The sequence below is a fragment of the Streptomyces sp. NPDC057565 genome, assembly GCF_042801455.1.
Taxonomy (GTDB): Bacteria; Actinomycetota; Actinomycetes; order Streptomycetales; family Streptomycetaceae; genus Streptomyces; species Streptomyces yanii.
Genome location: NZ_JBHVFU010000042.1, coordinates 1 through 57,157 on the forward strand (window position 1 = coordinate 1; position 57,157 = coordinate 57,157).

General features: G+C 67.2%; 48 protein-coding genes, 1 tRNA gene and 4 pseudogenes. 24 read left to right on the forward strand and 29 right to left on the reverse strand.

The annotated features are described in order from the left end of the window. Positions 1-213, reverse strand: a pseudogene (locus ACFU8W_RS38665) (hypothetical protein); the annotation flags it as partial. A gap of 195 nt (positions 214-408) precedes the next feature. After that, the gene (locus tag ACFU8W_RS38670) at positions 409-942 is read right to left on the reverse strand and encodes a hypothetical protein (RefSeq protein WP_384047939.1); all 534 of its coding nucleotides are present in this window, start codon (positions 940-942) and stop codon (positions 409-411) included. A 299-nt stretch (positions 943-1,241) separates the two neighbouring features. Here ACFU8W_RS38670 and ACFU8W_RS38675 point away from each other — a divergent pair, with 299 nt between their 5' ends. Next, positions 1,242-2,552 (forward strand): helix-turn-helix domain-containing protein, encoded by a 1,311-nt coding sequence (locus ACFU8W_RS38675; RefSeq protein ID WP_384047941.1) that lies wholly within the window; start codon positions 1,242-1,244, stop codon positions 2,550-2,552. On the opposite strand, the gene cutA is transcribed toward ACFU8W_RS38675, so the two are convergent. Then, a complete protein-coding gene (cutA, locus tag ACFU8W_RS38680; protein WP_384047945.1) occupies positions 2,549-2,878 on the reverse strand; it encodes a divalent-cation tolerance protein CutA in 330 nt (109 codons plus the stop codon). The genes ACFU8W_RS38675 and cutA overlap by 4 nt on opposite strands. 163 nt (positions 2,879-3,041) lie before the next feature. Then, entirely contained in the window at positions 3,042-3,401 is a 360-nt protein-coding gene (locus ACFU8W_RS38685; protein ID WP_384047948.1) for a hypothetical protein, read from the reverse strand. Positions 3,402-3,838: 437 nt separating this feature from the next. On the opposite strand from ACFU8W_RS38685, the gene ACFU8W_RS38690 reads away from it, so the two are divergent. After that, complete coding sequence (locus tag ACFU8W_RS38690; protein WP_384047952.1) at positions 3,839-4,264, forward strand: hypothetical protein; 426 nt, start codon at positions 3,839-3,841, stop codon at positions 4,262-4,264. Between the two features lie 62 nt (positions 4,265-4,326). Here the strand turns inward: ACFU8W_RS38690 and ACFU8W_RS38695 are convergent, their stop codons facing one another. Continuing rightward, positions 4,327-5,529, reverse strand: coding sequence for an IS110 family transposase (locus tag ACFU8W_RS38695; RefSeq protein ID WP_384047955.1), 1,203 nt, complete (start codon positions 5,527-5,529; stop codon positions 4,327-4,329). 303 nt (positions 5,530-5,832) lie between these two features. Here ACFU8W_RS38695 and ACFU8W_RS38700 point away from each other — a divergent pair, with 303 nt between their 5' ends. From ACFU8W_RS38700 to ACFU8W_RS38715, 4 genes are all read left to right on the forward strand, one after another. Beyond that, the gene (locus ACFU8W_RS38700) at positions 5,833-6,420 is read left to right on the forward strand and encodes an Imm21 family immunity protein (RefSeq protein WP_384047958.1); all 588 of its coding nucleotides are present in this window, start codon (positions 5,833-5,835) and stop codon (positions 6,418-6,420) included. Positions 6,421-6,464: 44 nt separating this feature from the next. Further along, on the forward strand, positions 6,465-6,968 hold the full coding sequence (locus ACFU8W_RS38705; RefSeq protein WP_384047961.1) for a DUF6233 domain-containing protein: 504 nt from the start codon (positions 6,465-6,467) through the stop codon (positions 6,966-6,968). Positions 6,969-7,042: 74 nt separating this feature from the next. Beyond that, complete coding sequence (locus ACFU8W_RS38710) at positions 7,043-7,582, forward strand: transposase (protein ID WP_384047964.1); 540 nt, start codon at positions 7,043-7,045, stop codon at positions 7,580-7,582. Continuing rightward, positions 7,579-8,127, forward strand: coding sequence for a transposase (locus ACFU8W_RS38715; protein WP_384047967.1), 549 nt, complete (start codon positions 7,579-7,581; stop codon positions 8,125-8,127). The genes ACFU8W_RS38710 and ACFU8W_RS38715 overlap by 4 nt, the downstream gene beginning before the upstream one ends. A 451-nt stretch (positions 8,128-8,578) precedes the next feature. Here the strand turns inward: ACFU8W_RS38715 and ACFU8W_RS38720 are convergent, their stop codons facing one another. The 3 genes from ACFU8W_RS38720 to ACFU8W_RS38730 form a co-directional block, all read right to left on the reverse strand. Beyond that, positions 8,579-11,098, reverse strand: a complete 2,520-nt coding sequence (locus ACFU8W_RS38720; RefSeq protein WP_384047970.1) for an FG-GAP-like repeat-containing protein — start codon at positions 11,096-11,098, stop codon at positions 8,579-8,581. 251 nt (positions 11,099-11,349) lie between these two features. Continuing rightward, positions 11,350-11,904, reverse strand: coding sequence for a hypothetical protein (locus ACFU8W_RS38725; protein WP_384047973.1), 555 nt, complete (start codon positions 11,902-11,904; stop codon positions 11,350-11,352). Between the two features lie 24 nt (positions 11,905-11,928). After that, the gene (locus ACFU8W_RS38730) at positions 11,929-13,413 is read right to left on the reverse strand and encodes an FG-GAP-like repeat-containing protein (RefSeq protein WP_384047976.1); all 1,485 of its coding nucleotides are present in this window, start codon (positions 13,411-13,413) and stop codon (positions 11,929-11,931) included. Between the two features lie 368 nt (positions 13,414-13,781). Here ACFU8W_RS38730 and ACFU8W_RS38735 point away from each other — a divergent pair, with 368 nt between their 5' ends. The 4 genes from ACFU8W_RS38735 (at position 13,782) to ACFU8W_RS38750 (ending at position 25,551) form a co-directional block, all read left to right on the forward strand. After that, on the forward strand, positions 13,782-23,000 hold the full coding sequence (locus ACFU8W_RS38735; protein ID WP_384047979.1) for a DNRLRE domain-containing protein: 9,219 nt from the start codon (positions 13,782-13,784) through the stop codon (positions 22,998-23,000). Next, on the forward strand, positions 22,997-23,425 hold the full coding sequence (locus ACFU8W_RS38740) for an Imm1 family immunity protein (protein WP_384047982.1): 429 nt from the start codon (positions 22,997-22,999) through the stop codon (positions 23,423-23,425). Before ACFU8W_RS38735 ends, ACFU8W_RS38740 begins: the two co-directional genes overlap by 4 nt. Positions 23,426-24,260: 835 nt before the next feature. After that, a complete protein-coding gene (locus ACFU8W_RS38745) occupies positions 24,261-24,725 on the forward strand; it encodes a DddA-like double-stranded DNA deaminase toxin (RefSeq protein WP_384047985.1) in 465 nt (154 codons plus the stop codon). A 76-nt stretch (positions 24,726-24,801) separates the two neighbouring features. Continuing rightward, positions 24,802-25,551, forward strand: a complete 750-nt coding sequence (locus ACFU8W_RS38750) for a hypothetical protein (RefSeq protein ID WP_384047988.1) — start codon at positions 24,802-24,804, stop codon at positions 25,549-25,551. A gap of 64 nt (positions 25,552-25,615) precedes the next feature. Here the strand turns inward: ACFU8W_RS38750 and ACFU8W_RS38755 are convergent. After that, positions 25,616-26,113, reverse strand: a pseudogene (locus ACFU8W_RS38755) (tyrosine-type recombinase/integrase); the annotation flags it as partial. Next, positions 26,077-26,727, reverse strand: coding sequence for a major capsid protein (locus ACFU8W_RS38760; RefSeq protein ID WP_384047991.1), 651 nt, complete (start codon positions 26,725-26,727; stop codon positions 26,077-26,079). The pseudogene ACFU8W_RS38755 and the gene ACFU8W_RS38760, both read right to left, overlap by 37 nt. Positions 26,728-26,974: 247 nt before the next feature. Here ACFU8W_RS38760 and ACFU8W_RS38765 point away from each other — a divergent pair, with 247 nt between their 5' ends. Next, the gene (locus tag ACFU8W_RS38765; protein ID WP_384047994.1) at positions 26,975-27,844 is read left to right on the forward strand and encodes a hypothetical protein; all 870 of its coding nucleotides are present in this window, start codon (positions 26,975-26,977) and stop codon (positions 27,842-27,844) included. 62 nt (positions 27,845-27,906) lie between these two features. Here the strand turns inward: ACFU8W_RS38765 and ACFU8W_RS38770 are convergent, their stop codons facing one another. Genes ACFU8W_RS38770 through ACFU8W_RS38785 form a run of 4 tightly spaced genes read right to left on the reverse strand, consistent with a single transcriptional unit; the run spans position 27,907 to position 31,915 of the window. Continuing rightward, positions 27,907-28,080, reverse strand: coding sequence for a hypothetical protein (locus tag ACFU8W_RS38770; protein ID WP_384047997.1), 174 nt, complete (start codon positions 28,078-28,080; stop codon positions 27,907-27,909). After that, on the reverse strand, positions 28,080-31,463 hold the full coding sequence (locus ACFU8W_RS38775) for a phage minor head protein (RefSeq protein WP_384048000.1): 3,384 nt from the start codon (positions 31,461-31,463) through the stop codon (positions 28,080-28,082). The genes ACFU8W_RS38770 and ACFU8W_RS38775 overlap by 1 nt, the downstream gene beginning before the upstream one ends. Beyond that, positions 31,456-31,680 (reverse strand): hypothetical protein, encoded by a 225-nt coding sequence (locus tag ACFU8W_RS38780; protein ID WP_384048003.1) that lies wholly within the window; start codon positions 31,678-31,680, stop codon positions 31,456-31,458. The genes ACFU8W_RS38775 and ACFU8W_RS38780 overlap by 8 nt, the downstream gene beginning before the upstream one ends. Next, the gene (locus ACFU8W_RS38785; protein WP_384048006.1) at positions 31,673-31,915 is read right to left on the reverse strand and encodes a hypothetical protein; all 243 of its coding nucleotides are present in this window, start codon (positions 31,913-31,915) and stop codon (positions 31,673-31,675) included. Before ACFU8W_RS38785 ends, ACFU8W_RS38780 begins: the two co-directional genes overlap by 8 nt. Before the next feature lie 176 nt (positions 31,916-32,091). Here ACFU8W_RS38785 and ACFU8W_RS38790 point away from each other — a divergent pair, with 176 nt between their 5' ends. Continuing rightward, positions 32,092-32,697 (forward strand): hypothetical protein, encoded by a 606-nt coding sequence (locus tag ACFU8W_RS38790; protein ID WP_384048009.1) that lies wholly within the window; start codon positions 32,092-32,094, stop codon positions 32,695-32,697. Here the strand turns inward: ACFU8W_RS38790 and ACFU8W_RS38795 are convergent. Genes ACFU8W_RS38795 through ACFU8W_RS38805 form a run of 3 tightly spaced genes read right to left on the reverse strand, consistent with a single transcriptional unit; the run spans position 32,691 to position 35,459 of the window. Beyond that, the gene (locus ACFU8W_RS38795; protein WP_384048012.1) at positions 32,691-34,433 is read right to left on the reverse strand and encodes a hypothetical protein; all 1,743 of its coding nucleotides are present in this window, start codon (positions 34,431-34,433) and stop codon (positions 32,691-32,693) included. The genes ACFU8W_RS38790 and ACFU8W_RS38795 overlap by 7 nt on opposite strands. Further along, a complete protein-coding gene (locus tag ACFU8W_RS38800) occupies positions 34,433-34,771 on the reverse strand; it encodes a DUF1360 domain-containing protein (RefSeq protein ID WP_384048015.1) in 339 nt (112 codons plus the stop codon). The genes ACFU8W_RS38795 and ACFU8W_RS38800 overlap by 1 nt, the downstream gene beginning before the upstream one ends. Then, positions 34,755-35,459 carry an HNH endonuclease gene (locus ACFU8W_RS38805; protein WP_384048018.1) on the reverse strand — a complete coding sequence of 235 codons (705 nt, stop codon included), beginning with the start codon at positions 35,457-35,459 and terminating at the stop codon, positions 34,755-34,757. Before ACFU8W_RS38805 ends, ACFU8W_RS38800 begins: the two co-directional genes overlap by 17 nt. Before the next feature lie 44 nt (positions 35,460-35,503). On the opposite strand from ACFU8W_RS38805, the gene ACFU8W_RS38810 reads away from it, so the two are divergent. Beyond that, entirely contained in the window at positions 35,504-35,692 is a 189-nt protein-coding gene (locus ACFU8W_RS38810; RefSeq protein ID WP_384048021.1) for a type II toxin-antitoxin system Phd/YefM family antitoxin, read from the forward strand. A 70-nt stretch (positions 35,693-35,762) separates the two neighbouring features. Here ACFU8W_RS38810 and ACFU8W_RS38815 read toward each other — a convergent pair whose 3' ends face one another. Next, a complete protein-coding gene (locus ACFU8W_RS38815) occupies positions 35,763-36,059 on the reverse strand; it encodes a hypothetical protein (RefSeq protein WP_384048025.1) in 297 nt (98 codons plus the stop codon). Between the two features lie 452 nt (positions 36,060-36,511). Between ACFU8W_RS38815 and ACFU8W_RS38820 the strand changes: the two genes are divergently transcribed. After that, positions 36,512-38,317 (forward strand): pentapeptide repeat-containing protein, encoded by a 1,806-nt coding sequence (locus ACFU8W_RS38820; RefSeq protein ID WP_384048027.1) that lies wholly within the window; start codon positions 36,512-36,514, stop codon positions 38,315-38,317. Positions 38,318-38,492: 175 nt separating this feature from the next. Further along, positions 38,493-39,671, forward strand: a complete 1,179-nt coding sequence (locus ACFU8W_RS38825) for a PIN domain-containing protein (RefSeq protein WP_384048030.1) — start codon at positions 38,493-38,495, stop codon at positions 39,669-39,671. Positions 39,672-39,791: 120 nt separating this feature from the next. Here the strand turns inward: ACFU8W_RS38825 and ACFU8W_RS38830 are convergent, their stop codons facing one another. The 4 genes from ACFU8W_RS38830 to ACFU8W_RS38845 are packed head-to-tail and all read right to left on the reverse strand — an operon-like array spanning position 39,792 to position 43,502. Beyond that, positions 39,792-41,372 (reverse strand): hypothetical protein, encoded by a 1,581-nt coding sequence (locus ACFU8W_RS38830; protein ID WP_384048033.1) that lies wholly within the window; start codon positions 41,370-41,372, stop codon positions 39,792-39,794. Then, entirely contained in the window at positions 41,369-41,998 is a 630-nt protein-coding gene (locus ACFU8W_RS38835; RefSeq protein WP_384048036.1) for a hypothetical protein, read from the reverse strand. Before ACFU8W_RS38835 ends, ACFU8W_RS38830 begins: the two co-directional genes overlap by 4 nt. After that, positions 41,995-42,936, reverse strand: a complete 942-nt coding sequence (locus tag ACFU8W_RS38840) for a ParB N-terminal domain-containing protein (protein ID WP_384048039.1) — start codon at positions 42,934-42,936, stop codon at positions 41,995-41,997. The genes ACFU8W_RS38835 and ACFU8W_RS38840 overlap by 4 nt, the downstream gene beginning before the upstream one ends. Continuing rightward, positions 42,933-43,502, reverse strand: coding sequence for an HNH endonuclease signature motif containing protein (locus tag ACFU8W_RS38845; protein ID WP_384048107.1), 570 nt, complete (start codon positions 43,500-43,502; stop codon positions 42,933-42,935). Before ACFU8W_RS38845 ends, ACFU8W_RS38840 begins: the two co-directional genes overlap by 4 nt. A gap of 66 nt (positions 43,503-43,568) precedes the next feature. Here ACFU8W_RS38845 and ACFU8W_RS38850 point away from each other — a divergent pair, with 66 nt between their 5' ends. Next, positions 43,569-43,739, forward strand: a complete 171-nt coding sequence (locus ACFU8W_RS38850; RefSeq protein ID WP_384048042.1) for a type II toxin-antitoxin system prevent-host-death family antitoxin — start codon at positions 43,569-43,571, stop codon at positions 43,737-43,739. 11 nt (positions 43,740-43,750) lie between these two features. Here the strand turns inward: ACFU8W_RS38850 and ACFU8W_RS38855 are convergent, their stop codons facing one another. Together ACFU8W_RS38855 and ACFU8W_RS38860 are read right to left on the reverse strand one after the other, a co-directional pair. Continuing rightward, complete coding sequence (locus ACFU8W_RS38855; protein WP_384048045.1) at positions 43,751-45,118, reverse strand: hypothetical protein; 1,368 nt, start codon at positions 45,116-45,118, stop codon at positions 43,751-43,753. A gap of 139 nt (positions 45,119-45,257) precedes the next feature. After that, positions 45,258-45,331: transfer RNA gene (locus tag ACFU8W_RS38860), tRNA-Gly, on the reverse strand. A gap of 255 nt (positions 45,332-45,586) precedes the next feature. Between ACFU8W_RS38860 and ACFU8W_RS38865 the strand changes: the two genes are divergently transcribed. Beyond that, a complete protein-coding gene (locus ACFU8W_RS38865; protein ID WP_384048048.1) occupies positions 45,587-46,021 on the forward strand; it encodes a hypothetical protein in 435 nt (144 codons plus the stop codon). A 179-nt stretch (positions 46,022-46,200) separates the two neighbouring features. Here ACFU8W_RS38865 and ACFU8W_RS38870 read toward each other — a convergent pair whose 3' ends face one another. Further along, complete coding sequence (locus ACFU8W_RS38870; protein ID WP_384048051.1) at positions 46,201-46,785, reverse strand: hypothetical protein; 585 nt, start codon at positions 46,783-46,785, stop codon at positions 46,201-46,203. Between the two features lie 159 nt (positions 46,786-46,944). Between ACFU8W_RS38870 and ACFU8W_RS38875 the strand changes: the two are divergent. From ACFU8W_RS38875 to ACFU8W_RS38890, 4 genes and pseudogenes are all read left to right on the forward strand, one after another. Continuing rightward, a pseudogene (locus tag ACFU8W_RS38875) lies at positions 46,945-47,187 on the forward strand (tyrosine-type recombinase/integrase); the annotation flags it as partial. Positions 47,188-47,497: 310 nt separating this feature from the next. Further along, positions 47,498-48,703, forward strand: coding sequence for a tyrosine-type recombinase/integrase (locus ACFU8W_RS38880; protein ID WP_384048054.1), 1,206 nt, complete (start codon positions 47,498-47,500; stop codon positions 48,701-48,703). 1,776 nt (positions 48,704-50,479) lie between these two features. After that, positions 50,480-51,214 (forward strand): tyrosine-type recombinase/integrase, encoded by a 735-nt coding sequence (locus tag ACFU8W_RS38885; protein WP_384048057.1) that lies wholly within the window; start codon positions 50,480-50,482, stop codon positions 51,212-51,214. Further along, entirely contained in the window at positions 51,201-51,650 is a 450-nt protein-coding gene (locus ACFU8W_RS38890) for a hypothetical protein (RefSeq protein ID WP_384048060.1), read from the forward strand. Before ACFU8W_RS38885 ends, ACFU8W_RS38890 begins: the two co-directional genes overlap by 14 nt. Before the next feature lie 965 nt (positions 51,651-52,615). On the opposite strand, the gene ACFU8W_RS38895 is transcribed toward ACFU8W_RS38890, so the two are convergent. Genes ACFU8W_RS38895 through ACFU8W_RS38905 form a run of 3 tightly spaced genes read right to left on the reverse strand, consistent with a single transcriptional unit; the run spans position 52,616 to position 54,735 of the window. Further along, positions 52,616-52,909 (reverse strand): DUF1330 domain-containing protein, encoded by a 294-nt coding sequence (locus tag ACFU8W_RS38895; protein WP_059130497.1) that lies wholly within the window; start codon positions 52,907-52,909, stop codon positions 52,616-52,618. Positions 52,910-52,942: 33 nt separating this feature from the next. After that, positions 52,943-54,376 carry an MFS transporter gene (locus tag ACFU8W_RS38900; RefSeq protein ID WP_384048063.1) on the reverse strand — a complete coding sequence of 478 codons (1,434 nt, stop codon included), beginning with the start codon at positions 54,374-54,376 and terminating at the stop codon, positions 52,943-52,945. Continuing rightward, a complete protein-coding gene (locus ACFU8W_RS38905; protein WP_384048110.1) occupies positions 54,373-54,735 on the reverse strand; it encodes a MarR family winged helix-turn-helix transcriptional regulator in 363 nt (120 codons plus the stop codon). The genes ACFU8W_RS38900 and ACFU8W_RS38905 overlap by 4 nt, the downstream gene beginning before the upstream one ends. Before the next feature lie 169 nt (positions 54,736-54,904). Between ACFU8W_RS38905 and ACFU8W_RS38910 the strand changes: the two are divergent. Beyond that, a pseudogene (locus tag ACFU8W_RS38910) lies at positions 54,905-55,156 on the forward strand (transposase); the annotation flags it as partial. Between the two features lie 230 nt (positions 55,157-55,386). On the opposite strand, the gene ACFU8W_RS38915 reads toward ACFU8W_RS38910, so the two are convergent. Continuing rightward, positions 55,387-56,109 (reverse strand): dienelactone hydrolase family protein, encoded by a 723-nt coding sequence (locus ACFU8W_RS38915; RefSeq protein WP_384048066.1) that lies wholly within the window; start codon positions 56,107-56,109, stop codon positions 55,387-55,389. A gap of 522 nt (positions 56,110-56,631) precedes the next feature. On the opposite strand from ACFU8W_RS38915, the gene ACFU8W_RS38920 reads away from it, so the two are divergent. Further along, positions 56,632-56,838 carry a hypothetical protein gene (locus ACFU8W_RS38920; protein WP_384048069.1) on the forward strand — a complete coding sequence of 69 codons (207 nt, stop codon included), beginning with the start codon at positions 56,632-56,634 and terminating at the stop codon, positions 56,836-56,838. Positions 56,839-56,843: 5 nt separating this feature from the next. Beyond that, positions 56,844-57,080, forward strand: a complete 237-nt coding sequence (locus ACFU8W_RS38925; RefSeq protein ID WP_384048072.1) for a helix-turn-helix domain-containing protein — start codon at positions 56,844-56,846, stop codon at positions 57,078-57,080. The last annotated feature ends 77 nt before the right edge of the window (positions 57,081-57,157 follow it).

Sequence of the window (57,157 nt, forward strand, 5' to 3'; positions counted from 1 at the left end):
GCGCCCGCACCCCTGCTTGGCGGGTGCCCGTAGCCATAGGTAGCCGTCGGCGTCCCGGTCGTACGGGCCCTCGTCCTGGTAGGTGATGCCACCGCACGGACCGATCACCACGGGGCTGCGGGCCTGCTCCGCCGACCACGAGGCGATATACGGAACGACGAGCGGTCGCGGGAAGGTCGTCACCGGACCTGCCGCGGCTTGCAGTCGTCGCACAGCGGGATCGTTGCCCCCACGACGCTGAGGCTGGCGAGGCTGGTCGTACCGCAGCTCGCGCACCGCCGGCAGAGACTCTGCCACGCGTTCTTGAGCCGACGCCGCTCCTTGCACGGCCCGTCAGCGCCGCAGTCGGCGTGGGTGATGGTGTGGCCCACGTAGGCGCGGTACGCCTCCTCAACACCCACGGTCGTCTTATCCGTGACCGTCCTCGTCCCCCTCCACCGCCCGGCGCTCCCCGAGGGCCCGCTGATAGCGGCCGTAGGTGACGAGCTGCGAGACCGCGTCCGGGCTGCACAGGGCGCCGGGGCCGTCCATCGGCACACACCAGTAGGACCGGAACATCTCCGGCTCGGTCCGCTGCGGGCGCGGGACACCGAGGAAACAACCGGACCCGAGACACTCCGCCTCCGGCACCTGACGGTCGGCCCATTGCGGTAGCCGTGACGTGCTCGCCGGTACGAGCGCGTAGTACCGCTGAGAGGACATGTCGATGAAAACGGGACCGTGGACCGCTTCGTCCAGATAGACACCGATGCGCTTGGGGTCCTCAGTGCCGGCGGCAGCCTGCACGATGCCGGCCGGGATGCGGATCGCGGCGAAGGTTCCGCCGCACCGCAGGAGCGCGATACCCCTCGTCGCCCACTGGTCGCGGGCCTCGTTCATGTCCGGAGCTGCGGTGAGGAGCCAGTGGCCTACCGCTAACTCCCGTTCCTGCCTGGAGTGCACGGGCACTCCGGGGCTCAGCTCGTCCGGGGCTTGTACGTCTCTCACCGCGCGGCCCCCGAGGCACCGCGATCGGTGTCTTTGAACTCGTCTGCACGGTAAAGGAGTTGGGTACGCTCAAACATGGCGACTCCTAGCCAGTCGTCCATGCCCCGGGGTCGGCGGTCAGCATGACCCCGGGGCCTTAGCGCAAAGAGTGACTTTCCTGCGAAAGACCCGCCTCCTGCCGCGGGGTATACCCATGATGGGTACACGCGGCGGACAGTTACCGCGCAGACTCAGGCGAGCAGGAAGAGTGCCGCATGATCTACCAGCCACCTACGGCCCTGCCGCGCCGTCTCCTCGACGACGAGGACATGTACCGCGCACTGACGGCCCACGACTTTGGGGCGGTCTTCCGGATCGCCCGCGAGCGGGCAGGGATCAGCTACTCGAAGATCGCCGCCGAGTGCGACATCAAACCTGACCGGGTCGGAACACTCGCACGGGGCCAAGGCCGGATCACGTCCTTCGAGAAGATCGTGCAGATCGCGGATGCTCTACGCGTCCCCGGGCACTTGCTCGGCCTCGCTCCCCGACCCTGGGAGGCCGACGACGCTCCTGCTGGAACTTCCAGCACAGAGAACGGACCGCACGTGCGTCGCCGAACCATCCTCCAGGCAGCAACCAGTACCGGCCTCGCTGCCGCCCTCCCCGCCCTCCACCGGCCTGACCCGCCGCGTCGCATCACCGACACCTACATCGACCGGCTCCGCGAACGCACCACCCGCCTACGGCGCCTCGACGACATCCTCGGCGGCGGCGACACCTACCGCACGTATCTCAGCGAAGTGCAGTACACCAAGGGCCTCCTGCGGCGCGCCAGCTTCACCGACGGCACCCGCCGCCGTCTCACCGCACTCCTTGCGGAGCAGGCCCAGCAAGCAGGGTGGGCGGCCTTCGACGGAGGGCGCACGAAGGACGCCGGATCCCTGTACGAGGAGAGCCGCGACTTCGCACGCAAGGCACAGGACGCCGACCTCTACGGCAACAGCCTCGCGTTCCTCGCCTACAAGACCCTCGCAGACAACCGGCGCACCGCCGTCGCCTTCGCCGAGGACTCCTGTGCAACGATCACCGCCCGGACACCGTCCTCAGTCCGAGCCCTGCTCTACGAACGTCTCGCCTGGGCCTGCGCCGTCGACAACCAGCCGAAGAGCACAGAACTCGCCCTCGACGCCGCACGCGAGGCCCTTGAAGGCGCGCAGGACGGCGAGCCTCAACCCGACTGGTCCGCCTGGGTCGACCGCACCGAGCTCGACATCATGACTGGCCGCTGCTGGACTGAACTCCGCCGCCCCCTGCGGGCCGTGCCCGTCCTCACTGACGCCCTCAACCGGTACTCCGACGACCACGCCCGCGACAAAGCGCTCTACCTGTCCTGGCTCGCCGACGCCTACCTCACTGCCGGCGAGGTCGAGCAGGCAGCCGAGAAGACCGGCCGCGCGCTCGAACTCGCAACGGGCGTCGCCTCTATCCGGCCCCGGCAGCGCATCGAGCCGCTCCTCACCAAGCTGCGGCCCCACGCGGCCCTCAGTACGGTCCGGGACGCCTTGGAACGCGCGGCCGACTAGGACGCTTCCGAGGAGACGGATTCACCGATCCACTGCTTGCACCGCTCGGCGCCCAGGACGATCGGGACGGCGCACAGCTCGGGGTTGTCCCACGGGTGGCGCTCAAGCAGGTGCGCCTCCAGCTCCGGGTAGCGGTCGGTCGTCGTCTTGAGGAGGAGCTGCCACTCCTCGCCAGTGCCGTACTCACCCAGGTGCCAGAACACGCTGGTGACCGGCCCAATGATCTGGGCACCTGCGGCAAGCCGCTCCTTCACCGCCGAACCCGCGAGGTCGATCGCCTGCTGTTTCGTCTCCGTGGCCGTGGATACCTGCACGTATTCAGTCATGGCCGGGAGCCTAGCCAGCAGGTGGCGCCACCCATCTGCTAGTTGGCCAAGATGCACCGCCGACGGGGCAGGGTGTCCGCCGAGTCGGTGCGCCCGGCGTCGGACCCCGCCCCCTACCGCGGCAGCTGTCCTTGGCTACCGAAGTTGACCGGTGGCTCGTGACTCACTCTTCCAGCGACAACGGCCAGATATACCCGAAGGCTTCGGCGCACTCTCGATAGCCCCCGCAGACCACCGCGCCGTTCAGGGGGTGCGGGCGCCGGACGGCGGCGACGATACGTTCGGCCTGGAGCTTCGGGCTTTCCTCTGTCACCGCAAACCCGATCTTCAACTGGATGGACGGATCGGCGCTCTCACGCGGAACATGCAGGGAGACAAGGACCTGTCCAGGGTCCGAGTCCCATACGGAGACCCAGAACGGGTCGCTGTTCCATGCGGCCAGGGGATTCGGCACGACTAGCAATTGCTGAGCCACCAGGTCAGCGACATCCCACGCCAGCGAAGGCCGCTCTGCCAGAGCCACAGTGCTCCCCTTATTCGAACCTACACGCCCCGGCCTGGAGCACACACGAGCCGTTGCCGCAAACGTGCTCGCCCGCATCCTACCGACGCGGCGGCTGGTCACGCGGGCGAGTGCCTGAGCCGTCAAACCTCAGCGTCAAGGACAGCGACCTCGCACACAGGTAAATCGCCGACCCGCTCGCGTCTCACTCAATCCAGTCCGCGCAGGTCAACACGAGCTGGTCGACTAACTTCGTTGCGACAGGTCAGCAGCCATGCCACCCCACCCGCGGCCTCACTGTCCTGTGACATCGAACTTTGAGCGTGTGACATCGATTCCTAATGCCGTATGTCAAGGCCCACTGGCCCCGATGAGCGCCGTCGCCCCGGCGCCGGAGGTATGGAGCAGCGGTCTCTATCATGATCGGGACAAGTCGTTGGGGGAGGCGGGATCCGGCCGTGGCATACCAGCTCACGTTCTTCTGTCGATCGGGCGAGGAGAACGGGCAGGCGGCAATCAGCCGCCTTCTGGACGAACTCCTGCCAGCCGGTGCCCTCCTGCTGACGCACCGGTCTGGCCCGTTCGTGGACGAGGTTGCTGTTTGCTCGCTCGCGACCCGGGGGCCCGCCGGGGACCCCGCGGCTGACTGGCTGACCCTTGAGGTCCACGTAGGAGTGGAGTGGATCGCGGAGTCGGTGATCGCTACATCGCCCGAAAACGAGCAGGGCATCTGGGGCTGCGACCTGCTCGCAACGGTCACCCTCACCGGGGACATCCCTGACTGGCCGCTCGTCAACCGCATCTGGGATGCACTGCTCCGCCTCTGGAGCGCCACCCCTTGGGATGAGATGTCCGGATTCGAGATAGCAAAGAGCATGCCGTAGATCGAAGCCAAGCGGGCAAGTCCAACGAGTAGGCGTGTGACTCCAGGCAGCGTGACCGAGGCTCAGCTCCTCCCGGCAGGTGCGGGCGTCCCGGGCCGGGCTGGCTGGTAGCAGCGTTGGTCGCGAAGGAGGGCCCAGATGACGTTGACTCGGCGCCGGGCCAGGGCGAGGACGGCCTGGGTGTGGCGTTTGCCCTCGGCGCGCTTGCGATCGTAGAAGCGCCGCGATTCGTCGCAGCAGCGGATGCTGATCAGCGCCGAGGTGTAGAAGACGCGTTGGAGCTTGCGGTTGTAGCGTTGTGGGCGGCGGAGGTTTCCGCTGATCTTGCCGGAGTCGCGGGGTGCGGGCGCGACTCCGCCGAAGCCGGCGAGGCGGTCGGGACTGGCGAAAACGGCCATGTCGCCGCCGGTGGCGGCCAGGAACTCGGCCCCGAGTATTGGGCCCAGGCCCGGCAGGTTGGCGAGGATCTCGGCATCGCGGTGCTCGCGGAACCTGGCCGCGATGACCTTGTCCATCTCGGCGATCTGCTGGTTGAGAGCTATCACCTGGGCGGCCAGTGTGTGGACCATCCGCGCGGCTGTCCTCTCGCCCGGGACGCTGGTGTGCTGGCTTCCAGCAGCCTCCAGCGCCGCCTCGGCAATCTGGCCGACGCCACGAACACTGCGGTTCCGCAGCCAGGTCTCCAGCCGTTTGGCGCCGAGGCGCCGCAAGGCGGCGGGGGTCTGATAGCCGGTCAGCAGCGTCAGCGGCCCGGCGTTGGTGAGATCCAGGGCCCGGTCCAGCGCCCGGAAGATGCCGGTGAGATGGGCTCGGAGGCGGTTGACGGTGCGGGTGCGGTCGGCGACCAGGTCCGAGCGGTGACCGGTGAGGAGCTTGAGGTCGGTGGCGATCTCGTCGCCGGTCCGTACGAGCTGCAGGTCACGTCGGATGCGGGTCTGATCGGCGATCACCGCCGCGTCCTTGGCGTCGGTCTTGCCCTCGCCGCGGTAGCCCTCGGAGGCGCGGTTGATGGCCCGTCCGGAGATGTAGAAGGCGCGCTGGCCGTGGTTGAGGAGCACCGCAATGATCAGGGCGGCTCCGCCGTCGGCGAGGTCGATGCCCCAGGTCACCTCGTTGCCCAGGGCCAGCACGTCCGCGAGGAGCTGGAGGAGTTCCGGCTCGTCGTTGGCGACGCGTCGCGACAGCAGTCGGCTGCCGGTCTCGTCGATCGCCACGCAGTGGTGGTGGGTCTTGCCTGCGTCGATACCGGCCCAGATGGCGGCCACTCGGTTCCTCCGTGAATAGGGTTCAGTGGGCTTGCCACGGACGACCTCGCTGTCGATTCCCTACGGAGCGATCGTGCGCAATTCCTAATTGGCAGCCGAGTCGTCGTGGGGTGTCGGGCGGTCAATCGTTGGAAGCCACAAGCGGCAGAAGTTTGAAAGCCACACCCGACACCCCTGGGCGGGCCAACCATACGAAGGGCTGGCCCGATCCCGTGCAACAAGGTAGGGAAGTTTGAGTGACCAGGTCGGCCGACCAAGCTCCGGCCTCCGAGCGGTGTCAGTAGGGGGCGGCAGACTGCGCGCATGGATGCTTCTCACAACACCGATCGCTGTGACCGTGCTGGGCTGGTGTGGGTCCGGTCGATGGGCGGCCCCTTGATCGTCGTTCCGGAGTCCTCGGTAAACGCCTGGGGTGGATGCACGGAGGACGGTTCCGTCCTCGGTGATGCCGATGGCCGTGATGACTACGACCGCGCCTGCGAGGTGGAGGACTGGGCCGGTGTGATCGCCGTGGGCGCGGGCGCCGTCACTGCGCTTGTCCTGGCCGATGAACCTGCAAAGACGTGCTTCCTGCCAGAGAAGCTGCTGTTCGTGCGGTGGCTGGCTGCGGACTCCGAGGCCGAGTTGTTCGCGGCAGCCGAGGCGGTCCTGGCCGATCCGGACACCGCTTGGGAGGACGGCGGACTGTGGGTCACCGATGGCCCGGCGGTGTTGATGGATTCGGCCGAAGCGGGCGCCGATCTGGGAGTGGAGTATCCCGACGGGGGTCAGCCGGACCAGGCTCCAGTGCAGCTCCCGGCGGGTCGGTGGAGGGTGCGTGCGGTCCATCAGACCGGCGAATTCCCGTGGGTGGGTGTGGTGCAGCTCGTCGCCGAGGACGGCCAGGCCTGACGCTCAGCATCCCGTGCCACTCAAACTTTGATGGCACAAACCTAATGATCATCAACCTTCGATGGCAACGACCAAGGTTCGATGGCACAGGACACTCACGGCCTGCTGCGCTACAAATCCCCACGGGCATAGACTCGAACACATGTACGACCTACCCCCTACCTGCCACGCCTCCGCACTCTGGAGACGTTCCTCGTCATGCTGCTGGCCCGGCACGCCAGCGGATCGGCGAAGTCGAACAGCAGGAGCGCGGGAAGCCGCGAGGCGGGGAGCAGCAACGCGCGGAGCAGGCCGGCCAGCACGAGCAGGAAAAGCGGCAGCCCACGGAGCCGCCGAGCGAAGAGCGGCGCCCACGCCCGCGCACCCCGGACTGGGGCATCACCGACGTCGGCATCGGCGTCCCACGGGCCGAGGTCCACCGCGGCGACTGCTGGGTAGGGAGAGAGCTGCGAGCAGTCAGCCGGGAGGAGGCCGCTGCCGCCCTGGCCGAAGGGATCCCGGCCTGCGAGGTATGCCAGCCGGACACTGTGCTCGGCAGGCAAGGGTGACCCTCCGCTACTGACCTTGTAGGGGTGGTGTCGCGGGGGCTGACAGCTCGTGATCGTCGCGGTATGCCCGAAGCATGAAGTATCCGCAGGGTGGGGGTCTGACCGCGGAGCGACAAGCGTTCCGTGAGCGGGTCCGGATGGAAGCGGTCGGCATGTTCGTCGATGGGCTGGACAGTGCCGTGATCGCGAAGGAGTTACGCGTCAGTGTCCGGTCGGTTCAGCGGTGGCGGCGGGCCTGGCTGGAGGCTGGGCAGGACGCTCTGCGTTCACGCGGCCCGGCCTGTCGGCCCAAGTTGAACGAGGTTTTGTTCGGGGTATTGGAACAGGAGCTGGCCAAGGGCCCGGTCGCGCATGGCTGGCCGGATCAGAGATGGACTTTGGCCCGGATCAAGACGCTGGTCGGCCGCAGGTTTCATAAGCGCATGACGCTGTCAGGTATCTCCCAGATGCTCAGGCGGCACGGCTGGAGCCATCAGGTTCCCGCCCGCCGGGCGGCTGAGCGTGACCAGGCGGCGGTGGCCGGCTGGGTGAAGGAGACCTGGCCACATGTGGAAGCATCGCGGCGGCGCTCGATGCCTGGATCTTCTTCGAAGACGAAGCCGGGTTCTCTATGACGCCGCCGACCTCACGAACCTGGGCCAAACGCGGACACACGCCGGTGATCCGGGTTCGCGGACGATCCCAGCGCCGCTACTCCGTCGCGGCCCTGTGCTGCTACAAGCCCGGCGAGCGTTCGCGCCTGATCTACCGGCCCCAACGGCATACCGACCACAAGCGAGGTGGCCGCAAGAGCTTTGCCTGGACCGAGTACCGCGACCTTCTGATCGCCGCCCACCAACAGCTCGGCGGGCCCATCGTCCTTATCTGGGACAACTTGAACGTCCACAAGGACGCCCGGATGCGCGCCTTCATCGACACGCATGACTGGATCACCGCCTGCCACTTGCCGCCCTACGCACCCGACCTCAACCCCGTCGAAGGCATATGGTCCGTACTCCGCCGCACCACCCAGGCCAACACCGCCTTCACCGACCCCGACCACCTCCTCCGAGCCCTACGACACGGCCTCCGCCAACTCCAATACCGCAGCGACATCATCGACGGATGCCTCACCGAGACCGGACTCAAACTGACGACACCACGCCTCAAAGCTCAGTAACCCCACCTCGCGACGAAAGGTCACTCTGCAAGGCGAACGATCAGGCGAAGGGTAAAGCTGCGAAACGAAGAGACCGGCGTCACAGGACACCAGGCGCTCCGCCAGGGCCTTGGTCGACCCCTTCACCCGCGTGCGAAGGAATTTCACTCGGAGGACGTCGTCACGTCAGACGTCCTGCAGCGTCCCGTCGTTCGGGAGATCGGCGATCTCGGACGGCGCGGGCGGCCAGGCGTGCACGGGCTTTCCGTGCCGCGAGAGCCGGACTGTCATCGGCATCCCGTTGTAGTCGCCCTTCAGCTTCCGTGAGGTTGCTGTCGCAGGCGGCGATCACGACTCGCGTTGCCTGAGGTGGGCGGTTCAGTTGGAGACTGGACCGCCCACCGCCCTACCTACGATGCCTTCGCCCAAGCTCGGTTGTTGCCGTGCCACGCGAAAAGACCGAACTTGTGGTTCACGGGGCCAGGACTGTTCCCAGGTGCGCCCCGGCCGGTGTGCCGAGCTGGGTCGATCCGTAGGAGGTGGACGCGGACAGGCCCAGGCCCGTGCTGTTGCTCGGGACGGCCAGGAGCGTACCGTTGCCCGCGTCTTCGCCCGCTGCGCCGATCGTCAGGTCGGCGCGGCCATAGCCGGAAAGATCCGTGAGGGAGACGGACGAGCCCAGGTTGTCGCCTGTCTCGGTGGAGCCGGGGACGCCGCTGGTGTCCTGCGAGATGGCCTGGGCGCCGGTTCCGGTGAGACCTGTCGAGCTGCCCTTGAGGAGGATCGATGTGCCGGCGTCGGACTGGTTCACCGAGTTGCGGGTGATGTCCTCGTTCGGGGCGCCGGTCAGGACGTCCGCGTAACCGTCGGCGTTGTAGTCGCCGACCGAGACGGCGGCGCCCATGGCGTCGCCGGACTCGGCCGCGCCCGGCACGCCGGAGGTGTCCTGGTGGACGACCGACACGCCGGTGGACGTCAGGCCCGTGCCGGCGGTGCCGTAGAGGGCGCTGACCTGGCCGCCCGCGTGCGCGCCGGACTCGGAGGTGGAGGGCTGGCCGACGGCGATGTCGTCGACGCCGTCGCCGTTGATGTCGCCGGCGGCGAGGGAGCGGCCGCCCTTGACGGACAGGAGCCCGGCCTTGGTGAGGCCACCGCTGCCGCCCTTGAACCAGAGGAGGCGGCCGATGCCTGTGGCGTCACGGTAGGTGAGGGCGACGTCCGCGTAGCCGTCGCGGTTGAAGTCGCCGGATGCGGCGTCCTCGTAGGCAAGTTGGGTGGTGGACGTGGTCAGGGTGCCGTACTGCGTGGTGGTGCCGGTCAGGCGGGTGTTCCAGCTGCCGCCGCTGCCGGTGCCCGCGGAGAAGACGTCGGCTTTGCCGTCGGCGTTGAAGTCGCCGACGGTGACAGCGGAACCGAGCTTGGCGCCCGCCGCGGTGGTACCGACCGTGGTGTACGAGAGGCCTGAGGTGAGGCCGGGGCCGTACAGGACGGTGACGGCGCCGCGGTCGGCGTTGCCGGAGGTGTCGTCCTCGCCGGGTACTCCGATGGCGAGGTCTGCGTAGCCGTCCCCGTTGATGTCGCCTACTGCCGTGGCGGCACCGAACGAGTCGCCGCTCTCCGCCGTGCCCGGGACGCCCGAACTGGCCTGGGTCAGCGTCTTCCTGGCGGCTGCGGAGGGTCCCGTGAGGGAGCCGGGGACGACGGTGAGGCTGCCGCTGGCGTTCTTCGGCATGGCGGCGACGAGGTCGCTGACACCGTCGCGGCCCAGGTCCGCGGTGGGGCGGGCGGCGGAGGCTGTGGGTGAGGTGGTCAGGGCACGCAGGTCAGCGAGCCGGTCGTGCAGGTTGGCACCGGGGCAGGCGGTCGCCATGAGGTCCTGGTGGCTGGTGATGCGGTCGGTCTCGACCTGCTGGCCCGCGGTGTAGCGGCCGTTGTCGAACTCGGCGGTCAGCGTCGTCTTCGACAGCGGGTCCGCGCCGTACAGGCCGAGCTTCCACCCGGCGATACGGGAGATCGCGGCGCGCGCGGCCGGAGTGGGCTTGGCGGTCTCCATGTTGCCCAGCAAAGAGATACCGACCGTGTCGGGGTTGAAGCCGAGGGTGTGCCGCGCCTTGACCGGCTTGTCGACACCGCCCTTGCTGCCCTCGAAGATCTGCCCGCACTTGTCGACGACGAAGTTGTACCCGATGTCGCCCCAGCCCTGGGTCTTGACGTGGAAGGCCTGGATGGACCGGACCATGGCTGCGGACTGCGCACAGCTGTAGCTGTTACTGCCCGCCTCGTGATGAACCACGACGGCCTTGACTGCCGGGCTGTAAACGGTCGGGCACTGCACGATCGACTCATCCGCACCCCAGGCAGCACGGGAGATGATCGCCGGCTTGGGGACAGGCCCGGTGGCCGGCGTCGCGGGCGCAGTCGACAAGCCGTCCAGGCAACGCGGCCCGGTCACCGAGGTCGGCGACGGGCTTGCGCTCTCGGCAGTGAACGCGGCGAGTTCGCTGCCCGCGGTGGGGGACCCGCCCGTCCCGGGGTCGACCAGGTCCAGACGCATCGACGCGGGCAGGGACCGTTTGCCGCTCACCCGGGCCTCAATGCCGTCCGACGGACCCACCCACAGCGGCTCGGTACTGCCACGCATGCCCTTGCCCGAGCCGTCACGCCCCAAGTCGGGCGGCGTGTCAGCGATCTCGAGCCCACGCCAGCCACTCCAGCTGCCGCCGGCGGCGCGCGTGCGGATCTCCACCTCGCCGCTGAGCCGCGCCTTGGCCGAGGGCCAGCTCACGGCCACCATCGAGAAATCCTCGGTGGCCGTCTGCTGCCGCTCACGCGCCGTCGCGGACGAACCCTCCAGGGCCAGGGTGCGGACGGCGGCGGGACGAACCTCGCGCTGCGGCTCCTCGGGCGAGGAAGTGCTGCCGATGGCCAGGGCGGCAAGCGCCCCGGAACCGATCAACGCCGAGGCAAGGGCGGGCAGGACGATCCTGCGCATTCTTCGCTGCGACAGCCGACGTCTACCCAACCCTGTATTACTGCTGTTCGACACAGATTCCCGCCCTGGTATCTCGATGTACATGGTCTGCACTCCACTCCAGCGCACCAGGCACCACATCCGTCACACCCTGCTGACGCCGCTCACGATGGGCATCAGAGGAATCCGTGACTGAATGCGGGACTTTCACGCCACATTCCGGGAGGCAACCGTCGCCATGAAGGTGACGATTGTCTCCCGGCATGAAGGTCTCAGCGTTGCTTGGGCGGGATTTCAGCGGTACAGGTGGCGCGTCCGTACGGGCCCGAGGCCGTGGCCATGTGGACCTCTCTGCCACGCAGGTCGACGCGGCAGGAGGCGTGGCCACCCTTGGCACCGAGCTGCACGGTCACTGTGGCAGGGCCGCTGGCGGGAGTGACGCGTGCGGCTGCGCGCCAAGGCAGTCGGGCCGTGGCTTCATGACCGAAGGCGGCCATCTTGCTGGAGCCCGTCTTGAGGCCGGCGTGGTAGGTGATGTCGGCGGTGCCGGTCCCGGTGACGTGGTAGGCAATGGGTACGGAGTAGGACGGCCGTGTCTTGCCGTTCCCGCCCCAGGTGACGGCGATCCCAACGGCGAGCAGTGCGACGCCGGCGATGCCGAGCACCGTAGGGACGCCGACTCGCATCAGACGGGAGAGATCGCGCTGGGCGGGGGTGCCTGTCGTGGCGGGCTCGCTGCCGTCCTCGGTCGAGACTCCCGTCGGCTTGGACGGTTCGGCTTCGCAGGCTGGTGGCGCCGTGTCGGCGGTGGTTTTGAACATGGTCATGGAAGTGGACTCCTGCAGGTGTGGTCAGGGGGCCAGGACGTCACCGATGTGGGCGCCGGCGGGAACGTTGAAGGTGCCGATGCCAGGGCCTGCACTGGAGGAGGCGAGGATGCCGGTGGCGCTGGAGTTGGCCATCAGGACCATGCCGTCGCCGGTGTTCTCGCCGCTGGCTCCCGCTGCCATGTCGGCGTAGCCGTCATTCGTGGCGTCCAGCAGGGCGACGGCGGTGCCGAGGCGGTCGCCGGGCTCAGGGGCGCCGGCCATGTCGCCGGTCGCGTCGATGGTGCCGGAGTTGAGGGAGACGGAGCCGGTTCCGGTGAGGCCGGTGGCGGATCCCTTCAGGAGCAGGGTGGTGCCCGCGTCGGCCTGGTTGGCGGCGTTGAAGGTGAGGTCTTCGCCGGGGGCGCCGGTGAGTACGTCCACGTAGCCGTCCTTGTTGACGTCGCCGACAGCGACGGATGCGCCCATGTCGTCGCCGGACTCGCTGGCGCCTGGCACGCCGGAGGAGTCCTGGTCCAGGGTCGTTTTCGAGGTGTCGGACAGGCCGGCGGCGGAGCCATAGTAGGCGGTGACGCGGCCTCCGATGACGGCCGCCGGCTGGCCGACGACGACGTCGGGGAACGTGTCCTTGTTGAGGTCGCCGACGGCGACGTCGACGCCTCCCGCGCCCTCCAGGCTGGTGGCGGTGTCGGTGTGCAGTCCGGTGGCAGAGCCGGGCAGGACGTACAGGGGGCTGGTGCCGTCCCACTGGGTGAAGGTCACCACGGCGTCCGGGTAGCCGTCCTTGTCGATGTCCCCCGAGGCTGCTTCGGCGTTGGCGGCCGAGGTCAGCGACAGGGCGGACGCGCCCGCGGCTACCTGTTGCGGCGCGGTGTCCTTGACGGTCCGGGTGGCACCGTCGATGACCCACATGGCATAGCTGCCGGGGCAGAAAGCCAGCACGTCGGCCTTGCCGTCGGCGTTGTAGTCGCCAATGGTCATGGCTTCGCCGCAGCGGTCGCCGCCGACGCGGGCGGAGGCGGGGGCGAAGTACATGGTGGTGTCCGCGGTGAGGCCGGTGGCCGATCCGTACAGCAGGGTGATGCCGCCGGCGTCGGTGTGTCCGGAGGTGTCGTCCTCGCCGGGGGCGGCGACGGCGAGGTCGGCGTAGCCGTCGCCGTTGATGTCGCCCCAGGCGGTGGTGGCGCCGAACTGGTCGTCGGTCTCGGAGCTGCCGGGCAGGTCGATCCCGCCGGCGAGGCTGTTCTGGGTGAGGGTGATCTTGGTGGCGCCGTTGGACCCGGTGGCGGAGCCGGGGGCGATCGACACGGCGCCGGCGCCAGTGATGGTGGTGTCGGCGGCCTGCGGAATGCCAACGGCGAGGTCGGCCTTGCCATCCTTGTTGAAATCGGCCGTCACCGGCGCGGCTACGGCGTAGGCGGTCTGGGGCACGGCAAGCAGGGCCGCACCAGCAACGACGGCCACTGCGATGGCGATACGCGAACGCAGGCGGGCGGGGACAAGCGCCATAACAATCTCCTTAAAGAGACGCACAGTCGCAGCGAAGGACGCCGTGGCGGTGGGGTCAGCCGGGATGCTGCGGGACGGCCCGCACACGAGCCCGGCGGTTATATCCCATGCATAGTCGCCCCGGCGAACGCCTGGACAGACCAGGTCAATTCAGCCGACCGCCTCGTCCCATGACTACTGCATTCACATAAACTGCCCCAATTGTTCAAGCAGTTGACGTGGGTATATCCAGGGGATTACAACTCCTCCGCCACACAGTGAATTCACAGCCGATCGGGCGGTCCGGTCGACGGTTAGGCATGCCGTCGGCCCATTTGCGCTGTCCGCACACACTTCGCGCGGGCGCCGCAACGAAAGGGACCTAAGACGTGAAAGTCCGATACAGGAGACTAATCTCCTGTCTGATCGTTTCGGCGGTAGCCAGTACGGCACTGCCGCAACTCGCCTATGCCGCACCGGCCTCGGGCGGTGACGATGACAGGGGTTTCGTCGACACCATCAAGGGCTGGATCAGCGCCGACGATTCCGACGATGAGGCGAAGCCACCGACCGGCGGCAAGCTGGAGATACCGAGCCGGCAGAAACTGCCGAAGGGCAAGGCCCGGTCTAAGGCCAAGCGGGTCAGGGAACTGACCTCGCGACGGACTGCGTCCGCCCGGTACTGGCAGCTCTCGGACGGTCGTATCGAGGCCGAACTGTCGGGTGTGCCGGAGTCGTTCCGGGACGGCAAGCAGTGGAAGCCGATCGACACCAAGGTCGCGCCTACTGGTCGCAAGGGCTTCGACTTCGGCAACACCGACAATCTGGGGCGCTCCTATTTCGGGCACAGCTCGAAGAACTTGCTGCGCTTCGAGGCCGACTCCGCCCACGCCGTGTCTCTGGGCCTGAGCGGAGCCAAGGACTCGCTCAAGCCCCGCGTCAAGGGCAACACCGTCACCTACAGGGACGCCGTATCCGGCGCCGATCTCGTCTACGAGGTCAAGAACGGTGCGGTCAAGGAAAACATCGTCCTGGCCGAAAAGCCGGACAAGGCGGTGAAGTTCGTCTTCACGCTCAAGACCGACGGGCTCACCCCGAAGGCGCTCAAGAACGGCACCATCGCCCTGTACAAGGACGGCGTGAAGCAGCCGGTGATGGTTATCCCGGCCGCCTTCATGACGGACGCCAAGAAGGACAAGTCTTCCCCCTACGGGCACGCCGCCTCCACCAAGGTGACGCAGAAGCTCACCCGGGACGGCAAGGACTACAAGCTCACCGTCACCCCGGACGCCGCATGGCTTGCCTCCAAGGCACGTTCGTATCCGGTGATGATCGACCCGACCATCACCTATGCGCCGCCGCCGTGCGATGACTCGAACTACGTCGGCTGCCTTTCGCAGGGGGTCATGGTCGACTCCTCCGTGCCGGACAAAAACTACAACGGCGTGGGCACCTCCAAGACCGGCAACTGGCAGCTCGGGGTGGGCACCACCGCTACAGGCAAGCGCCGTTCGCTGGTGAAGTTCCCCCTGGACGGCATTCCCGCCGGCGCGAAGATCGACAGTGCGCGGCTCGGCCTGTACTTCGACCAGACCCACACCACCGGTGACAAGAATGTGACGGTCGAGGCCCATAGGGCAACCGGTCCATGGGAGCAGACCGCCGCGACCTGGAACAACACCAGTTCCCTGTCCGGCGAGCTGTCCGGCACCACGGTCCAGGTCGACGACGGCGATGCGGGCACCGCTGCGGTCGGTGAATGGCCCCGTGTGGGCACCATCGGCAGCGTCAACGTCGGCAACGACTACGCGTACAACAAGAACAGCCTGACCGGCGAGTCCTACACTTGGCAGCCGAAGGTCAACGAGGCCGGGACGTACAAGGTCGAGGCACACTTCGCCCCGCTGTCGGATGCCACGACTGCGGCCCCGTACACAGTGACCTACGACAACAACGGCACCCCGGCGACGGCGAACTACACCGTCGACCAGAGCGCGGGCTCGAGCCCGGTGTGGAAGCAGCTGGGCTCCTCCCAGCTGAACTTCGCCAAGGGCACCGCCGGCAAGGTCGTCCTGGGTGACACCGGAGATGCCAACCATCGCACGGTCGCCGACGCGGTCCGCCTGGTCAACCCCGGCTCCATAGTCAAGGACGCCGGCGAGTACAACCAGTGGCACAACTTCCCGGTGACCGACACCGTGCAGAAGTGGGTGTCCGGCACCGCCACGAACTACGGCTTCGTGCTACAGGCCTCCAACGAGGCCACCTTGGGTCAGGGCGGCCCGTTGTACGAGGCAAGCGAGTACGGCTTCGGCGGCGAGACCGCCACGTACCCGAAGCTGACGGTCACCTTCGGCAAGGTCGGGACCAGCCTCAAGGCCCCGACCGTTCTGCACGACACCGGTGCCGAACTGTCGTGGAGCGCCTACAACAACGGCGACCCCATCGACACTGGTGACGACATCGTCGAGTACCAGATCCACCGCAGCGTCTTCCAGGGCTTCACCCCGGACGCCTCCACCCTGGTCGCTCCCATCGCGTCGGGCAGCACGAGCTACACCGACACCTCCGCCCTCGTCACTCAGCCGGACGCCAACGGCGGCGGCCTGGGGCGCGCGTACTACTACCAGATCGCGGTGAAAACCAAGGACGGCTCGCTGCTCGGCTCGCCGGTCCAGCTGGTCCGTCTGCCGCTGGCCGGCCGCACCACGGAGATCATCCAGACTCAGTCCGGGATCGCGGACACCACTTTGTCCTCGACCGAGTCCACGACAGCGCACGACACCATCACCGACACAGCGGTCGCGCAGAAGTGGATGAGCGTCGGAAACAACCACCCCACCCTCGGCAAGACCCGGGCACTGCTGAAGTTCCCGGTCAGCACCAACATCCCTGCCAGCGCCACCGTCATCTCCTCCAACCTGGACCTGTGGGGCACCACCACCAACCCCAACGGCAACGGTGCCACCTACCGGATGCACCCGCTGACCCGGGACTTCGACGAAACGGCCACCTGGACCAAGGCGAGCGCCGCCGGGAACTGGACCACCGCCGGGGGTGACATGGGAGCGGCCGAGGCCTCGACGGTCTCCAACGCGACCAACGACCCCAAGCGGTACCGGTGGGACGCGACCTCGCTGACCCAGAACTGGATCAAGACGCCGACCGGCAACAAGGGTGTGGCGATCCGGCTCGCCGACGAGAGTGCGACCGGCCCACAGGAACGCACCACCTTCCTGTCCTCCGAGGCGTCCGAGCCGCAGCTGCGCCCGCAGCTCCAGGTCACCTATGTCGACTCGACCACGCCGTCGACGTACTCCGCCCAGCAGACCCCGGCCCGTATGACCCCCAACTCCACCTACACGGTGGCAGTGACGGTCACCAACACCACGGCCACGACCTGGACCCCGACCAGCCACGAGCTGTCCTACCGCTGGTCGCTGCCCGACGGCACGGACGCCACCACCGGCGGTAACCAGGTCGCCACCGCGCTGTCGGCCACATTGCTGCCTGGTCAGTCGCGCACCCTGCAGGCGCAGGTCAAGACCCCGATCAATTCGGCCGAGGGCAACAAGCGCAGCGACTACGTGCTGACCTGGGACATCCGCAACAAGTCCACCGGCCAGTGGCAGTCCGCCGGCAGCCCAGCCATCCCCGGCCTGGCACAGAACGTGGCGGTGGAGGAGCCCACCTCCAACCAGCTCGGTCTGGAGAAGTTCTACTCGTACGCGGGCAAGAACACCGGCGCCGGTTCGTCGCTGATGAACAACCTGGCCGCCGGTAACAGCGTGTGGCAGTACAACGCCATCAACAACCCGGGCCGTGGCGTCAACACCTTCGCCCGTCTCGCGTACAACACGCTGGACACCTCGGACACGGTCCTCGGCCACGGCTGGTCCGCGCAGGTCTCCGGGCCGACTCGGCTCGGCGCTCCGCTGGACTTCCACCCGAACCCGAACCCGACCGAGATCCGTCTGCCGGACGGCGACGGTACGACCCATGTCTTCCGCAAGCAGCCGGACGGCTCCTGGAAGGCCCCGGCCGGTGTCCACTACAAGGTCACCCCGAAGGCGGGCCTGGACTGCACCCCGCTCAAGGACCCCATCCCGGACGCGTGGACGCTGACGCGCCCGGACGGTACGCGGTTCCTGTTCGGCTGCGACGGCTACATGACGTCGGTCGTCGACAACGACGGCAACACACAGACGTACACGTACGAGGAACGCAAGTCCAACAACAAGCCGACCAAGTTCCTCACTTACATCACGGACCCGGCCGGGCGTCAGTCGCTGACGATCGAGTACTACAAGAAGGGTGACGCGTCCTACCAGTACATCGACGGTACGGGCGCCAAGGTCTCCGGCACCAATCTGACCAACTCGAAGATCTACGACCACGTGAAGTCCATGACGGACATCTCGGGCCGGAAGATCAGCTTCTACTACACCGACAAGGGTCTGCTCGGGCAGCTCGTCGACGGCGAGGCGTGGACCCAGCCGAAGGTCTTCAAGTTCACCTACGACGCGACGCAGGGCAACAAGAACGTCAAGCTGGTCAAGGCGACCGACCCGCGCGGCAACGCGACCGACCTGGCGTACTACTACCCGAAGGAGGGCGACGACCCGAAGTACCACTGGTGGACGCAGACGATCACCGACCGTCGCAGATTCACCACAGACTTCGCGTACAAGCCCAACGCCACCATCAGCGACAAGTTCACCGACACCAAGGTGACGGACGCCGAGTCGCACGCCACGGATCACATCCTGGACGACTTCGGCCGTCCGGTGCAGATGACGGATGCCAAGTCCCAGACTTCCAAGCTGAGCTGGGATGCGGACAACAACGTCGTTCTGATGGAGGAGCACAACAAGGCCAAGGCTGCGTACTGCTACGACCCCAAGACGGGCTATCCGCTGCGTCAGTGGGACGCGGAAGTCACCAAGTCCTGGACGTCCTTCAACCCGACGGACTACTGCAACCCGTCCTCGTACCCGGACAAGGCGACAGCGTTCGAGTACACCACGCGGATCGACGGCTACTCCGCCGACCTTTTCCACAAGACGTCTCCGCTGGGCAACGTCTGGCAGTTCGGCTATGACGGGTTCGGTAACCAGACGTCGGTGACGGACCCGGAGGGCGTCGCCACGGCGACGGTCGACGGTGACTACACGGCCACAACCGAGTACGACGGTTACGGCCAGCCGACCAAGCAGACCGATGCCAACGGCCACTCCACGACCTACGCGGACTTCGGTCCGGCCGGCTACCCGGCGAAGATCACGGACGCGCTGAACAACAGCTCGACCTTCGTCTACGACGAGCGGGGCAACACCACCGAGGTGGTGAACGCCAAGGGCGCCAAGGTCACGCAGGCGTACGACTACTTCGGCCGCCCGCTGGAGCAGAAGTCGCCGAAGGAACAGGCCGCCGGGATCATCATCACGACGCCGGCCCCGGTCTACGACGCCAACAACAACATCGAGAAGGCCTTCGCGCCGAACGGTGCGGAGACCTCGTCGGTGTACGACGCGGCGGATCAGGTCACCGCGTCCCTCGCGCCCAAGGACATCTCGACGGACGATGAGCGGCGCACGACCACCACGTACGACAAGGTCGGGAACCCCCTGACCGTCACGGAGCCCAAGGGCAATGTGACGGCGACGGCCGGTGACTACACGACCACGTACACCTACGACGAGATCTACCAGCCCGTCTCGGTGGTCAACGCCAAGGGCGACAAGGTCTCCAGCGAGTACGACAACGTCGGCAACCTGGTCACCGTGGTGGACCCGAAGAAGAACGCCACCGCCGACACGGCCGACTACACCACGAAGTACACCTACGACCTGAACCACCGGGTCACCAGGACGACGGACGCGGCAGGCAAGTTCACCACCGTCAACTACGACCTCGACGGCCGCACCGACAAGGCGACGGACGCCGAGGGCAACACGAGCGAGACGGTCTTCGACCGGCGCGGCCTTGCCAAGGAGATCAAGGTCCCGTACTCGAAGGACGGCTCCGGGAACATCACCTACCGGACGACCAGGCTCGAGTACGACGAGGTCGGCAACCAGACGAAGGAGATCAGCCCGCGCGGCGTCGAGACGACGGACGACGCGACCGACTACACCGCGGAGACGGTGTACGACGAGCTGAACCGGGTCAAGGAGACGCTGACGCCGTTCGACAAGGACGACGTCAAGAACGCTACCCCAGACAAGACGTTCTACTTCTACGACACGGTCGGGCAGCTGGAGCGGGTCTCAGCTCCGCCGTCGCAGGGCCAGTCGGTCCGTAACGACACCGAGTACACGTACTTCGACAACGGCTGGACGAAGTCGGCGAAGGATCCCTTCGAGATCACCACAGCGTACGACTACAACGTCCTGGGCCAGCAGACGAAGAACACGCTGACCTCGGCCGGCGGTTCCTCGCAGCGGACGATGACGTGGGACTTTTACCCGTCGGGCAACCAGAAGGCGCGCTCGGACGACGGCATCCCGGTCGGCAATCAGGTGGTGGTCGTCGACTCCACGGATGTCAACAATGCCGCCACTCAGGGCACCTGGGGTTCCTCGACGGCCATGGGGCAGTGGGGCTACGACGTCCGTACGCACCCCAAGGGCACCGGCACCTCGTCCTTCACCTGGCAGCTGAACATCCCGCAGGACGGTACGTACGAGGTCTTCACCCGGCACGGCGACGTGACCGGTGCGGCCACCAACGCCCCGTTCAAGATCACCCACGCGTCGGGCGAGGTCACCAAGCCCGTCAACCAGACCACCCGGTCCGGTGAGTGGGTCTCGCTGGGCTCGTACTCCTTCACCGAGTCGGGCACCCAGAAGATCACTCTGTCCGACTTGGCCGACGGCACGGTCGTCGCCGACGGAATCAAGCTCGTCCGTGCCAACACGGGCGAGACCGACAACGAGAAGAAGGACTTCACCTACCGCTACGACGTCAACGGCCTGCTGTCCGAGGTCAAGGACCTCGCCCCCGGGGCCAGGGCCGACGCGTACGCGATGACCTACGACGAGCTGAACCAGCTCGCCAAGGTCGAGGAGAAGCTGGCCGGCACGGTCAAGAACACGACCGCGCTGACCTATGACGCCAACGGGAACCCGGTCACGACGACCCACGATCTGACGTGGTCGAAGTCCGAGTACGACATCCGCGACCTGGTCGACAAGATCACGAACGCGGACTCGCCGACGGCGGGCAACCAGCAGATCACCACCTTCACCTACACCGACCGCGGCCAGCCGCTGAAGCAGACGAAGCCGAACGGCAACACCGTCGACTACGGGTACTGGCTCAACGGCGCGGTGAAGTCGCAGACCGAGAAGAAGAGCGGCGGGGCGGTCGTCGCCTCGCACGACCTGGAGTACGACCCGAACGGGAACCGCTCCAAGGACACGTCGAAGGTGATGAACGCCGACAACGCGGCGGACTACCTCGACACCGTCTCGACGTTCGACTACGACCCGCAGGACCGGATCGCCAAGGTCACCAAGACCGGCGATGCGGCGGGCACGGAGACGTACACCTATGACGGCAACTCGAACATCGTCGAGCAGACGGTGGGCGGGACCACCTCCACCTCGACGTACGACCGCAACCGTCTGCTGAAGACGTCCGCGGGCGGTGTCTCCTCGACGTACAACTACGACCCGCTGGGCCGCCTGGACACGGTGTCCTCCAACGGGTCGGTGCAGCAGAAGAACTCCTACGACGGTTTCGACCGGATCGCGAAGAGCACGGCGGGCACGGGGGCTTCGGCCAAGACGACGTCGTACGTGTACGACGCCTTCGACCGCACGGTTTCGGAGTCCACGTCGGGCACGGGCGGGAAGACCACGGTCTTCACGTACCTGGGCATGGAGGACAAGGTGCTGCGGGAGGAGGTCGCCGGCAAGGCGACCAAGTCCTACCAGTACTCGCCGTGGGGCCAGAAGCTGACCCAGATCAAGCACACCGACGCGGCGAAGGAGTACTCGCAGTACCTCTACCACCCCAAGGGTGATGTGGAGGCGATCACCAAGGACGACGGCAACACCCGTGCCACGTACGGGTATTCGGCGTACGGCTCCGACGACGAGAAGCAGTTCACCGGTGCGGACAAGCCGGATGCCGCGAACCCGGACAAGGAGCAGTACAACGACTACCGGTACAACGCGGCGCGTCACGACGACGGTTCCGGCACCTACGACATGGGTTTCCGGAACTACGACCCGGGCCTGAACCGCTTCCTGACGCGTGACATGTACGGCGGCGCTCTGGACGACATGTCCCTGGCCACCGACCCGTACACGGGCAACCGGTACGCGTTCGCGGGCGGCAACCCGATCTCCTTCGTGGAGCTGGACGGTCACCTCTTCGGCATCGACATCTCGCTGTCGGACGTGGGCCACGCGGCGCTCGACGTGGCGGGCATGGTCCCGGTGATCGGAGAGGTCGCGGACGTCGCCAACGGCGTCTGGTACATGGCCGAGGGCAACTACGTCGACGGTGCCATGTCGATGGCCGCCGCCATCCCCGGCGCCGGCAACGCGGTCACGGCCGCGAAGTGGGCCAAGAAGGGCGCCAAGGCCGTCGACGCGGTCAAGGGCGCGGCCAAGGCCGGCGGCAAGAAGGTCGCGGGCAAGGCCAAGGCGGGCGTCAAGAAGGCCAAGCAGACCGTCAGCAAGGGCACCGGGAAACACCGCGCACCCAAAACCAAGAAGGGTGGCACCTGCAAGAAGAAGAACAGCTTCGTTCCCGGCACCAAGGTCGCCATGGCCGACGGGTCCACGAAGAACATCGAGGACCTGAAGGAGGGCGAGTACGTCCTGGCCTCCGACCCGGAGACCGGCGACCTGCAAGCGCGCCAGATCACCGATACCCGTAACCACAGCGGTGTCAAGCACCTGATCACCCTCACCGTCGACCCCGACGGCAAGAACGGCAAGGCTCAAGCCAGCTCCATCACCGCTACGGACGAGCACCCGTTCTGGCTGCCGGACTTCGGCAAGTGGGTGAACGCAGAGGACCTCGAGCCAGGTATGTGGCTCCAGACCTCGGCCGGCACCTGGACCCAGATCACCGCGATCGATGACACTCATCGTAGTGAGCGTGTCCACAACCTCACCGTCGACGGCGTCCACACGTACTATGTACTGGCGGGCGCCACGCCGGTCCTGGTTCACAACTTCAATGCCGAGTGTGAACTGGCGAAGCTACCTTCTCGGCCAAATGACGAGGGGCCGACGATGGGGCGTAGTTCGATCAGCGATGACGACATCATAAGCGGCGGAAGTAGCGATCCCCTCACCAAGGCGGCGAAGCGTTCTCTTGCCACGCGGCTCAAGGATCGGGGCCTCTTTCGGGGCAACGTTTGGGGGGACGCCGACCACGTCGAAACGAAGGTGGTCCACATGATGCACGAGGGCGGGATTGATCACGCTGAGGTCGTGATCAACAACGCAAATGGTCCGTGCTTCAAGGCGGATCGTCCTTCCTGCTTGGGCAACTTGAGCGATCTACTGGGCAGCAAGACGCTGAGGGTGCACTGGCGCGACAACACGGGCCGAATGACAGACCTACTGTTTGGAGGTATTGAATGACGACCAGCGGACTCCGGGTGCAATTTGAGTCCGAGCACGGTAGAACTCACTATGCTATCGGCAGCGCGGATGAAGTGGATTCATTCATCGATTCCCTGCTGAACGGGAAGCATGAGCAGAACTGTGCCATCGTCTATTCTCTTGACCGCCCCTCGCTGGCATCGGGATACGCGGATCATGAGCTGGCCGTCGGACTCAACAGGGTCACCCAGATGGGCGCGCTGACCTTCGCTGAAGATGAAAATTTCGCATCGAAGGGCTCGGTGGATCGCGGCATAGTCGAATACATGCTGCTCGGTCACGTGAGGGAGTTCATGCCTGGCTCAGAAATCCCTGTCGAACGTGTCCGTCAGGCAGTGAAGGAATTTCTCTGCAATGGCGGCGAGATTCCGACGTGCATCGAGTGGCAAGAGGAAGAGTTCTGAGTGCCGGATAGAAGAAGTGCCCGTGGTCATGACTCGTAACAGCTGACTTCGGCACACCCCCAGGGGGTCCCACCAGCCATGGTGGGACCCCCTGATCTTTATCGCTGAAGACGCATTGGCCGCCTCAGCCGCCACGCTCGCTCTGCTCGGCGCCAACCATCAGCCCGCCCCCGCGACCGACCCGGTCGCCTACGGGGCCACTGACACGCCGCTGTGCTAGGTGGCTCGGGGGCGCGCGTCCAGATTTTCTCTTCGAGGTTCAAGGCGGCACCCGCCCGCCAGAGCTGGCCGTCGTCGCCGACAGGCCCACCCCCGGGCGAGTATCTGACGCCCGTGCCGAGCGCCGGCGAGCGACCGGACCCAGGCGCGAGCTGGGCCCAACTTGGTTCCACCAGAGGCAGGTTGCGGGCGTAGAGTCCCGGCGCTTCGCACAGCAAGTTGTCGCCGACAACCGTCCTACGGCCGGATCGCAGGCACAGGGCCGACCAGGGGGCCGACCCTTCACGTCCGTCGCCGGGCTCACCGAGGGTGGCGGCCGGCGACGCCTCCGGCGGGGAGCCAAGCTCCCGGCCACCGTCGTTGGACGCCCTTTCCCGCCCCGGCTCCCGCGCCGCCAGACTGGCCGACGCACGAGCCCGGCCGCACGCCTACCGAGGGTGGCCCGGCAGCTGCCCGCCGGGCACCCAGCCTGCCTGATTGGTCTAGACCCTTGACGGCAGTAGTGAGGGCAACAACCACGAACAACCACGGCCGAACCCGCACCTCAGCGGACCGCCGAATACCGCTTGACCTGCGAAAACGCAGGTAGAGAGGGGTCGCGTAGCACACGTACTATGTGCTCGCAGGCGCCACCCCGGTCCTCGCACACAACAGCACCTGCCCCACTACGGATGAACGGGCGCATGCCAGAGCATCGGAGAATGCCGCATATTCCAAAGAGCCAGACCAATCTACCGGTGGGCTCCTTTGGATTAAGGGACATGGAGAGTTGTTTGACCTGTCTTCCGATAGGCTCCATCCGTTGATCAGAGCTAACAGGAACGAGATGCCTGCTGCGGCACGCCCCGGCCCCAATAGGTTTTACGGCTCGCATGTTGAGGTTCAGGCTGCCACCATAATGAGGATTCTGGCTAAACAGGCGGGATCTGGGGGTGAGGGTTTGGTTGCTCGGCTGATGGTTACGAAGCCTGGCGGGCCATGCGGTTTCTGCTCATCAAAAGTGGCAGGAATGCTGCCGGCGAACTCATCGCTAACGGTTCGATCTCAGCTCGGCCAAGTTTTCAGTGAGGAACCCTTCTGAGGATTAGCCAAGGCACGGTCCCTGCTGCCGCGCCTTGGCTGCTTTCCCCTGTAGGTCGCTATGGTGGCGTATAGATATGAATGGCGATAACTTGAATCCATGCGAGATCGTTAATTTCACCGATTGGGATAATTTCGAAAATGTTGACGGCTTTACCTTCTCGGGCACTCTGGCCAAGCTTCGCGATTTGACGTCGGGTGACTTTTCGGCGATAGCGAGTTCACTCTATTACCTTAATAACACCCTTCTCAACGATGGGGTGGTGTATCCTGCAACCGTGCCAGCTTTCAGGTATGTTGCCGCGCTTTTGGGTGACCGACCGAGTCGAGCCGCACTTGCCCCTCCGTGGGAAGGGGGGAAATTCCCACTTCGAGGCAAACTTCTTGCATGGCTAGCCAATGTGGCCTTTTATGTCAGTGTTGGCCAGGAGCAGCGCATTCGAGAGTGGGGAAGATTTTCACCGACCGAGCCATTTCCTGATTTCATAGCTATTAGGAGTATTTACCCGGAAGCTTTTTCGGGTGTCGCTTGCCACCTTGATGACTCTGATTCGAGAGTAGTGGAGGAGGCTGTTGTCGTCGCCGTTCGATTTTTGGAGTCCCCGGCATTGGCGATGCATCGCAAGAGATTGACTCCTTTGGTGGAGAACGTTCTAGCGCGAAGCTCCAATAAATGGTATAGAAGTCTGGCCTCCCAGGCGTTGGATGCTTGGGGGCAAGGGCGAATGTTGATTGAATCGTATGCCGATCCGCTCCCTTCTGAAGAATGTGAGCGGGTTCGTGATTCGCAGGAAAATTGGGGATCAGCTGACGAGCCACCTTTTTAGTAGGTGGGGAGTTGATTGGCCGGTCATTTCTGCGATCGAGGCCCCAAGCCGTTTGACGGCAACCTCAGCGGACCACGGGTGTGGTGGGTGGGTCGTCAGCGCCGTAATCGGTTACCCCGAGGGCGTCGTTGAGGGTGTCGATGGCCTGGCGTTGGAGGCGCAGCCGTACGTGTGCGTATACGCCGGCGGTTACGCCGATGTGGGCGTGCCCGAGGAGTTCCTTAATGACAACGAGGTCGACTCCTTGCTCCAGGAGCAGGGTGGCGGTCGAGTGCCGGAGGTCGTGGAAGCGGATGCGGCGCAGCCCTGCTCGAATGAGGGGGCCGCGGAAGCTGCGGGTCAGATTGGCCGGGTCGAGTGGGGCACCGGTTGGAGTGGCGAAGACGAGGTCGTTGTCTCTCCAGCCCTCTCCAGCACCGCTGCGCTCTGCTTCCTGACGTTCCCAGTGCTTCTTCAGTGAGCGGACGCACTCGGTCGGCAGAGCGATACGGCGCTCCGAGGTCCGGGTCTTGGTGGGCAGGGTGGTCAGACCGCCCGTCCGTGTGCGCTTGAGGAGTCGGTGACGATGAGGTCCTCGAGGTACGGGTGCCGGTAGCTGATCACCTGGCCCACACCGCCGCCGGCCGTCTTGAGGGCGTTGGCGCGGCTGATGATGCCCGCGGTGATCTCGCCGAAGCCGAGCGGGCTGCCCGGGGTGTAGCCGGGGACGTCAACCGCCGCGGTGACGGACGTGGTCGGCGCGGGCGGCTCAGGCAGTACGCGCGGCTGGTGCCGCCGCACGTTCGACAGGTTCAGGGCCGGGCGGGCGACCAGAGACGCCGTAGCGGTGGCCGGCTCCACAGGCGCCTCGACCACAGGCTCGGGCTCCGGGTCGGCGGCCGCGGTGGGCTCTGCCAGGGTCTCCTCAACCGGTTCGGCAGCCGGGTCATCACCACGCACCTGGGCGGCGAGCTGCTCGATCTCGGTGGCGGCCTGCTGCGCAGCCTGAAGCCGGTTGGCCTGCTCCTGGCGGATGTCCTGGACGCCAGTGGCAAGAGCGCGCATACGCGTCATGCCCTGGTCGTCGATCGTGTTCTCTGCCGAGAGGGCGGCGAATGCGGCGCGAGCCTCTTCGAGGGTTGCGGCCAGCTCATCGTCGTTGAGGGAACGGATGTCCTCGGGAAGCTCAAAGGCCATGGGACGGATCTCCAGTGATTGCGAAGATCGCCCGGCCCAAAACCAGCAACGTGCCGCCTAGCATAGCCAGCTACCGGCGTCACGGCTTCTGGCCTACGCCGGGTCAGCGGGCAGCCACGTCTGAACTGTGCCCGCGTGGATCCGGTAGACAAGCACGCCCTTCCTGAAAGGCAGTGCCGCTCCCAGGTCATCCAGCGCGCTAGTTGGTCGTAGGATCCTTCTCTGATCACCACCCGGGGGGCGGGCTATGGGTAACGACGACGGTCGTATAACGGAATTCATCAAACGCACTGACGCGCAGGCGACGCTGAACCGTCTGCTTGCATCGCCACCCCCGAAGAGGGACGCGTCCCTCTTGGCGGCCCGTGCAGGCGTGGCCGGAGGTGTTCTCAGCACCATCCTCGTGGCGGCCGCCGCACCAAAGGCCGACTGGCCGGAGGTGCCTACCGAAGCCATCGTGACCGCCTTGGCTGCCGTCACGGTAGCCGCTGTGGTCGCGATTCCCTTCCTCATCCAGAAGTCTCGACAGCTCAAGAACGAGAACGAGCGCTTCACGGAATCCATGGAGTACCGGAAACGGCTCGAAGAAGAAGCCCTTGAGAAGCTGAGGAAGTCCACCGAGCTGGCCACGCTCATGGAACTCAACCAGGGTCAGATCGATGACTACCACGAGATCGTCACGCAGCAAGCGGACAAGTCGTTCAAGTCCTCGCAGACGGCGATGTGGGTCGGGATCTTGATGCTCGTTGGTTGTCTCTTCGCTGGGTTCTACTTCAACGTCACTGAGGTCAGGTGGTTCGTCGCGGGGGTCGCGGCGATCAGCTCCACGATGGCCGGGTACCTCACGCGCACGTACCTGTTCATGTACAAGGAGTCGATCGCCCAGCTGAACCGGTACTTCGATCAACCGGTCCTGAACAGCTACTACCTGACCGCTGAACGGCTCAGCCAGGGTCTCGAGGACGGTGCGCGTCACGAAATGCGCCGTCACATCATCCATGAAGTGCTGAAGACCAGTGCCGCGATGAGCGGGAGAACGTACGCGCTGGATACGGAAGCTGTCGAAGAGCCGAAGATTCCCCGGCAGAAGAGAAAGAAGCAGAAGGCCAAGCCCTAACCAAGCCGGCCGAACCCTCGCGACGGTGACCACCGCCGCGAGGGCCCTTTAAAGTCGGAGCTCTACTTGGCAGCCGTCTGCGCGCCCGCCTTCGGCTTCGTTCGGACTTCGCTGTTCGGGTACCGCTTGCTCACCGCCTCGGCGGTCGGCTTCGAGGACGAGGTGAAGACGACCTTTCCGGCCTCGGTCACGACCTCGTGCGTCTCACGGTTCTTGTTCTGGCAGGAGCAAGCCATCAGTTGGCTCCGTTCGGGTTGGCGCTGGCGGTGATCTCTTCAGGGGTGAGGGCGATGGAGGCGGCGAGCTGGTCGATCTCCGCCCGCCGGTCGGCTTCCCGCCGGTCCATGGCGGCAAGAAGACCGTCGATGAACGGCCCTTCGAGGAGCGCGGCGGCCAGGTGCTCCACGTCAATGGCCGACTGCGCGGACACATTGTCCGGACGCTGTCCGGGTGCGATGTCCGGACGCTGTCCGGGCAGGTCAACGGCTGTGTCCGCTGATGGGTCCGCCGGGTTGTCTGGGTGTTGTCCGGACGCCGTGTCCGGGGCGGTCAGGGCGTCCGCTGCTGATGCCGCGAGGGCCAGGTTGGACCGCTCGGCGATCGTCGATGCCAGGAGCGGCGAGCTGTGCCCGGGCACCGGCACGGACAGCACGGCGCGGAGCTGCCAACGCCCGTCGCCGCCCTGCTTCATGTGGTAGCTGGGCTGGCAGGCCTGGAAGACCTGACGGTCCCACTCGGACAGCCACGGGGCGGCCGCACCGGAGAACCACAGACCGCGCTCGTTCATCCCAACGGTGACGATCCCGGCGACAGTGCGGGTGTCGTCGAACTGGCAGCTGGACGTTTCGCACTCAGCGCCGTCGCGGTGGTGCCCGGCGTTCATCGTGAACGCCCCGGCCCGCACGGTGGATCCGTTGTCGAGGCGGAAGTGCGCCCGCAGGAAGTGCGACAGGTCGAGCTTGCCGAGGGACTCGATCGTCAGGTTCCTGCCCGGGTATCCGGCGTGCGGCTCACCGGCCTGGGCGACCCACCCGTAGACGCGGCCGCCGGAGTAGTGCACGCCGCCGGAGCCGGGCGGCAGCTCGTCCTCCGTGGGTTCCTGGAACCAGGCGGCCGGCATCGGGTCGGTGTCGCGCATCGCGGTCCACGCGGAGGCCACCAGCTCGTCGCTGTCGTCGTCGAGGGTGTCAGCGGATGCCACGGTCTCTCCCTCGGGGAGAGTCGACGGGCCGACGTACAGGCCGGGGGCGAGGCGCATGAGGCGTCCGGCCTTCGTAGCGCGGACGAGGTGGCCGCGCGCCGTCGACATGCTGACCTCCACGGCTGTCGCGACCTCGCGGGCACCGACCGCGACCGGCGAGGAGCACACGTACGTCACGACCCGCTGGTGGGTGTCGCTCGTGGCAGCGACGACCGGGGCAGCGACCACGGCATGCTCCTCGCTCTCCTGGATCGGGTCGAGGACGATGCGCGCCCGGTCGTACGCGGGCATGGCCACGAGGGTGGCGCCACGGAGGCGGGCGCGGGTGATGCGCAGCAGGAAGTCACCGCTGCTCTCGGTGTGGACGACGAGGCCGGTGTCGTCGTCCGGGTCACCGGCCGCCGCGGTGAGCACACTCGTGCCGGCGAACGCGGCACGGAGCCCTTCGGCGCTGACTTGCCCGCCGGGGCCGGTGATGAGCTGCACGTCGTACCGGTTCCGGGAAGGGATCCCACCCGAAGCGGTCCACTCGGCGCTCGTCGACGCGGACAGCACGAAAGCGCCGTCGTCCATGGGCAGCAGGCTCACGCTCGACAGGGTCGCCGAGGCGAACAGCCATCCGGCGTCTTCCTCGGTGAGCGTCTTGTCGACGAACTCGATATCGACGTCGTCGAGGTCGACGCTGATCCCAAGGGGCGCGTCCTCTTCCAGGAGGGTGATGGCGTCCTGCCCGGCGTACCGGGTGGAGTACAGGACCCCGCTGGAGGTGATGCGGTCGCCGCTGCGTCCGATCTCCTGGATCGCTCCGGCGAGTTCGGCGCCCTGGTGGCCCATCAGCATCTCGTCGGCGTACTGGAGCGGCCACGGGCCCGGGCCACTCCAGTACAGGGCACCAGCGGAGAAGATCCGGCCGTCGCCGGTCTGCTGGTTCTCGAACGCGATCGCGCAGTCGTCGGGTGTGGACCAGGGGCGGGCCGGCAGCCCGGCCGCGGTTGTCTCGGGCATGGGTTCCTCTTCCGTGGGGCCGAGGGGGATGTCGGTGTGCTCGCCCGCGAAGGCGACGCGGATGCGGTCGAACGTGAGGGGGCCGAGGCGTTCCACGAGCACGTCCAGCGGCCACGACTCCTCGCTGTAGATCGCGCACACGTGGGGCTGCCAGGGCGAGTGCTGGACGGGCAGCTCGGGCCGTTCGTGGGTGTCTTCCACGGCGTACGTGACGGCGTGGTGCACGGCGTTCAGCGTCGGGGCGCCTGGGTCGCGGTCTCGGTCGTCGCCGATGGCCCACACCCATGACGGGCTGTCGCTGTCGGGGTTCCAGTGGTTGGCGCCGAACGCGCGGGCCGTGATCGGGCCATCGATGCCTTCGGCGGCGGCGCGGATGTTCCCGATCAGCTCGTCGCGCTGGTCGTCGGTCCAGTCGTCGCCGTTGGAGCCGAGGAAGAACAGCGTCAGGTGGAGTTCCTCAGCGCTCTCGCCGCCCTCGATGGCGAGGCCGGCCGCGTCCTGCTCGGTGGGGAGGAGGGCGATCATCGCGCCTTGGAGGTGGCTGCCATCGGCGGCGGTCACAGGCTGTGCAACTTCCACACGGTTCTCCCTTGGGTCTGAAAGTTCCGCCGACGGGCCTGTCTGAGATTCCATGGCAGCGGCCTGGAGTTCGGGGGCCACCGCAAGACGGCACCGGCAGTTGATGACCAGCCCGGGCGGGGCGGTCGGGTCCCCGGGGGCCTGCATCTCGACACCAGCAACGGTGAACGGCTCAGCGAGCAGCCGGATCTGTCCGTCGACCTGGTCGTGAGCAGTGCGGACCCGCTTGTCGTGGCGGGTGACCCACTGCTTCACCACGGGCCGGTCAGGGCCGGTCGCAGCCTGGGCGGCGGCCAGCGTCGCCGTGTTCCACGCCCGGGACGCCTCGGTCTGCGCGATGCGCCGCTCCCGTACGGGGCCGAGCTGGGCGCCTTCCCGGGTGAACGCGGCACGGAGGCGGGCACGGAGCTGGTCGATGTCCTCCCCGGCGTCGACGCCGGCCGCGAGCTCGGCGCGGGCGGCTTCAGCGAGCCGGTCACCGACCGCGCGGAGCAGGTGCTCCGTCGTGGTGACGTACTGGCCGATGCCCTCGGGCAAGGTGTCGTCGTCATACCGGCCGGGCAGGTCGTCCCAACCGTCAGGGAGTTCGCCGCCGACGTCCTCGGCGGCAGCCACCGCGGCAGTCTCAGCAGTCCCCAGAAGGCGGCGCACCAGGCCCCTGGTGCGGTTCCCCCACATGCGGGCGATCCGGCCGACGGAGAACCGGGCGGCTACCAGCTCGGTCGCGTCCTGGACGGCGTCGGCGAACTCGTCGGCGGTCTCGGTGAGCACCAGGGCGACCGCTTCGGCGAAGTCGGCCTCAGCCTGGTCGAGCTGGCGGATTCGGTCAGCCACGGGCTGCTCCGTCCGGCTGGTTGGGGCACGGGCCGGGCGCGGGGCCGATGTAGACCGAGGCCGGCCCCTGGTAGCTGATGGCCGGGCTGTCCGCGCTGAGCGTCAAGCTCGTGACGCCGGGGAGGCGTTGGAGCAGCACGGTGCGCAGGCCGTCGCAGTCGGTGCGCAGGCCGTCGCAGTCGGGGCACAGGTCGATCTGGTGGAGGCAGTCAGCCACGGTCGATCCGCCTTACGGGGAGAGGACTGGTCGGGTCCTGGCAGACCTCGCACCACGTCAGGTCGCCGGCCGTGGCGACGCCTTCCGAGGTCAGCAGGAGTAGCTCCGCAGTGATGCCGGTCCACGCCCGGCAATCGGGGCACCACGCTTCCCGTGTCGTCCCGGGGTAGAGCACCGGGCCGTCGGGGGCGGGTTGCTGCGTCGCGTCGGGACGCTGGGCGCGCCGGGGCGTCATGACGAGGCTCCGGCGGCTGAGCTGGGATAAGACGCCCACGGCGGAACGATCGCGCCGATAGAATTGACTTGCTGAAGACAGCAACTCGGAGGGTGCGTGAACACCCCCCGAGCGCGGCCCGGACGGTACGTGAATACCGACGGGGCGATGACCGAACCTGTGTAAGAGGTACCGGCGTGACCAACCCTATCCCCGCGTGCTCTGTGACCTACGCGGACGGCATCCGATGCGACAGGCCAGTGAGGCGCCCCACCAGCGAGTGGTGTGAGCACTGCTACGCCTGGTGGCGGTACAACGGGCACAAGGACCCGATGGGGCGCAGGCGAGGCCGCGCCAAGGGATCGGTGCTGGCGTTTGTGCGGGAGGCCGCGCACGCCACCACAGCAGAGTGCGTCATCCTCGACGGCTTCGTCGACCGGCCCAGGGTGAGCGTCGACGGGAAGCTCATGTTCGCCTCCCGGGCGGCGTGGGTGATCCGCTACGGCGATCCCGCAGAGCGGCATGTTCTCCATACCTGCCATCGGGGTGACGAGGGGTGCGTCAACATCCGGCATCTGTACCTCGGCGACCATGCCCGGAACATGGGCGACATGGCTGAGGCCGGGCGCAGCAATCAGGGCGTGAAGGCCCCGACCTCGAAGTTGACCGACGCTGACGTTCCGGAGATCCGCCGGCTTCTCGCCCAAGGGCGAACACAGAGGTCCATCGGCAAGCAGTTCGGCGTGTGCCGCCAGACGATCGGCGACATCGCCCGGGGTAAGACTTGGTACTGGCTTCACTGATCGCCTCCGGAGCCGCAGGGTGCTAGCAGGACGCCTCGCGTGTGAGAGAACTCGTGGGATACCCCAGCTGAGATCAGGTCACGGCAGTACTCGTGCAGTTGCCCCTCCAAGCAGTGGGCATCCACGCCGTACCGGCCAGCAACCTCCGGCACACGGTCCCAGACCCCGTCGAGCAGTCGCAGGGTGTCCACCTGCTCACGCTCGGCGGGGAAAAGGGTGTGCAGCTCCGCTCCTGGCACACGGCCCGCGTTGGTTCGCTGGCTGCGGGGGCACAGGGGGGTCTTGCGGAGCTTCTCGCCCGCCGCGGTGAGCGCACCCCAGATCAGGCCGTCAGCTGCGGCAAGCAGCCCTTCGGTGGGGCGCGGGGCGGCGGAGGCGGGCAGGGTTCCCGGGTCGGCTTCGGACTCGTCGACAGGCAGGTCGGGCGGCGCAGGCAGGGTTTCCTCCGTCTCGTCGGCCTGGTCCTGCTCGTCGGCGCGTTCCTGCTCCTCGGTGGCGTCGGGGGCGTCCGACTCGTCGAATCCGGTTTCGCGGCGCAGCGCCTGGGCGCTGATGACACCTCGGTCGTAGGCCTGCAGCGCGGTCTCGGATCGGTTGGTGCGCACGCGCAGCGGGCTGGTGTCGTACCAGACGAGCCAGCGGTGCCAGTCCTCGATGTTCTCGGCTTCGAGGATCGGGCGGAGCCACTGCTGGGTGAGGGCGTACGAGACGGTGGCGAGCTTCGGTTCGATACCGAGACGGATCGCCTCCGAGGTGAGCGCCCAGGCTCCCCAGTGGTTGACGTCGCCGAGGCCGAGGAGGATCTCGGCGGGGATCTCCAGGCCGGTCGCGAAGCGGCGGACTGCTTCCTCGCGGAGTCTCAGCGCCAGCTCATCAAACTCGGACTCGAACTTGATGTGCTTGAACTCGGCGATCGCTTCGGCCGGGAGCTCCAGGACGATCGGGACGGTTGCGGCGGCTGACTCGGGGTCACGGATCGCGGTCTCCGCGATCGTCATGAATACCTCGATCAGGTCGTCCTCGGCGTCACCGTTCGCACCGGAGGACGGGAAGCGGGTGCCCTTCGGGATGAGGAGCAGCCCACGGCCGGTGATGCGTGACCGGGCGATCGCCTTCACCGCGGCGTTGAGGAGGATCAGCTCTTCCAGGAGTTCCATGCTGGATCGCACGGGGCTGTCGGCTTCGATGGCGCGCTCGGGGTCCGGCTCCCACACGCGGAGCGCCACAGGGCCGTCGGGGTCCATGGTGTCGGGGTCGCCTGCGGGGATCGCGACGTCTTCGCCGTCGATCTCGGCGGTGAGCTTCCCGGACTGCTGGCGGACTTCCTTCACCGACAGGACACGCCAGTCGTGGCCGTCCTCGGGGCTGTACGGGCTCAGCACCTCGGAGTTGGGCCGGACAACGATCCAGCCCTCGCCAGGGACGGTGAGGTGCTTCCCGAACGCGCCGAGCATCTTCGACTGGCCGTCGGGGCCACCAGCGATCTGGGCGACGATCTCGTGCGCCCGATGCCCTGCCGGGGCGGGCTCGATCGTGCCGTCGTCGGCGCGGCGCCCGGCGAACAGGCGCGACCCCGACATGGCGTTGCCGATCCACGAGGCGGCGAACCGCACTTCGGGGACCTGGTGGTACATGTCGTAGGCGCGGCCCTGCCACGACTGGTTACCCGCCCCCTGGCCCCGGATCTTGCGGGACGTGTACCGGGAGGCGGACGCCGTCAGTTCCTTACGTGCCATCAGGCGCCGTCCTTACGCGAGTCGTCCCAGCGGTTCAGGAGGACGGCCGCGCCGGCGACCGCCAGCCACTCGATGCCGTGGACAAGCAGCGGCGCCTGGTGCCACTGGCTGGTGGCGAGGAGGTACGTCAGCAGCAGGGCGCCGGACACCCACCAGCCGGTGCAGTAGACGCAGGAGATCAGCGTCACCACGAAGGTGCGGGCGGTGGAGTCCAGACGCTGCTGGTGCCAGTCGTAGACCCGGTCGCGTGCCGGGTCGAGCAGGGAGTCATGAACAATCAGTTGGGTGCCTCGGTAGCCAGCGAAGGCCAGCAGGACGAGCTCAGTCGGGTACAGCATGGGACTCCCGCCTCTGTCGTGCGATCTTGTACGTGTTCGACTTGCTGAGGCCGAATTCCTTGGCGAGGTCGGGGACGAACTCCCCCGCAGCGGCGCGCTTCTGGATGTCGGCTTCCTGCTCGGGGGTCACCTTGCGGCGCGTACGAACCTTGGGCCTGTTGTTCGTCCCGTACTGCGCTCGCCCGCCAAGGCGCTGCTGCGCGATCTTGTAGGTGTGGCCGACGCTCAACCCGAACTCCTCGGCGAGCGCGGGGACGTGCTCCCCGTTCGCGGCGCGCTTCTTGATCTCCTGCGCCTGGGCGTTGCTGATCTTGGCCTTCGGGTGGCGCTCGCCCTGGACGTGCGGGGACAGGCGCGTCCGGCCGCCGGACGCGTAGGCGTGGACGTTGTTCTCGCGCGTCGTGACGGCTTCCAGGTTGGCGGGGCGGTTGTCTGCCCTGTCGCCGCTGATGTGGTTGATGACCAGGCCCTCAGCGATGGGGCCGTGGACGGCTTCGTACACGAGGCGGTGGACGCTGACGGCCCGCTGCCCCTTGTGCTCGACCTTTTCGTAGCCGTACACGTTGATGTGGCCGACGCGGCTGAGGACCATGCCGGTGACCGGTTCCACGTAGTGGTTGTCGCCGATGTAGATCAGCGGCGACTCGTTGAGGTTCACGGGGATGCGCGGGGCACGCTTCTTCGTCATCACGGTACACAGTGTACCGTCGGTACTTTGAGTACCATGGCCCCATGGAACACATCGGAGTTCGAGAGCTACGCGAGCAGTTGGGCCGACGAGTCGACGCGGCGCACTTCCACCAGCAACAGGTCGTCGTCGAGAAGAACGGGGAGCCGAGGGCCGTCCTCGTCCCGTACTCGTGGTGGCAGGAGCAGACAGGGCAGAGCGGATCGGAGGCCGAGGCCCCCGAGCACTCCTGACGACTGCGCCCATTCCCGTTCCCGATCATCCGGCTGTTTGCAGCGGTGGATGATAGGCCATCTCGGGAGATCAGATCCGGGCCGAATCCTCGCAGGTCAGAGCCCATATTCCGATCATGAACAGGACTGGTGCGGTCTCGTCGTCCTCGGGCTGCGGTTCGTCGACGTCGAACGCGAGCTGCTGGTCGGGCATCGGGAGGTCGACGATTTCCAGCGACCCTCGGCACGAGATGAGCGAGCCGTCCGCGTCACGGCGCGCGCCTGGGGCGTCGTGGCGGCAGATGCGGCCCTTGCTGAGACTTCCGGCGACGGAGCCGGCGTCGCCGTCTCGCTCCCAGCGCGGGCAGTCCACACGGGGAAGCTTCACAGCGCCCAGTGTGGCGGTACCGGACCGGCCGCGTACATCCAGCCCGATCCCGGGGCAGGCCAGCCAATTCGGTGTGAGGCGTGATCAGTTCTTGAGAGAGTGGCTCCCCACGTCAGGACCTGATGCCCCCAGCCGCCATTAGCCGACAAGCCACCGGAGTCGCTGTCATGAGCACCCCACCTGCCCCCATGCGCATCCCGCCGGGGTGGCCTCATTGCGGCCACGGCTCCGACCGGGCCACCGATCCCGTCGGCTGCCCCGGCATCCACGTTCCCGGCCACACCACATGCCTGGCCCACCTGGACGACGACGACCGCACCTTTTATCTCGACGGTCTGTTTCCCGGCGCGGACGTCGATCACCGCGGCACTCCTTTCACCTCAGCCCTCGTCCTCGCCCTCCGCGAGGCCCTCACGGACCCCACCACCAGGAGCATTCATGTCGGAGAAGCCTTGTTCAGCGGGGCGCGTTTCTCCGGCGATGCCGGCTTCGCCGCGTGGAAGTTCAACAGCGAGGCACTATTCGATGGGGCGCACTTTTCCGGCAGGGCCAGTTTCGGCTCGGTGACGATCATCGGCGAGTCCATCTTCGACGGGGCTCAGTTCACCGGCACAGCCGACTTCAACGATGCGCACATTTGCATGTCCCACTTCACCGGGGCGCAGTTCTTCAGCACCGCCACCTTCGAGCAGACTCAGTTCGCGGATGGTACCGGGTTCCATGGGGCGCACTTCAACGGAAGGGCCATATTCGACAACGCGCAATTCTCGATGGCCTACTTCGGGGAGGCACACTTCTCCGGCGAGGCCGAATTCAACGGGGCACAGTTCACCGACACCGCCAACTTCACCGAGACGCACTTCTCCAGCACCGCCAGCTTCAGAGACGTTCAATTCACGAGCGACGCCCATTTCTTCCAGGCACAATTCAGCGCCTCCGAGTTCTTCCAGGCAAAGTTCTCCAGCGCCGCAGTGTTCGGCCATACCCAGTTCTCCGGCCCCGCCAGATTCGGCGACGCGCAGTTCTCCGGGCCCGCTCGATTCGTCGGGGTGCACTTCTCCGACGACGCCGACTTCCGTGGAGCGCAGTTTGCGGTCACGCCTCGACTAGAGGCGATGGTGTGTGCGGGCGTGATGGATCTGTCCGGCGTGGTGTTCAAAGAGCCGGTAGCGCTAGAGGTCGCTGGCCGTGAGGTTCGCTGCGAAAGGACGCGTTGGGAGTCAACAGCGACTCTTCGCCTGCGCTACGCGACCGTGGACCTGAGCCACGCGGTGCTGTCGTTCCCCGTGGCGGTGGCTGCCCATCCCACTGCCTTCCGCGTGAGCAATTTCACCGGCACGTCCATGGCGATGTCGGAGAGCCTGCTGGCTGGCCACCTGCCCGCGGTACAAGTGGCCTCGGTACGCGGCGTGGACGCCGCGCACCTCATGTTGACCGACACCGACCTGAGCGACTGCTTGTTCTCCGGTGCCTTCCACCTCGACCAGCTACGCCTCGAAGGTCGCTGCGCGTTCGCCCCTACCCCTACGGGCCTCCACCGCCGCAACCACATATGGCCCTACCGGTGGAGCCGCCGGCGGGCCCTGGCCGAGGAACACCACTGGCGCGCCCACACAGCCAACCAGCCCACCTCGTCCAGGGGCCAAGTGCCCTCCCCACGGGACTGGCGCACCGGTCCGGACCACCCCGACCCAGACCTCACCCCTGATCCGGAGGACGTGGCTGCGCTCTACCGGCAGCTGCGCAAGGCGTTCGAGGACGGCAAGAACGAACCCGGCGCCGCCGACTTCTACTACGGCGAGATGGAGATGCGCCGCAACGACCGTGTCGACACCCCGCCTGGCGAGCGGGCCCTGCTCTGGGAGTACTGGCTGCTCTCCGGTTACGGCTTGCGCGCCTCCCGAGCCCTCGGCTGGCTGGTCGCAGCCGTGGCGGCCACCATCGTGCTCATGATGGGCCTCGGCCTCCCCGACTCCTCGCCCCAACAAGTCGCCACGGGTGCCGTCCCCGCCGGCGGCGGGAAGGTGACGCTGGTCGTCGACAAAAAGGACCCGCGGCTGACGTTGCCCGTCGCTGACCGATTCACCGTGGAACGCTTCGACAAGTCCATGCAAGTGGTACTGAACTCCGTCGTGTTCCGCGCCAGCGGCCAGGACCTCACCACCTGGGGCACCTACACGGAGATGGTCAGTCGCTTCACGGAGCCGGTCCTGCTCGCGCTGGCCATCCTCGCTATGCGCAGCCGCATCAAACGCTGACACTCAGGCGCTCCGTACGGAGAAGCATCACACCGCCCAGTGTGGCCGTACCCGGCCGCTTACGTACAGCCAGCCCGGTCCCTGGGCGGACCGGCCAATTCACCGCGAACAGTGATCAGTTCTTGAGAGAGTGGCGCCCTACGAATCGGATCGACGCGAGACGGAGCAGCCCACCTTGATCATCCTGGACTCGAACATACTCAAGGGGACGTCACTCCGTGGCCCAGAAGCCGAGCTCCTCCGAGCCATCCGCACCACCAGAGCCGAACGCATTGCAGCACCCTGGATCGTCCTGGAGGAACTGGCAGCGCAGCAGGCCCTTCTCTACGACAAGAAGTACGAGGACGCGAAGGCCGCCATGGCCACGCTGAACAGGGCCACCCCGTGGAAGACGGTCCCCTTGCCGGAGAAGACTCCACCGGAACATGTGCGTAAACACTGGCGCGAGCAATACGAGGCGATTGTGGCCACCCTGCCGACGAGCCCGACCGCGTACCAGGAGGCCCTGTTCCGTGAGGCGAATCTCCTAGCCCCGTGTAAGACGGTGAACAGCGGCAGGCACAAAACCGGAGCCCGGGATGCTGCGATCTGGCTCACGGCTGTGGAGTACGCCCGGGAGAATCCGGACGAGACTATCTACTTCGTCAGCAACAACACGGAGGACTTCGGTGATGGTTCATCCTTCAAGCATCCCATGGGCGAGGACCTTCAAGGCCTTGAAGACAGATTCGTCCTGATCACTTCACTCGACGGGGTGCTGACCAAATTCGCAACCGAGGTCGACGTCGATGAAGCAGAGCTAAAAAGCCTCCTGGAAAGACCGTTGAACCCTAGCGTCGTCGCCCGCGCCGCCAAGAGAGAGTACGGTTTTTCGACTACGGTCGTATCTGCCTCAGGGCACGTAGAAAAACGCCTGGTCCGACGGTGGCACGACACAGTCACCATCTCATTCAGCCGCGTATCCGACATCCGTGCCCATGAGATCGCTGGACACAGGTGGTACACGGCGACAGTGCGCTGGCTTATCTCGGGGCTCGCTCAAGATCTCCGCTTCGTCGAAAACCACTGGGCCATCTCCTCGTTGGAGACACGCGTGCTGCTGAGCCCCACCGCCCCGAGCAAGGGGCTGACCATCTTCAGGTCCGAGCACCTGTTCCCCGCCACGCTTGAGGACATCTCCAGCCATTCAGTCCGGCCTTTTGGCGATCCCGATGTTCTGGAGGAGCAGACAGAGCTCGAACTTCAACCGGGTGCCGAAACACTCGCCCGTCGGAGTGCCTTCCACAAAAGAATGTTGGAGCTCCAGGAGGAGCGTGCCCGCCTTGGACAGGAGGTGCTCCCGGACTTCGAGTAGCCGGTAAGCGGCTCACCGAGGAAGGACCGGCCGGTCATCCCGCACCGGAGGCCTGGTGGTCATGCCGATGCAGCGTCCGGACGGCGCAGGCGTACGCGCCCTGCGGCCAACGGCCCTCGATCACTTCGCGATACGCCGCCCGTACACACCCGCCGCCTGTGACGGCTGACGGCCGCCACCCGGCTGTGGGGCCTGCGGTAGCGGTGCGTGGACGATGGCGCCCTTGTTCGCCTCCGGGATCAGGCCGTACACAAGGATCGTCGAGGCGTCGATCCGGCCCGGCGAGGCCGGGTCCGTGGGCTGCCACGTCGCCCACTCGCGTTCCAGGTCCGTGAACAGGCCCCGGAGCCGCACCCGGTCCTGCACCATCTGCTGCGCCACCGGCTCGGCGCGGAGCAGCTTGCCTTGCTTGGCGGTCACGAGGTCGATGGCCGGCATGAGGACGTTCTTCGGGATCTCCTCTGCTTCTTGGAGGGTTTCCCACGAGGTGCGGATTGCGAGCTCGCACATGTCGCGGCCGTAGTTCCCCTCGACGTAGATGATCGCCGCGTTCGTCTCGTGTGCGAGACGGCAGGCCGCTGTGGACCACTCGGCTGACGACATCGGGGCCGACACGTCGTGCGTGATCCAGACACGCTTGTCGTCCCCGAGGAACCCGCCGATGACACCGGCCGCGTCTCGGCCGCCGCCGGACGGGTCGACCGCCACAGCGATCTTCTGCGGTTCGACCGTCGTGGTCCCGTCTCGCAGCAGGCGCAGCAACTCCTCGGACACCAACGCGCCCTCGGCAGGCTGCGGGTCGCCCTGGGCGAGCGCGTGCCAGTCACGCGGGATCGACGTGGCCTTCATGTCCCCCCACCACGCCAGCAGTCGTCGCCGGTTCCTCGTCGGGATCTTCGGGTGGGGCAGCGGGTCGCCCGGGGCGCGGCCGAGCGGGTCGTCGCCGAACTTCGCGTCGGCGATCGCGGGCAGGTGGATCACCTTCCACCGGCCGCCCTCCTCCAGGCGCCCCTCGTCCGCGAGACGACGGCCGGCCCAGTCGTCCGGGTGCCAACGCGTCTGGATACCGACCACGGCGTTCCGGTCCGGCTGAAGGCGCTTCAATGCCGTGGACGAGTACCAGTCGTGCAGCGCCCGCCGGGACGCCTCCGACTCGGCGTCCGCACGGTCCTTGTGCGGGTCGTCGACGATCAGCAGGTTCACGGGGTGGCCGGTCAGCCCCTTGCCTACGGACACGGACCGCACGCCACCACCGCGCGTCAGTGACCAGTCCTGCATCGCCCCTGACCCGGGCTGCATGTACAGGTCGTACTCGGCGCCGTACTCCTCGACGTAGCCACGGATCGTCTTGCCCCGGCGCAGCGCCAGGTCGTCGCCGTACGAGGTGGCTGCGATCCGGTCCATCGGGAACAGGCACAGCCACCAGAACGGGAACCACTCCGCGACCGTCGTGGACTTCCCGACCTGCGGCGGCGTGTAGATGAGCAGCCGGTCGTAGTCGCCGCGCTGGACACCCGCCAACGCCTCGCCGATCACCCGCAGGTGGGGTCGCATCCGGTACGTGCGATCCAGCCCGCGCGCGAGCACCACAGGGTCGCGCAGCAGGTCGCGGCTCATCGCCCGCTGGGCTGCCTCCAACTGCTGGAACACCGCGGCGTCGTCCAGGTGCCGCAGCTCATCGGCGGCCGGCTGCCCCTTCACTCTTCGTCGCCGCCATCACCCGCGTGGGGCGCGGGCTCGTCATCGTCGTCGTCGCTGCCGTCGACCGCACGGAGTCGCCGGTTCACCGACGCGGCAAGGTCGGCGAGGCGTACACGCCGCTGCTCGGCGGGCATCTGTGCGAACTCGGCGAGCTGTACCGCAAGCGGGTTCCCGCCCTGCCTGGTGACCGCGATCGTCTCCGTGGGGTCGCCGAACAGGACCCGCCGGTGCCGCATGGCCACGTCCATCAGCCGGATGAAGTCCCCCGGCGACAGCTCGGCGGCGTTCAGCGTCCCCAGGCGCTGCGCCAGTTTCCCGATCGCTGCGCCCAGGATCTTCGAGTCCGTCTCGGCTGCCTTGCGGCGCTCTTCTACCCACGTCGCCTCGTACAGCCGGTCCAGGTGCCGGTCATACGCCTCGACGCGCTCCCGCCACCGGAACTCGGAGGCGACGTTCCTCACGTGCCCCTGCGCGAGTGTCAGGCTCTCAGCAGCCTTGGCCAAGGTTCTGGCGCGGCCGAGGTCCCGGTACGTGGCGAACTGTCCGTGTTTGCGGGCTGACTCCTTGGGTTGGCGCTCCCAGGGGTCGAGTGCGGGGTCGAGTGTGATCGGGGGGTTGGTGGTCACGGCTGACCGTCCCCGCCGGTGCTGGAGTGGTTCGGTCCGGACAGGTACTCCCCCGCCAACCGTTCAAGGAGACGCCAGCCCTGCCCCTGCTCGATCTCCCCGCGCCCCTCTGCTGCGGCAATGGCCTTGTTGATCGTGATGGCTGCTGGTGCTGGGAGCGTGCGTGCGCCGAGGACGGTCTCGAGTCCCACGGTGCCGGTGTGCAGGGGCGTGCCGTCTGGGGACTGGTAGCCGGCCTGGAGGTCGGTGAGGTGGTTCTCGACGATGGTGAGGATGGCGTGGAGCGCGGTCGCGACGTTGCCGACCTTGTGGGCGGCGTGCGTGGAGGCGAGCGTGTCCAGGGTCTGCTCGTAGTCGGCGCGTGCGGCAAGCCAGGAAGCGTTCTGGCCCATGCGGGCGTCGTCGAACGCCTTCCGTGCGGCTTCCAGCTCGTTGGGCAGGAAGATCAGGGACACGGTGGCGAAGTCGAGGTTGGCTTCGGACAGGCCTTCAGGAGAGACCTCGGCAAGAAGGCCCAAGACGTCGTCATCAAGGCCGGAGTACGCGCGCCAGTCGACGTCTTCGATCTGGTCGTACAGGGCCTTGAGGGTGGCCGGGTCGTCCTGGCCGGCGATCGAGTTGTGCGAGAGCTGCCGGGCGAGGAGCTCGTCCTTCTGCTGGGGGTCGTCGATCAGCATGCAGTCGATCGCTTCGAGCCCGACTTCCACGGCCGCCGCGGTGCGGTGGTTCCCGGAGAGGATCAGCTCGCGGCCTTCCTCGTACTCCCCGGCCCCGTAGATCAGCGGGACGGAGGTGAGGCAGCCGTCGGCGGCAATGTTCGCGACGAGCCGGTCCCACTCCTCTTTGCGGAAGAAGCGGGCGTTCATGTCGAGCGGGGTGAGCTGGCGGGGGTCGCGTCGTACGAGCCGCGGCTTGATGCCCCGGTGGCTTTCGGTCACAGCGCCTCCTGGGGCGTGGGTCGGTAGTCGATGTGCTGGTCGCTCTTGCTGCGGTTGCAGGGGCCGCAGAGCGGCTGGATGTTATCGATGGCGTTGCTGGCGCCGGGCCAGGACAGCGGGATCACGTGGTCGGGCTGGAGCTTGACGCCGGTCTTGCCGCAGGCGAGGCAGCTGCGCCCGTACAGGTCGAGGAGCTGCTGCCACTCTTCGGCGGTCCAGTCGGGTGTGAAGCGGCCCTGTGCGCGCTGCCGGGCGTTGGCGGCTGCCATCTTGTCGGGGTTGCGGCGTCGCCACTCGCGGTTGTACTCGGTCTCGCGCTTCACGAACTCGGGGTCGCGACGCTTCTCGGCAGACCGCTCCCGTACCTGCGCCCGGATGGTGTCGCCGTTCTTCTCGTAGTAGGCGCGCATCTGCGCCTGCTGCTTGTCGCGGTTCTTCCCGTACGAAGCTCGGCGTTCGGCCTTCCTGCACTCCTTGCAGCTCGGGTGGCGTCGAGTCGCAGTCTCGCGGTGGCGGTGGAAGTCGTTCTCGTCCTTCTCGACCCGGCAGGTCTTGCACACAATCATGGTCACGGTACACACGGTACCGTGTGTACCGGTGGGCCACTGTGGATCGTGTGTACCCTTCACGGCATGGAGCGAATGGGAGTCCGGGAGCTGCGTGACCAGCTCGGTCGGCAGGTCGACGAGGCGCACTATCGGGGCACGCACACGGTCGTCGAGAAGAACGGCGAGCCGAGGGCCGTGCTGGTGCCGTACGACTGGTGGTCGGCCCGCTCGGACGAGGCGCCCGAGACGGACTGACCGGCCGAACCTCATCGGGCGTCGTCCTTCTTCATGTCGCTGCCGTGCTTCCGCTTCCACAGGTCCAGGGCCTGGGCGAGGTCGTAGTTTCCGAGGGGGCCGCCGTACTGGAGCTGGTAGCGGTGGATGCCATCGCCCGGGTCCTTGCTGATCGCCTCGGTGCGCTTTTGGAGCTTCACGCCGGGGATGCCGCGCCCGTACTTCGCGCTGTTGGGCCGGTCGGTGAACGCCGTGGTGGCCCAGCCGGTGAGGCGCTTCGACAGCGACCGCTGGAGCAGCAGCTGCGCCTCCGAGGTGGATGCGGCCATCACGATGAGCTTCGCGAGGCGCCGGTACTTCGTCCACGACACCGGGAAGTCGGACATCAGGTAGGCGGTCGCCGGGTCGAACTTCGGCGGCAGGTACGCGAACGCGCCGATCAGCTTCCCGTCGACCGCGACCCCGCACGCGAGGAGCGGCGACCCGGGTTTGATGCTCTTCGACATGAACTGTGAGCGGATACCGGCGAACTGGCCGCCGGTGAGGACGTGCAGCGTCATCTTGTCGCCGAGCTCGTCACCCACGCCGATCTTGCGCATCGGGATCGGCTCGACGGGCTGCCGGGGCCGGACGATGCGCCGGGGTCCGGCCGCGGCGTACACGTAGATCGGCAGGCCGCGGTTCGCGGTCTGGACGACACCGGCGAGCTGGTCGCGGAGCTCGGGGCGTTCGATGTGCAGGCCCAGCACCCAGTTCGGCCGGTCCTGGACCTGCTCGATGATCCGTTCCTTACCGTCCTCGGTGAGCTCGTCGAACTTCGGCTCAGGCCACGCAAAGGCCGAGTCGATCGGTGCGAACTGCGCCTGATAGTCCGCAGCGTAGAAGGGCGGGAACATGACGACCGGTGCGTTAGGGGGGACCTGGTCGAGGTAGTCACGGACGTCGCCGGCGAAGAACGAGCCGAGCTTTGTCTCCAGGTTCCGGAGCTTCGTGGCGGTCTTCTCGTGCATGCGCGGCCACTGGTCCTGGGTGGCGTCCATCATCCGCCGGTAGTAGACGCCTTCCTTCCCGACGTACTGGAGGAACCGGGTGCCGAGCATCAGGGTGGCGAGGAGGTCCGTGCGGTCCTCCAGGTACGGGTATAGCCAGCCGAGAGAGTCTTCGTACTCCTCGCCCAGCGTGTACTCCAGCGGTTCGCCCGCCAAATACCAGCCGAGGGCGCAGGAGTACGCGGTGATGTCGTTGCCGTGGATGCTCCGCTCCGCACCGAAACGGGAGTGCAGCACCCGTTCGATGGTGAAGTTGCCGGAGCACCCGACGTAGATGTCTTTGCCGGGCCAGGTACCGGCGTGCTCGTAGATGATCGACCGAAGGGGCGCGGGGATCGAGCCGTGGAACATTGGGCCGCTCCTGTGACGGTTCCGCTGAAGCGAGCGGCGATGGTAGCCGACCTGACGGAACCGCTCCTGGGGCATCGGTGCAGGCCAGGGCGGTACAGCGAAGCCCCCGACCGGCCGGGGCCATTCAGGGGCTTCGTGGTGGAGCGCCAGCCTGGATTCGCACCAGGACCTCCCGCCCGGAAGGCAGGTGTGCTGCTGTTGCACTACTGACGCGCGTGGTCGGCTGCGCCGCTGCTCAGGACAGCCGCTCACAGAAAGCAACGATACACACACACTGCGCGCTGTGTCGTAGCGAAGTTCAACGAACCGCTTACACCCACGTCGGCCCGACAGTTGAGATGGTCGGTCGACCTCTTGCTCGCGAAAGGCCTCGGCCGGGCCGCCATTGCTCCGGCCAGCTAGGGTCTCCCCTCATGTCCAGGTCGGACGCGTTCCATCGAAGGGCGGATCCTTATGACAAAGCTCGGAATGACCGATCCAAACGTCGAGCTGAAGCTCCAACTGAAGTCCGAAGCGAGGCAGGCGGTGTTGCGCGCCGATCCGACCGAGGTGCCGCGCCTGGTACTCATAGGCATAGACGGGCCCAGTCAGTACCTTATGGGCCTTTTCGCGCCGATGAGCCTGCTCCTGATCAACACTTACTTCATCACCGTCACAAACCGGTCTGTCTACGTTCACCGCGGGCCTCGCCTGAGGAACCGTCCTGAAAATCTGCTCCACGTCATCCCCCTCGCTCAGGCTGACGGCCTGGTCACCCGCGTCAAGCGAGGCAACGCCTGGAACGCCCTGTACCTGCAGTTTCCCGGCAACGCGAAGCCAACCCGGCTGAACATCTCCTTCCACCTCGGCGATGAGATGGACAGATTCCTCAAGAAGTTCCCCGAGGGAGCTGTGCACGCATAGCCGGACCCGCCTCCGGCAGTGGAGGGCGCGCGAAATCCACCACAGGGGCCCATGGTCGGGGCTGTGGGCGCCTCATTGCCGTCTCTTGGGGGGTGGTGAGCCGGGGACGATGGGCGGCTTGGAAACGCGTGTGGGGCCGTGACTTGGTGCTGGTCACGGCCCCACGGGCGATCAGGCGGCTACTGCTGCGGCAGTTCCAGGTCGTACGTGTCGTCGTACGCGCCCGGGTTCTGCCACCCGGCCTCTTCGAGTGACTTCTCGTCCGCACCGAATTCCAGGGCGTCGCTCATGAGGTCCTCGACTTCCTCAACGGTCGCGTCGTCCAGGCCGACCGGGCAAGCGGGCGCGTACCAGAAGGTCTTGCGGTCGGTGTCGAGGACGGCGCGCAGTCCGCCGTTGGTGACGTCGACGGTGAGGACTGCCGCGGTGGGCAGGTGGGGCCGGATGAGGTGGGCGGCGTAGGCGGCAGCGGCGGCCAGGGCTGCCTGTCGGGTCCGCTTCGCCTCCAGGTAGGCGTCCTCGAACATGGCGGAGAAGGCGGCGGTCACCGGGTCGGTGGCCACGCTGCTGCCCTCGTCGACGTCCTCCGGTGCGTCGTCGGTGTCGGCTTCTACGGCCACCGGGGTCAAGCCGAGGATGTTCACCCGCCGTTCGGCGGTTTCGGCCGCGCGGGCGCGGCGGACCCGGGCGATCTCGTTGAGGGCGAGGCCGACTGCTTCCCGCCGAGTGTCGGCCTCGGCCCACACTTTGCGGTGGCCGTTCACGTCCCGGACTTCCCAGCACTCGGCGCCGCTGGCGCGGGTCCGGAGCTCGCCGACGTTCTGGCCACGATCATCCGCCGAGTCCGCGACCCCAAGACCGGCCTGATCCCGCTGGTCACCCGCTACGACTGCGAAGAGCGGCAGTGGAATGCACCCGCGCCCGTGCTCTTCCAATACAACCGCGGTGGTGAGCCCTGCACCCTCAGCTCCCAGACCATCCGCGAGATCCTCAAGAAGACCGTCGCCTTCATGCGGCTGACCGACGCCGCCGGCCAGCCGCTGACTTTCACTCCGCAGGACTTCCGCCGGATATTCATCACCGACGCCCTCCGCACCGGACTGCCACCCCACATCGCACAAGTCATCGCCGGACACGCCAATATCAACACCACCATGGGCTACAACGCGGTTTATCCCACCGAGACCATCGAAGCCCACCGTGCCTTCATCGCCCGCCGCCGCAACCTGCGCCCCGCTGAGGAATACCGCACTCCCACCGACGCCGAATGGGAGAACTTCCTCGGCCACTTCGAACGCCGCAAGGTCTCTGTCGGCACCTGCGCCCGTACCTATGGGACCGCCTGTATCCATGAGCACGCCTCGTTGACTGAACGAACCACACTGATTGTGCAGTTCAGGGCACGGGTGAGGTTGTCGCCCAGTACGGTCTGCGGTCGTGATGAACGATGGTGTGCCCGAGCGGAATCTGTCGAGGTTGACCGTTCCTCGGTGGGGTCGGCTGGTGGAGACCGGCGACCGGTACGAGCCCTACCGGCTCGTCGACGCCGACGGCGCGGCCGTGGTGCCTGCCGCAGTGTTCTTCCAGGAACTGCTCGCAGCCGGGAAGACGGCGGCGACCGTCCGCTCGTATGGCATGGACCTGCTGCGGTGGTGGCGGTTCCTGCACGCGGTCGAGGTGCCGTGGGATCGAGCGACACGCGTGGATGCTCGGGATTTCAGCTGTTGGATCCAGCTGGCGGTCAAGCCGCGAGCGACCGCAGCCGGGCGGCGGTCGGCCCGTACAGTCGGCGCCCCGAACCCGGTGACTGGGAAAACGAGCCCTGGGCTCGGCTATGCCCCGTCGACCGTCGCCCACAGCGAGACGGTGCTGCGCAAGTTCTACGACCTCCACCGTGATGCCGGATCCGGGCCGTTGCTCAACCCGTTCCCGCTGGACCTGGCTCGTCGTTCCGGCCGCGCGCACGCACACCACAACCCGATGGAAGCCTGGGCGCCAGAGCGAACCGGCCGCTACCGGCCCACGGTTCCGCGCCGGATTCCGCGCTCGATCCCGGACGAGTGGTTCAACTCGCTATTCGCAGCGCTGCGGTCGAACCGGGACCGGGCAATGATCGCGTTTTGGATCTCCAGCGGAGTCCGGGCATCCGAGTTGATCGGCGTCCGGCAGTGCGACGTCGACCCTGGGCAGCAGCTGATCAGCGTTGTGCGGAAGGGCTCCCGGGCCCGGCAGCAGGTACCGGCCTCGGCAGATGCGTTCGTGTGGCTGCGGCTCTACCAGCAGGAGCTGCACGGGCTGATGCCACGGGGCCGAACACAGCCAGTGTGGTGGACGGTGCGGCGTCCGTTTCACCCGCTGACCTACCACGGGGCCCACCGCATGTTCGAGCGGGTGAACGCCACCTTCGGCGCGGACTGGACCCTTCACGACCTTCGGCACAGCGCCGCCGCCCGGATGGTGCGCGACCCGGCGCTGACGCTGACCGACGTGCAGTGGGTCCTCGGGCACGCGCATCTGACCACGACCGAGCTCTACCTCGCGCCGCGCCAGGACGAGGTCGTGGCCGAGGTGCTGGCCCACCACGCCCGGCGGGCAGACCGGCTCGCCGAGCCGGTTCCTCCGCCTCCAGCGCCCGGCTACGACCCTGAAGCCTTGGACGTGCTGTTCGGGCGGTCTTTATGACCAGCACCACGAAGCACTCGACGCGCCGCCAGCTGCAGACCGCGAATGCAACAGTCGAACAGGCCCGGGCGCGTAACAACGTGCTGCGGGAACGCTTCCCGCCCCGCTCTGCGGAGGCGTGGTGGCCAGCGACAGAGCAGTCAGCGGACGAGGTGCTGCGTCGGCTGACGGCGCCACCCTTCTTGGCTGCCGCGAACGCCACCCGGGCCGGGCGGCGGCGCGGGGTCGCCAAACTTCTGCGCTGGCTGTCCAGCCTCCCGGGGGATACCTGGCAGCAGCGGTGGAAGGCCAGCCGCGCCGAGGAGATCCCCGGCGCGGACTGGACAGATATCCCACTGCGCTTCTTGCGCGAGAGTGGGCCGTCGCCGTCGTATGAGCGCGTTGACCTGACCTCCGGGCTACTGATGCTGGTCTGCGGCGATGTCATCCGTCCCGACCTGGCCTGGATGCTCACCCGCACGCACAAGCACCTGGCTCCGGTCATGGCCGAGGTCCGCGACCCCGAGGGGTTCGCAGGGCTGGCAGGGCTGGCCGAGTCTGGGCCGGCCAGCGCCCGGGGAGAGGCCACCATCGCGGCGACCCGGATCGCCATGATTCTTGCCTGCAAGGGCGGGTCGATCGCGGACATCACCGTCGGCGACTGCGTGGAGCTGGTCGACACCTTGCGCCGAGTCCATGTCCGCGGGGGTCAGCGCAAAGTCGACTTCTACCTTCGACTGCGGGCCCTGGATGTCTTCCCTGAGGACGCCCCGGCCACGATCCGGGCCTTCGGGCTTGCCGCCGGCCGACTGAGCATCGAAGAACTCGTGGATCGCTATCCGATCCGGTGCCGCCCGGTCCGCGACCTGATCGTGGACTACCTGCGCGAACGGCAGCCGTCGTTGGACTACACCAGCCTGGACGCGGTCTCGCGGACCCTGGCCGGGCTGTTCTGGACCCGGGTCGAAGCCCTCTCACCAGGCATCGACTCCCTGCGGCTGCCACCGGCACTGGCCCGCGCCTGGAAGACAGACATCGCCACCAAGAAACGCACCACGATCGGTCCGGACGGCACCGCCGTCGAGGTCGCCAGCCCCAGGCTGAACGCCAAGGACGAGCTCATCCGCGTCCGTGCCTTCTATCTGGACATCGCCCACTGGGCTGCGGAAGAGCCAGCCCGCTGGGCACGGTGGGTGGTGTCCTGCCCGATCAGCGACGAAGAGATCAGCAAGGCCAAGGACCGCAAACACCGCAAGGCCCGGATGGACCAGCGCACCCGCGAACGGCTTCCCGTCCTGCCGGTGCTGGCCGACACCGTCGACCGCAGGCGACGTGCCGCAGCCGGACTACTTGCCGCCGCCGAACACACCCGGCCCGGGGACCTGATCCCCGACACCGCTGGAGCCTTGCGCAGAGCCGTCACGACCAAGGCCGCCGGGCACATGACCTGGGCCGAGGAGACCTCGACCGGGCGACGGCGGAACCTCACATACGAGGAGACTGAAGCCTTCTGGGCCTTCGCCGCGATCGAGGTCCTACGCCTGACCGGCATCCGCAACGAGGAGCTCCTGGAGCTGACCCACCACAGCGTCACCGAATACCGGCTCCCGAGCACCGGCGAAGTCGTGCCCCTGCTGCAGGTTCGCCCCGTCCAAGACCGACAGCGAACGGCTCCTGCTGGTCACCCCGGAACTGGCGGACGTCCTTTCCACCATCGTCCGCCGCCTGCGAGGAAGCAGCCGCGCGATCCCGCTGGTGACCTCCTACGATGTCCACGAGCGGGTCTGGAACCCGCCGATGCCGCTGCTGTTCCAGCGCGATATCGGCACCGAACACCGCGCTTTCACCCCGACCGCGCTCCGCAAGCTTCTGATCAACGCGCTGGCCGCCACGGGCCTGACCGATGCCGGCGGAGAACCGCTCGTCTTCTCCCCGCACGACTTCCGCAGGATCTTCGTGACCGACGCCATCATGAACGGTCTGCCACCGCACATCGCCCAAGTGATCTGCGGGCATCGGAGCCTTGATACGACGATGGGCTACAAGGCGATCTACCCGGCCGAGACCATCGAGGCCCACCGCGCCTTCATCGCCCGTCGCCGGGCCAGCCGGCCCAGCGAAGAGTATCGGACACCGGCCGAGGAGGAATGGGATGCTTTCCTTGCGCACTTCGAGAAGCGCAAGGTCTCCATCGGCACCTGCGGTCGCGCCTTTTTAAGCCCATGTGTTCATGAACACGCTTGCGTTCGTTGCTCGCTTCTCCGGCCGGACCCGGCCCAGCGCGGCCGGTTGGAGGAGATCCGCGACAACCTCGTCGCCCGCATCGCCGAGGCCGAGCGCGAGGGCTGGCTCGGGGAGGTCGAAGGGCTCCGGATCAGCCTGGCTGGCGCCGAAGACAAGCTCGTTCACATGGACCGACGAGCTTCCGGCGGTACGGCGGTCGACCTCGGCATGCCACGCATAGCCCCAGCTCAATTTACCCAGGTGGAGGGAACGGCTTCGCTGGCACAATCACTGGATGACCAGCAATGACATCCGGTTCGACTGCCGGCACCGTGGCGACGGCGGCCCGCTCGTGATCATCCCCCGCATCGACGGAGCACCACTCACCGAGCTGATCGACGGGTTCGAGATCGCCGCCGGGATGCAGCCCGCAGGCGACGCCTACGGCGGTCTGATCCCGGAGTTCTTCCGGTTCGGCCCGATGCAGGATCACTTCCTCGGACGGTCCACCAACACGATGGGGCCGAAGACACCCGTTCTCGGCTGTGAATGCGGCGAGTGGGGATGTTGGCCCCTCATGGCCCGCATCACCGCGACAGCCGACCTCGTGACCTGGGACTCCTTCGCGCAACCTCACCGCACAGCACGCGACTACACGGCGTTCGGCCCGTTCCATTTCAAATGGCCCCAATACGACGACGCCTTGCTCGCTCTGAGCGCGAAAATCAGCTCCGATAAAAGGTGAGTTCACCCGCGTCATCCCATCAAGCTCAGCAGGAGTCGCCGCATGAATCCAGCAGAAAGCCACACGGACGAAGTCGTATTGAGCGCTGAAGAGTACGACGTCGTCAGGGCAGCCCTCGCTGGTGTCACCAGGACCGGACCTGGAGCACAAGCCCACTCCCTCGACTCTCTCCTCGCACAGTGGAGCGCCTTGGTGGACGAGGTGGAAGAGGGCTACTCGTGGTGCGCGCCTGAGCTCAGCCACGACCTCAGGTGCCGGAACGCGCTCGCGGGAGCCTGGCCGCTGCTACCCTCACGTGTTCGCGCGATCAGGCAACCGGAACTCGATGGCATCGACGAGCGCTATCGCCGCGCCACGATTCCGTGGCCTAGCCGCCCCGAGGAAGGTGGTCGATGGTGGACATGGCGTGTTCCCCGGCGCCTTGAGATCGAAGCTTCAGAGCAACGAGATCCGGACTGGCCGCTGGGATGGGAGATGATGCCGTTCCCTCGACCCGCTTCCGTGGAAGTCGTCACTTGACAATACGTGCCGATCAGACCCTGACCAAGCTGATGTAGTTCAGAGAAGCTTGTGTCAGATGCTCGCTCCTCCGGCCTGATCCAGCCCAACGGCCACGGCTGGCCGACATCCGCGACAACCTGATCGCCCGCATCGCCGAGGCGGAACAGAAAGGATGGCTGGGTGAAGTCGAGGGCCTCCAGGTGAGCCTCGCTGGCGCCCGGAGCAAGCTGGACCAACTTGAAACCGTAGCGGCCCGCCGCTCCTCCGCAGCCGATCTTGGCATGCCGGCCTTCGCCGACATAGCCATCCGTACCACCGGCACGTCGACGGGCCATGACGGCCGCTGTCAGCCCCGTAGCGGCCTGTAGAAGGTGCGGAGTTCTTCCGCGTAGCGTTCGGGCTGCTCGATCGGGGCGAAGTGGCCGCCTCCAGAGTCCTTCAGTGAAGATCCGACTGGACCTCGGTCAGTCGATGCCTTCGACGATGCGGAAGTCGCGCTCGACGCCGTCGGAGAGGGCGACCAGCGCCTCCTGGTAGGCCGCACTCTCGTGCGCCGCGACGGCCTGCTCGAAGCTGTCGAACTCGATCAGGACGGTGCGCTCGGCGATTCCGGCGTCATGCGCCACGACCCGACTGCCACGGGCGAGGATCCGACCGCCCCCGGCCTCGACGGCCGGACCGGCCAGCTTGTTGTAAGCAGCCAGCTTCTCAGGGTCTGAAATGGTGCGGTAGGCGCTGACCCAGTAGCCCTTGGGCATGGAACCTCCAGTGTTGGGATGAGTGCATCTGACTTACGGGTTGGTCTCGGACGAGCGTCGGCGGGCGAGAGCGAGGCTTGTCAGCGTCGTGATCGCCATGGCGCCGATGCCGACCAGCGCCGCGGTGGTGTAGGCGCTGTCGTCGGGGAAGAGGTGGCCGGGGCCGGTGCCCGCGGCGAGGATCAGGCCGCCGATGGCGCTGCCCAGGGAGTACCCGACGCTGCGGACGACGTAGTTGAAGCTCATGGCGCTCGACGTCTCGCTCTTGGGGGTGACGGCCAGGATGACGCCGGGCATCGCGGCCGAGAAGCCGCCGACGCCGAAGCCGAGCACGCCCATCGCCGCGAACAGTTCGGCCAGGTCCGACCGGGCCGCCGCGAACAGGGCGAACCCGCCGCCGACCACGACGGCGCTGCCGGCCAGGAGCAGGGGGTCGGCGATCCGCGTCCGGACCCGCGGCGTGAGCTTGCCGGCGACGAACCCCAGTACCGAGAACGGGATGAGGACCAGCCCGGCGACGAAGGTCGTCAGCCCGAAGCCGTAGCCGGCGCCGTGCGGCGTCTGCGCGTACCGGGTGATGAGCGTGAGCAGGAGGTACATGCCGATCCCGCCGACGAACATGGCGAGGTTCGCCCCGGCGACCGCCGGGTGCCGCACCGCCCGCACATCGACCAGGGGCGTCGTGCTGCGCAGCTCGATGACGGCCCAGACGCAGAGCAGCACCACCGCGACGACGGCGAGGCCCGCCGCCACGGCGAGGTGCCGACTCCACAGATTCCGTTCGCCGGCGAGGAACAGCACCAGGAGCAGCGCAGCGGCCAGGACGACCGCGCCTGCCACGTCCACGTGGGCGGAGCGGCCTTCGGGGGCTTCGGGCATGGAGCGCCACGCGGTCAGGAGGGCGGCGGCGGTGACGACCAGGCCGAGGCCGTAGGCGGCCCGTACCCCGCCGAGCTCGGCGAGCAGTGCGGCCAGCGGGTAGCCGACGCCGGCCCCGATGATCGAGACCACCGAGATCAGGGCGATCACGGCCGCGCTGCGCTCCTCGGGGAGGTGGTCCCGGGCCACGCCCATCATCAGCGCCGTCAGCCCGAGCCCGACGCCCTGGGCCGCCCTGCCGGCCAGCAGCCACGCGAACGGCAGCGGCAGCACGGTGAGCGCGCTGCCGGCGACGACGACCGCCAGCGTGGCGAGGATCGTGGCCCGCCGGTGCGGGCCGGCTCCGAGCCGGCCCAGGACCGGCGTGGCGACGGCGCCGCTGAGCAGCGCGACGGTCAGCGTCCACTGCGCGCTGCCGAGCGAGACGTGGAACGAGGTCGCCACGCTGGTGATGAGCGGCGTCCCGAGGCTGGCGACCGCCGCCACGACCAGAGCGATGAACATCAGGGCGGGGACCAGCAGCCGCGCCTCGGAACGCGCCACCGGGAACGTCTTCACCGCGACCCCGCCGACCGGCTGCCCGGTCACTGCTTCGGCCCTTCGCGGTCCTGTCTTTCGAGCTCTGCCAGATGCTTCAGCGCCGGAAGGGCCGCCACCAGCGCCTCGACCTCGTCGCCGGTGAGCTCGCCGATCAACCGCTCGAACGCGTGGACGCCCGCCTGGCGCCGCGTCCGGACATAGGAGGCGCCGGCCTCGGTCAGGCACACCAGCGTGACCCGCTTGTCGGACGCGTCGCCCCGCCGCTCGACCAGGCCGGACTCCTCCATCACCCGGACCAGGGCGGTCATCGCGGGCTGGGTGACGCCCTCGACCGCGGCCAGATCGGTGATGCGCCGCGAGCCGGTCCGGTCCAGGGTGGCCAGGGTGGCGGCGGACGTCAGGCTCATGTCCCGGGGCAGGCGTCTCGCGGCCCTGGTGGCCAGGCCGTAGAGGGCTGCCCCGATGGCGGCGGACGCGCCAGGAGCGGTGTCTTGACGACTCATGCTCGAAACATAGCATTTTTATATTCATAGTTTATGGAAATGGTCGACTGGCGCGGGCGGCCTCGACCGCTGGGAGGCGGTGCGCTGCCGCATCGGCTTCAAGTACGCCCTCGGCCTGGAGCTGGAAGACCCCGGCTTCCACCACAGCGTCCTGTCCGACTTCTGCGACCGGCTCGCCGAGGGCGACCGCGCCGACCGGCTGCTGGGCCTCGCGCTCACCCGGATCCGGCGGGCCGGCTTGCTCAAGGGCCGCGGCACCCAGCGCACCGACTCCACCCACATCCTGTCCGCCGTACGGGAGCGGACCCGCCTGGAGCTGGTGAGTGCCTATGTCATTTCCCTTGATCGGTGACCTTCTGTGACTGGTGAGCAAGTTCGTTCGCCAGGGGTCAGGGTTGGGCGGGCTCAGGTCTGGTCGGGGTGTCTCTGATAGGTATCCAGGAGTCTTTCGGTCATCTCTGGTGACCATGACGCATGCGTCGGACTCTGCTGTCTGTACGGGCCGGAGCTTCCCCGGTCGGTGAGGGCAGGAGTGAGCGCCAGAAGCCGATCTGATCACTCTGTTACGGGCAGGCATTCGGCGAGCAGATCGACGATGTCGCGCCAGGCTCGCTGTGCGTGTCGTGGGTGGTAGCCGACGCCCGGGGGTGTGGTGTGGTTGACCGGTGGGTGGTGGAAGGCGTGCAGGGCCCCGCCGTAGACCACGCAACGCCAGTCGACGCCCGCGTCCCGCATCTCGGCGGTGAACGCTTCCCGTTGCGCGGGCGGCATGATCGGGTCTTCCGATCCGACCCCAGCCCACACGGGGCAGCGAATGCGTGCCGCCTCGCCCGGTCGGCCCGTGGTCAGTGCGTTGACCGTACCGATCGCGCGCAAGTCGACTCCATCGCGCCCGAGTTCCAGCACAACCGCGCCCCCGGTGCCGTAGCCGATTGCGGCGACCCGGTCGAGGTCGGTCCGCGGTTCGGCGCGCAGCACCTCGAGTGCCGCATGGCCAATGCCCCGCATCCGGTCGGGGTCTGCGAGCAGCGGCATGCAACGGGCCAGCATCTCCTCGGGGTTGTCCAAATAGCGCCCGCCGTGGAGGTCAAAGGCCAGCGCCACGTATCCCAGCTCTGCCAGGGCATCGGCGCGGCGGCGCTCGACGTCGCTGAGCCCCATCCCCTCAGGCCCGATCAGGACTGCGGGCCGACGCTCATCACCGGCAGGGAGCGCGAGGTGCCCGATCATCGCGAGAGCATCGGCCGGGTATTCGACCGTACGTGTTGTGATCGTCATGAGGCTGGACCGTAGTGACCATCCAGCCAGGTCGGGCCGGTGTTCACCGTCGGCAGAAGGTGGTCCGTCGCAGCTGCACGAGGATTGTGTCGAGTCCCCCAATGACATCGCGGTCTCACAGAGCGTTACAGACCGACGGTTCTGGCACAGCTACTGACCGAGGCGGTCCGCGCCGTCTTGGAGGCCATGGCCCAGGGCTGAAGTCCCTCAGCCGAAGGTGTGTGCGTCATAGAACGATCTTGTTCCACTGCTGGGCAATCGGCTCTTGGACAACGTCATTTGAGCGACGCCGCGTTAGTTCAGAGAAGTGACCAGGCCAAAGCTGATGGCCCCGCTCCAGATCGTCGACGGCATGCATACCTCCAGGCCCCCCTGCGGTCCGGTCGGTGGCGGTCCAGCCGCGGCCGGGAGAGACATCTCGGCCACCACCCGCACACCGATCCTCGTGCCTCATACACCGATCCGCATGCCGGACTGGGCCAGCCGGATGCGCCCGCCGACTCCCGGGGCCACCCTGGAGGCATGAGCGCCCCGATAGTCGTTTACGGCCCCTCCTCAGCAGGCGGTCGGGCGGTCACCATCAACGGTGCGATCGCCGGCCTCGCCCGCGACGACCGTGACCTCGTCGAGTTCCTGAGGTGGGCCGGCCTCGACGACGCCTGGGATCTCCTCGACGACCCGCACTGGATCGAATGGCGCGGCGGACGGGCCCACCGGTACGAAGGTTGAGTCAGGTGCGGTACACCAGGAACAGGAGCACCCCGGCTGCGATCCAGGTCCGGCGCAACAAGGCCTGGTCGCGCGAAAGGGTCGAGCTGATCCGAGAGCTGTGGGACGGCGGGGACGGTCTGTCCTGCCGGCAGATTGCCGACCGTCTCGACCTCAAGCTGAGCACGGTGCAAGACGCGTTTCGGGACTACAAGGGGTCGGGATCGCATCGGCCGAAGGCGACCAAGCCCGAGGAGACGTAGGGCGGCGTGGACGGCCGCCCGGCCTGATCTCACGCACTGGACCGGCAGAGAGTACAACAGGCAGCTGCCCCCTTCCG

Excerpts from the sequence above, each read along its gene's own strand:
- ACFU8W_RS38760 (WP_384047991.1), bottom strand. The coding sequence starts at position 26,727 with ATGGCCTTTGAGCTTCCCGAGGACATCCGTTCCCTCAACGACGATGAG.
- ACFU8W_RS38750 (WP_384047988.1), top strand. The coding sequence starts at position 24,802 with ATGAATGGCGATAACTTGAATCCATGCGAGATCGTTAATTTCACCGAT.
- ACFU8W_RS38730 (WP_384047976.1), bottom strand. The coding sequence starts at position 13,413 with ATGGCGCTTGTCCCCGCCCGCCTGCGTTCGCGTATCGCCATCGCAGTG.
- ACFU8W_RS38810 (WP_384048021.1), top strand. The coding sequence starts at position 35,504 with ATGGAACACATCGGAGTTCGAGAGCTACGCGAGCAGTTGGGCCGACGA.
- ACFU8W_RS38905 (WP_384048110.1), bottom strand. The coding sequence starts at position 54,735 with ATGAGCCTGACGTCCGCCGCCACCCTGGCCACCCTGGACCGGACCGGC.
- ACFU8W_RS38785 (WP_384048006.1), bottom strand. The coding sequence starts at position 31,915 with ATGACGCCCCGGCGCGCCCAGCGTCCCGACGCGACGCAGCAACCCGCC.
- ACFU8W_RS38805 (WP_384048018.1), bottom strand. The coding sequence starts at position 35,459 with ATGACGAAGAAGCGTGCCCCGCGCATCCCCGTGAACCTCAACGAGTCG.
- ACFU8W_RS38715 (WP_384047967.1), top strand. The coding sequence starts at position 7,579 with ATGACGCCGCCGACCTCACGAACCTGGGCCAAACGCGGACACACGCCG.
- ACFU8W_RS38795 (WP_384048012.1), bottom strand. The coding sequence starts at position 34,433 with ATGGCACGTAAGGAACTGACGGCGTCCGCCTCCCGGTACACGTCCCGC.
- ACFU8W_RS38720 (WP_384047970.1), bottom strand. The coding sequence starts at position 11,098 with ATGCGCAGGATCGTCCTGCCCGCCCTTGCCTCGGCGTTGATCGGTTCC.
- ACFU8W_RS38700 (WP_384047958.1), top strand. The coding sequence starts at position 5,833 with ATGGATGCTTCTCACAACACCGATCGCTGTGACCGTGCTGGGCTGGTG.
- ACFU8W_RS38710 (WP_384047964.1), top strand. The coding sequence starts at position 7,043 with ATGAAGTATCCGCAGGGTGGGGGTCTGACCGCGGAGCGACAAGCGTTC.
- ACFU8W_RS38845 (WP_384048107.1), bottom strand. The coding sequence starts at position 43,502 with ATGATTGTGTGCAAGACCTGCCGGGTCGAGAAGGACGAGAACGACTTC.
- ACFU8W_RS38705 (WP_384047961.1), top strand. The coding sequence starts at position 6,465 with ATGATCATCAACCTTCGATGGCAACGACCAAGGTTCGATGGCACAGGA.
- ACFU8W_RS38895 (WP_059130497.1), bottom strand. The coding sequence starts at position 52,909 with ATGCCCAAGGGCTACTGGGTCAGCGCCTACCGCACCATTTCAGACCCT.
- ACFU8W_RS38850 (WP_384048042.1), top strand. The coding sequence starts at position 43,569 with ATGGAGCGAATGGGAGTCCGGGAGCTGCGTGACCAGCTCGGTCGGCAG.
- ACFU8W_RS38800 (WP_384048015.1), bottom strand. The coding sequence starts at position 34,771 with ATGCTGTACCCGACTGAGCTCGTCCTGCTGGCCTTCGCTGGCTACCGA.
- ACFU8W_RS38920 (WP_384048069.1), top strand. The coding sequence starts at position 56,632 with ATGAGCGCCCCGATAGTCGTTTACGGCCCCTCCTCAGCAGGCGGTCGG.
- ACFU8W_RS38890 (WP_384048060.1), top strand. The coding sequence starts at position 51,201 with ATGACCAGCAATGACATCCGGTTCGACTGCCGGCACCGTGGCGACGGC.
- ACFU8W_RS38915 (WP_384048066.1), bottom strand. The coding sequence starts at position 56,109 with ATGACGATCACAACACGTACGGTCGAATACCCGGCCGATGCTCTCGCG.
- ACFU8W_RS38865 (WP_384048048.1), top strand. The coding sequence starts at position 45,587 with ATGACCGATCCAAACGTCGAGCTGAAGCTCCAACTGAAGTCCGAAGCG.
- ACFU8W_RS38765 (WP_384047994.1), top strand. The coding sequence starts at position 26,975 with ATGGGTAACGACGACGGTCGTATAACGGAATTCATCAAACGCACTGAC.
- ACFU8W_RS38725 (WP_384047973.1), bottom strand. The coding sequence starts at position 11,904 with ATGACCATGTTCAAAACCACCGCCGACACGGCGCCACCAGCCTGCGAA.
- ACFU8W_RS38740 (WP_384047982.1), top strand. The coding sequence starts at position 22,997 with ATGACGACCAGCGGACTCCGGGTGCAATTTGAGTCCGAGCACGGTAGA.
- ACFU8W_RS38885 (WP_384048057.1), top strand. The coding sequence starts at position 50,480 with ATGCCGCTGCTGTTCCAGCGCGATATCGGCACCGAACACCGCGCTTTC.
- ACFU8W_RS38770 (WP_384047997.1), bottom strand. The coding sequence starts at position 28,080 with ATGGCTTGCTCCTGCCAGAACAAGAACCGTGAGACGCACGAGGTCGTG.
- ACFU8W_RS38675 (WP_384047941.1), top strand. The coding sequence starts at position 1,242 with ATGATCTACCAGCCACCTACGGCCCTGCCGCGCCGTCTCCTCGACGAC.
- ACFU8W_RS38855 (WP_384048045.1), bottom strand. The coding sequence starts at position 45,118 with ATGTTCCACGGCTCGATCCCCGCGCCCCTTCGGTCGATCATCTACGAG.
- cutA (WP_384047945.1), bottom strand. The coding sequence starts at position 2,878 with ATGACTGAATACGTGCAGGTATCCACGGCCACGGAGACGAAACAGCAG.